The sequence below is a fragment of the Aeromonas ichthyocola genome, assembly GCF_046087985.1.
GTDB lineage: Bacteria > Pseudomonadota > Gammaproteobacteria > Enterobacterales > Aeromonadaceae > Aeromonas > Aeromonas rivipollensis.
This window is the reverse complement of sequence record NZ_JBJSWH010000003.1, coordinates 397996-455666: the sequence shown is the minus strand read 5'-3', so window position 1 is coordinate 455666 and position 57671 is coordinate 397996. Positions and strand designations below refer to the sequence as shown.

At 62.2% G+C, this 57671-nt stretch carries 37 protein-coding genes, 8 tRNA genes and 14 pseudogenes (1 of these 59 running past the window's edge); 33 read left to right on the top strand and 26 right to left on the bottom strand.

Features of this window, described 5'->3' with window-relative positions:
• Positions 1–24: 24 nt before the first annotated feature.
• Positions 25–859 (bottom strand): annotated as a pseudogene (locus ACF2JD_RS10970) (DEAD/DEAH box helicase).
• A 355-nt stretch (positions 860–1214) separates the two neighbouring features.
• On the opposite strand from ACF2JD_RS10970, the gene sstT reads away from it, so the two are divergent.
• Positions 1215–2465 carry a serine/threonine transporter SstT gene (sstT, locus tag ACF2JD_RS10965; protein WP_440987407.1) on the top strand — a complete coding sequence of 417 codons (1251 nt, stop codon included), beginning with the start codon at positions 1215–1217 and terminating at the stop codon, positions 2463–2465.
• A 1247-nt stretch (positions 2466–3712) separates the two neighbouring features.
• On the opposite strand, the pseudogene ACF2JD_RS10960 reads toward sstT, so the two are convergent.
• The 3 pseudogenes from ACF2JD_RS10960 to pabB form a co-directional block, all read right to left on the bottom strand.
• Positions 3713–5013 (bottom strand): annotated as a pseudogene (locus tag ACF2JD_RS10960) (serine/threonine transporter).
• Between the two features lie 180 nt (positions 5014–5193).
• Positions 5194–5794: pseudogene (locus ACF2JD_RS10955) on the bottom strand (CoA pyrophosphatase).
• A gap of 50 nt (positions 5795–5844) precedes the next feature.
• A pseudogene (gene pabB, locus ACF2JD_RS10950) lies at positions 5845–7110 on the bottom strand (aminodeoxychorismate synthase component I); the annotation flags it as partial.
• Between the two features lie 288 nt (positions 7111–7398).
• Between pabB and ACF2JD_RS10945 the strand changes: the two are divergent.
• Positions 7399–8919 (top strand): annotated as a pseudogene (locus tag ACF2JD_RS10945) (fumarate hydratase); the annotation flags it as partial.
• A gap of 40 nt (positions 8920–8959) precedes the next feature.
• Here ACF2JD_RS10945 and ACF2JD_RS10940 read toward each other — a convergent pair.
• A complete protein-coding gene (locus tag ACF2JD_RS10940; protein WP_440987406.1) occupies positions 8960–9250 on the bottom strand; it encodes a hypothetical protein in 291 nt (96 codons plus the stop codon).
• A 342-nt stretch (positions 9251–9592) separates the two neighbouring features.
• Here ACF2JD_RS10940 and ACF2JD_RS10935 point away from each other — a divergent pair, with 342 nt between their 5' ends.
• Both ACF2JD_RS10935 and ACF2JD_RS10930 read left to right on the top strand, forming a co-directional pair.
• Positions 9593–9790 carry a DUF4250 domain-containing protein gene (locus tag ACF2JD_RS10935; RefSeq protein ID WP_440987405.1) on the top strand — a complete coding sequence of 66 codons (198 nt, stop codon included), beginning with the start codon at positions 9593–9595 and terminating at the stop codon, positions 9788–9790.
• 375 nt (positions 9791–10165) lie between these two features.
• Positions 10166–12640 carry a glycogen/starch/alpha-glucan phosphorylase gene (locus tag ACF2JD_RS10930; protein ID WP_111911836.1) on the top strand — a complete coding sequence of 825 codons (2475 nt, stop codon included), beginning with the start codon at positions 10166–10168 and terminating at the stop codon, positions 12638–12640.
• A gap of 64 nt (positions 12641–12704) precedes the next feature.
• Here the strand turns inward: ACF2JD_RS10930 and ACF2JD_RS10925 are convergent, their stop codons facing one another.
• From ACF2JD_RS10925 to trxC, 3 genes are all read right to left on the bottom strand, one after another.
• Positions 12705–13271: a cytochrome b/b6 domain-containing protein gene (locus tag ACF2JD_RS10925; protein WP_440987404.1), complete on the bottom strand. Its 567-nt coding sequence runs from the start codon at positions 13269–13271 to the stop codon at positions 12705–12707.
• Positions 13272–13545: 274 nt separating this feature from the next.
• Positions 13546–14931 carry an SLC13 family permease gene (locus ACF2JD_RS10920; RefSeq protein ID WP_111911840.1) on the bottom strand — a complete coding sequence of 462 codons (1386 nt, stop codon included), beginning with the start codon at positions 14929–14931 and terminating at the stop codon, positions 13546–13548.
• A gap of 154 nt (positions 14932–15085) precedes the next feature.
• Entirely contained in the window at positions 15086–15526 is a 441-nt protein-coding gene (gene trxC, locus ACF2JD_RS10915; protein WP_440987403.1) for a thioredoxin TrxC, read from the bottom strand.
• A 154-nt stretch (positions 15527–15680) separates the two neighbouring features.
• On the opposite strand from trxC, the pseudogene ACF2JD_RS10910 reads away from it, so the two are divergent.
• From ACF2JD_RS10910 to ACF2JD_RS10900, 3 genes and pseudogenes are all read left to right on the top strand, one after another.
• Positions 15681–18478: pseudogene (locus ACF2JD_RS10910) on the top strand (response regulator).
• Between the two features lie 142 nt (positions 18479–18620).
• The gene (locus tag ACF2JD_RS10905; protein ID WP_289981584.1) at positions 18621–20357 is read left to right on the top strand and encodes an ABC transporter transmembrane domain-containing protein; all 1737 of its coding nucleotides are present in this window, start codon (positions 18621–18623) and stop codon (positions 20355–20357) included.
• A 109-nt stretch (positions 20358–20466) separates the two neighbouring features.
• Positions 20467–22218 (top strand): ABC transporter transmembrane domain-containing protein, encoded by a 1752-nt coding sequence (locus ACF2JD_RS10900; protein WP_440987402.1) that lies wholly within the window; start codon positions 20467–20469, stop codon positions 22216–22218.
• 55 nt (positions 22219–22273) lie between these two features.
• Here ACF2JD_RS10900 and ACF2JD_RS10895 read toward each other — a convergent pair whose 3' ends face one another.
• On the bottom strand, positions 22274–23455 hold the full coding sequence (locus ACF2JD_RS10895) for a hypothetical protein (RefSeq protein ID WP_440987401.1): 1182 nt from the start codon (positions 23453–23455) through the stop codon (positions 22274–22276).
• A gap of 429 nt (positions 23456–23884) precedes the next feature.
• On the opposite strand from ACF2JD_RS10895, the gene ACF2JD_RS10890 reads away from it, so the two are divergent.
• A complete protein-coding gene (locus tag ACF2JD_RS10890; RefSeq protein ID WP_025327111.1) occupies positions 23885–24358 on the top strand; it encodes a DUF4442 domain-containing protein in 474 nt (157 codons plus the stop codon).
• Positions 24359–24508: 150 nt separating this feature from the next.
• Here the strand turns inward: ACF2JD_RS10890 and ACF2JD_RS10885 are convergent.
• From ACF2JD_RS10885 to ACF2JD_RS10865, 5 genes and pseudogenes are all read right to left on the bottom strand, one after another.
• Positions 24509–24583, bottom strand: a pseudogene (locus tag ACF2JD_RS10885) (ribosome-associated protein); the annotation flags it as partial.
• Between the two features lie 258 nt (positions 24584–24841).
• On the bottom strand, positions 24842–25075 hold the full coding sequence (ybcJ, locus tag ACF2JD_RS10880; RefSeq protein ID WP_010674882.1) for a ribosome-associated protein YbcJ: 234 nt from the start codon (positions 25073–25075) through the stop codon (positions 24842–24844).
• Positions 25076–25249: 174 nt separating this feature from the next.
• Positions 25250–25654 carry a MaoC family dehydratase gene (locus ACF2JD_RS10875; protein WP_139745378.1) on the bottom strand — a complete coding sequence of 135 codons (405 nt, stop codon included), beginning with the start codon at positions 25652–25654 and terminating at the stop codon, positions 25250–25252.
• Positions 25651–27435 (bottom strand): class I poly(R)-hydroxyalkanoic acid synthase, encoded by a 1785-nt coding sequence (locus tag ACF2JD_RS10870; RefSeq protein ID WP_440987400.1) that lies wholly within the window; start codon positions 27433–27435, stop codon positions 25651–25653. Before ACF2JD_RS10870 ends, ACF2JD_RS10875 begins: the two co-directional genes overlap by 4 nt.
• Before the next feature lie 92 nt (positions 27436–27527).
• On the bottom strand, positions 27528–27878 hold the full coding sequence (locus ACF2JD_RS10865) for a phasin family protein (protein ID WP_440987520.1): 351 nt from the start codon (positions 27876–27878) through the stop codon (positions 27528–27530).
• Between the two features lie 303 nt (positions 27879–28181).
• On the opposite strand from ACF2JD_RS10865, the gene ACF2JD_RS10860 reads away from it, so the two are divergent.
• The 3 genes from ACF2JD_RS10860 to pdxY all read left to right on the top strand — a co-directional run bounded on the left by ACF2JD_RS10860 (position 28182) and on the right by pdxY (position 30790).
• Entirely contained in the window at positions 28182–28745 is a 564-nt protein-coding gene (locus tag ACF2JD_RS10860; protein ID WP_234690855.1) for a VC2662 family protein, read from the top strand.
• Between the two features lie 78 nt (positions 28746–28823).
• Positions 28824–29579 (top strand): DUF429 domain-containing protein, encoded by a 756-nt coding sequence (locus ACF2JD_RS10855; protein WP_440987399.1) that lies wholly within the window; start codon positions 28824–28826, stop codon positions 29577–29579.
• Positions 29580–29914: 335 nt separating this feature from the next.
• Positions 29915–30790, top strand: coding sequence for a pyridoxal kinase PdxY (pdxY, locus tag ACF2JD_RS10850; RefSeq protein ID WP_234690853.1), 876 nt, complete (start codon positions 29915–29917; stop codon positions 30788–30790).
• Positions 30791–30794: 4 nt separating this feature from the next.
• Here pdxY and ACF2JD_RS10845 read toward each other — a convergent pair.
• The 5 genes and pseudogenes from ACF2JD_RS10845 to ACF2JD_RS10825 all read right to left on the bottom strand — a co-directional run.
• Positions 30795–30981: pseudogene (locus ACF2JD_RS10845) on the bottom strand (hypothetical protein); the annotation flags it as partial.
• Positions 30982–31037: 56 nt separating this feature from the next.
• Positions 31038–31962, bottom strand: a pseudogene (locus ACF2JD_RS10840) (iron-containing alcohol dehydrogenase).
• Positions 31963–32103: 141 nt separating this feature from the next.
• Positions 32104–32646 (bottom strand): annotated as a pseudogene (locus tag ACF2JD_RS10835) (N-acetyltransferase family protein).
• 115 nt (positions 32647–32761) lie between these two features.
• Entirely contained in the window at positions 32762–33154 is a 393-nt protein-coding gene (locus ACF2JD_RS10830) for an NUDIX hydrolase (RefSeq protein ID WP_408863677.1), read from the bottom strand.
• Positions 33151–33723 (bottom strand): class IV adenylate cyclase, encoded by a 573-nt coding sequence (locus tag ACF2JD_RS10825; protein WP_408863676.1) that lies wholly within the window; start codon positions 33721–33723, stop codon positions 33151–33153. Before ACF2JD_RS10825 ends, ACF2JD_RS10830 begins: the two co-directional genes overlap by 4 nt.
• A 270-nt stretch (positions 33724–33993) precedes the next feature.
• Here ACF2JD_RS10825 and ACF2JD_RS10820 point away from each other — a divergent pair, with 270 nt between their 5' ends.
• The 4 genes from ACF2JD_RS10820 (at position 33994) to ACF2JD_RS10805 (ending at position 36302) form a co-directional block, all read left to right on the top strand.
• On the top strand, positions 33994–34839 hold the full coding sequence (locus ACF2JD_RS10820; RefSeq protein WP_440987398.1) for a DUF5718 family protein: 846 nt from the start codon (positions 33994–33996) through the stop codon (positions 34837–34839).
• Between the two features lie 134 nt (positions 34840–34973).
• Entirely contained in the window at positions 34974–35306 is a 333-nt protein-coding gene (locus ACF2JD_RS10815; protein ID WP_440987397.1) for a YnfA family protein, read from the top strand.
• A 35-nt stretch (positions 35307–35341) separates the two neighbouring features.
• Complete coding sequence (locus ACF2JD_RS10810; protein ID WP_440987396.1) at positions 35342–35803, top strand: GNAT family N-acetyltransferase; 462 nt, start codon at positions 35342–35344, stop codon at positions 35801–35803.
• A gap of 58 nt (positions 35804–35861) precedes the next feature.
• Positions 35862–36302 carry an acetyltransferase gene (locus ACF2JD_RS10805; RefSeq protein WP_440987395.1) on the top strand — a complete coding sequence of 147 codons (441 nt, stop codon included), beginning with the start codon at positions 35862–35864 and terminating at the stop codon, positions 36300–36302.
• 73 nt (positions 36303–36375) lie between these two features.
• Here the strand turns inward: ACF2JD_RS10805 and ACF2JD_RS10800 are convergent, their stop codons facing one another.
• Positions 36376–37770, bottom strand: a complete 1395-nt coding sequence (locus tag ACF2JD_RS10800) for a DEAD/DEAH box helicase (protein ID WP_440987394.1) — start codon at positions 37768–37770, stop codon at positions 36376–36378.
• A gap of 277 nt (positions 37771–38047) precedes the next feature.
• Positions 38048–38524, bottom strand: coding sequence for a glutathione peroxidase (locus ACF2JD_RS10795; protein WP_440987393.1), 477 nt, complete (start codon positions 38522–38524; stop codon positions 38048–38050).
• Between the two features lie 209 nt (positions 38525–38733).
• Here ACF2JD_RS10795 and ACF2JD_RS10790 point away from each other — a divergent pair, with 209 nt between their 5' ends.
• From ACF2JD_RS10790 to ACF2JD_RS10775, 4 genes and pseudogenes are all read left to right on the top strand, one after another.
• A complete protein-coding gene (locus ACF2JD_RS10790) occupies positions 38734–39342 on the top strand; it encodes a 2OG-Fe(II) oxygenase (protein ID WP_213345061.1) in 609 nt (202 codons plus the stop codon).
• 212 nt (positions 39343–39554) lie between these two features.
• Positions 39555–40601, top strand: a complete 1047-nt coding sequence (locus ACF2JD_RS10785) for a D-alanine--D-alanine ligase (protein WP_440987392.1) — start codon at positions 39555–39557, stop codon at positions 40599–40601.
• 142 nt (positions 40602–40743) lie between these two features.
• Entirely contained in the window at positions 40744–41523 is a 780-nt protein-coding gene (locus tag ACF2JD_RS10780) for a tRNA-uridine aminocarboxypropyltransferase (RefSeq protein ID WP_394293646.1), read from the top strand.
• Between the two features lie 154 nt (positions 41524–41677).
• Positions 41678–42456: pseudogene (locus ACF2JD_RS10775) on the top strand (TSUP family transporter).
• Positions 42457–42463: 7 nt separating this feature from the next.
• Here the strand turns inward: ACF2JD_RS10775 and ACF2JD_RS10770 are convergent.
• Both ACF2JD_RS10770 and ACF2JD_RS10765 read right to left on the bottom strand, forming a co-directional pair.
• Positions 42464–43399 (bottom strand): LysR substrate-binding domain-containing protein, encoded by a 936-nt coding sequence (locus tag ACF2JD_RS10770; RefSeq protein ID WP_440987391.1) that lies wholly within the window; start codon positions 43397–43399, stop codon positions 42464–42466.
• 52 nt (positions 43400–43451) lie between these two features.
• Positions 43452–44369 (bottom strand): EamA family transporter, encoded by a 918-nt coding sequence (locus tag ACF2JD_RS10765; protein WP_440987390.1) that lies wholly within the window; start codon positions 44367–44369, stop codon positions 43452–43454.
• A 157-nt stretch (positions 44370–44526) separates the two neighbouring features.
• Here ACF2JD_RS10765 and ACF2JD_RS10760 point away from each other — a divergent pair, with 157 nt between their 5' ends.
• From ACF2JD_RS10760 to ACF2JD_RS10745, 4 genes and pseudogenes are all read left to right on the top strand, one after another.
• The gene (locus ACF2JD_RS10760; protein ID WP_139434330.1) at positions 44527–45414 is read left to right on the top strand and encodes a helix-turn-helix domain-containing protein; all 888 of its coding nucleotides are present in this window, start codon (positions 44527–44529) and stop codon (positions 45412–45414) included.
• Between the two features lie 62 nt (positions 45415–45476).
• Positions 45477–45599, top strand: a complete 123-nt coding sequence (locus ACF2JD_RS10755; RefSeq protein WP_262110571.1) for a hypothetical protein — start codon at positions 45477–45479, stop codon at positions 45597–45599.
• A 76-nt stretch (positions 45600–45675) separates the two neighbouring features.
• Positions 45676–47310, top strand: a complete 1635-nt coding sequence (locus ACF2JD_RS10750; RefSeq protein ID WP_440987389.1) for an ATP-dependent endonuclease — start codon at positions 45676–45678, stop codon at positions 47308–47310.
• A 209-nt stretch (positions 47311–47519) separates the two neighbouring features.
• Positions 47520–48236: pseudogene (locus tag ACF2JD_RS10745) on the top strand (hypothetical protein).
• 69 nt (positions 48237–48305) lie between these two features.
• Here the strand turns inward: ACF2JD_RS10745 and glgX are convergent.
• A pseudogene (gene glgX / locus ACF2JD_RS10740) lies at positions 48306–50357 on the bottom strand (glycogen debranching protein GlgX).
• Between the two features lie 196 nt (positions 50358–50553).
• On the opposite strand from glgX, the gene ACF2JD_RS10735 reads away from it, so the two are divergent.
• From ACF2JD_RS10735 to yjjG, 10 genes and pseudogenes are all read left to right on the top strand, one after another.
• Positions 50554–50630 (top strand) — tRNA-Met (locus ACF2JD_RS10735).
• Between the two features lie 94 nt (positions 50631–50724).
• Positions 50725–50801: transfer RNA gene (locus ACF2JD_RS10730), tRNA-Met, on the top strand.
• 92 nt (positions 50802–50893) lie between these two features.
• Positions 50894–50965: transfer RNA gene (locus ACF2JD_RS10725), tRNA-Met, on the top strand.
• A 96-nt stretch (positions 50966–51061) separates the two neighbouring features.
• Positions 51062–51137: transfer RNA gene (locus ACF2JD_RS10720), tRNA-Met, on the top strand.
• A gap of 93 nt (positions 51138–51230) precedes the next feature.
• Positions 51231–51307: transfer RNA gene (locus ACF2JD_RS10715), tRNA-Met, on the top strand.
• A 98-nt stretch (positions 51308–51405) separates the two neighbouring features.
• Positions 51406–51482: transfer RNA gene (locus ACF2JD_RS10710), tRNA-Met, on the top strand.
• 94 nt (positions 51483–51576) lie between these two features.
• Positions 51577–51653, top strand: a tRNA-Met gene (locus ACF2JD_RS10705).
• 105 nt (positions 51654–51758) lie between these two features.
• A tRNA-Met gene (locus ACF2JD_RS10700) sits at positions 51759–51835 on the top strand.
• A gap of 152 nt (positions 51836–51987) precedes the next feature.
• Positions 51988–53492, top strand: a pseudogene (locus ACF2JD_RS10695) (M17 family metallopeptidase).
• A 29-nt stretch (positions 53493–53521) separates the two neighbouring features.
• Positions 53522–54202 (top strand): pyrimidine 5'-nucleotidase, encoded by a 681-nt coding sequence (gene yjjG, locus ACF2JD_RS10690; protein WP_440987388.1) that lies wholly within the window; start codon positions 53522–53524, stop codon positions 54200–54202.
• A gap of 72 nt (positions 54203–54274) precedes the next feature.
• Here yjjG and ACF2JD_RS10685 read toward each other — a convergent pair whose 3' ends face one another.
• Together ACF2JD_RS10685 and pfkA are read right to left on the bottom strand one after the other, a co-directional pair.
• Positions 54275–55531, bottom strand: a complete 1257-nt coding sequence (locus ACF2JD_RS10685; protein WP_171276218.1) for an amidohydrolase — start codon at positions 55529–55531, stop codon at positions 54275–54277.
• Between the two features lie 1352 nt (positions 55532–56883).
• Positions 56884–57671 carry the 3' portion of a 6-phosphofructokinase gene (gene pfkA / locus ACF2JD_RS10680; protein ID WP_005326082.1) on the bottom strand. 184 nt of this gene lie beyond the right edge of the window, so the window shows 788 of its 972 coding nt (coding positions 185–972); its start codon lies off the right edge, out of view — the gene reads right to left on this strand; it ends in the stop codon at positions 56884–56886.

Here is a 57671-nt window from a genome sequence, read left to right as displayed (position 1 = left end):
AAGGCGATGGTGGCGACGATGCAGTCACCTTGCCTGCCATAAAGTCGTGCTGGATCTGGCTGCGCAGCGCCGAGTCGAGCCCGGCATGGTAGGCGCGGGCGTTGATCCCTTGCCCAATGAGTTGCTCGGCGCACGCTTCGGCGGTGTGTTGCAAGGTGACATAGACGATGGTGGGGGCTGTCGGCTCTTGGGCAAGCGCTTGCGCAGCCAGCCATCCCGCGCATCGGGCGCCAGCGGCATGACCGCCAGATCCAGGTTGGGGCGGTAGAAACCGGTGACTACCGACCCCCTCGGCTCGATGCCGAATTTGGTCTGCATATCCTGAATAACCGCCGGGGTGGCGGTGGCGGTTAGCAGCAACACCTGCGGGATCTTCAACTCATGGCGATAGCTTGGCAGCTTGAGGTAGTCGGGCCGAAAATTGTGGCCCCACTCCGAGATGCAGTGAGCTTCGTCAACCACCAGCAGTGACAGCGGCACCTGCTCGATAAAGCGGCGAAAGCGCTCGTTCTTGAGGCGCTCCACCGAGATCATCAGGATCTTGAGCTGACCATCCAGCGCCTGCTGCATCACTCTGCGGCTCTCCTCCGGGCTCTGGCTTGAGTCGAGGGTCGCGGCGGCTGATCCCCTTGCCTTTCAGGAAGGCGAGCTGATCGTGCATCAGCGCCATCAGTGGCGAGATAACCAGGGTCAGATGGGGCAGGGCAAGAGCAGGCAGCTGGTAACAGAGGGACTTGCCGGAGCCGGTGGGAAAGATGGCGGCGGCACTCTGGCCAGCCAGCACCCGGCTGATGACCTGTTCCTGACCTGGTCTGAGTTCGGAGAAGCCGAAGTGACGGTTGAGCAGGGATGGGATCATGGCAAGGCTCCATGGCAAATGGGGATGATAGCACAGCGACGCAGGTCACGGATGGCACAGGGATGGTCGCGAAGGCGAAGGTAGATCCATGTTGATAAAACGTACAAAAATGGGTGGTTGCGCTGTAGTTAAGGTTTTGTTGCGGTTTTCTGTGATGGAAACGGGATATTTTTTGGTGAGTCTCTGGAAAAAAGAGATGGCGAATGGGATATTCCGTCATGCAATCCGGTGACTGGCGGATCGGCCCGACAGAAGGCTGGCCACAGACACCACACTCGGGCGACAGGGGTTTCTCGGGTGCAAGTTGCTGACAGGACTCATGATTCATGCACTACGGTGCTTAGGGACTTTTTTGATGACACAACAACACCCCCTCCTTCGGCTGGTCAATAGCACCAGTCTGGTCAGCCAGATCCTGGTTGGTCTGGTATTTGGTATCTTGCTGGCACTGTTTGCACCCGAGTGGGCGAAAACGGCAGGTCTGCTCGGCAGCCTGTTCGTTGGCGCACTGAAAGCGGTGGCGCCGCTGCTGGTATTCGTACTGGTGATGTCGGCGATCATCGGTCACAAGCAGGGTCAGAAGACCAACATGAAGCCGATCTTGCTGCTCTATGTGCTGGGGACCTTCCTGGCCGCCGTGGTGGCCGTGATGGCGAGCTTCCTGTTCCCCTCCAACCTGCATCTGGTGGCCAGCAGCGCCGAGATCACCCCGCCGGGCGGCATCACCGAGGTACTGCAGACCCTGCTGTTCAACGTGGTGACCAACCCGGTGAAGGCGCTGCTGGATGCCAACTACATAGGTATCCTGGCCTGGGCCATCGGCCTTGGCATCGCCATGCGTCACGCGGGTGACAGCACCAAGGCGCTGATCACCGACCTGTCCCACGGGGTTTCCAGCATCGTCAGAGCGGTGATCCGCTGTGCGCCGCTCGGCATCCTGGGTCTGGTGGCATCCACTCTGGCCGAGACAGGTTTCGATGCCCTGTTTGGTTATGCCCAGCTGCTGGTGGTGCTGATCGGCTGCATGCTGTTTATCGCCTTCGTGGTCAACCCGCTCATCGTGTTCTGGAAGATCAAGCGCAACCCCTATCCGCTGGTGCTGACCTGCCTGAAAGAGAGTGGCGTGACCGCCTTCTTCACCCGCAGCTCCGCCGCCAACATTCCGGTCAACATGGCGCTGGCTGAGAAGCTGCGTCTGCCGGAAGACACCTACGCTGTCTCCATTCCGCTGGGTGCCACCATCAACATGGCCGGTGCCGCCATCACCATCACTGTGCTCTCCATGGCAGCGGTGCATACCCTGGGGATGGAAGTGGATCTGGCTACCGCCATTCTGCTCTCCGTGGTCGCCACCATCAGTGCCTGTGGCGCCTCCGGCGTGGCCGGCGGTTCCCTGCTGCTGATCCCGCTGGCGTGCAGCCTGTTTGGCATCAGCAACGACATCGCCATGCAGGTCGTCGCCGTGGGCTTCATCATAGGGGTGCTGCAGGATTCCGCCGAGACGGCCCTCAACAGCTCCACCGACGTGCTGTTTACCGCAGCCGCTTGCATGGCCGAGGATGAGAGCCTGCTGGATGCCGCCCCGGTCCCCAGCCGCGAAGCCTGATCCCCTTAGCTTTTCATTCAGCCCCTCTCTGTGAGGGGCTTTTTATATCTGCTGGCCCTTTGTTGAGGGGAGGTGTGCGCAAGAGAACATCTATTTTGACGAAATGTTTGGTTACAAATGGCAGGCAGACGGGGGTGCTCTCCCCCGCCAAAATAGCAGCGGAATAATAAGGTTCAGGCTAAAAAGAGATTCAATCATGAAAAAAACAACACTTTGGTTGGCAATGGTAGGGGCATTGGGGTTGGCCGGTTGTGGCGGCGGTGGGGATAGTGGCGGTGGTGGTACTACTCCGCCAGAGCCGCAACCGAGGGCGCTGCCGGATGCTGGCGTCTATCTTCCCATCCTGATGGACGCTCAGGGGCAGTTAATTAATCGACTATCATGCTGTAGGTTTTGTATACCCAACGACAAGCGAGGGTACGCAATGGGTGAACCGAATTGATGAAAATAACAGTTCTGTAAATACATACGCCTTTCTGTACGGATCTTCATCTTCTGATAAAGCAAAAGGATACCCCGTAGAACTGGAAGGTTACGTCATTAAGAATGGGGCCGGGCGGCGCAAATTCAAGTGAGCCAGATAGCAATGTAAAGTTGAGTAAGCGTAACTTTTCAAATCAATCATTGTGGGTACTGGATTATCACAAGGCTCCAATCGTTACATCAAGCAGCCTTCCAGAACTGGGGAGGCCAAATTGCATTACAACCTATGGCGACAGTTTGGTATTATCGTGGCGTCTCAAATCCTCAGGACTTGTTCACTACTTGACCACACAAAGGGCTAATGGGGGAAGGTCAGAAGTTGGATATCCACTGGGCGCGGATACGGGTCACTGGTGAACGGCAACAGCAAAGGGATGGCTGCCAGGCTGCCATCCGTGTGATTTCGCCAACTAAACCTGGGATGGCAAGGTGTATGACGACAAAGGGGTAAATATGGCCAAATTTGCGGCAACGCAGCGGGAGAAACGACTGGGGGCAGTGGCTTGATACGGAAGATGGCCTTGATCCTGGCCCTTGAACGGGCCCAGGGCAGAGATAGTGCGTGCTTTGCAAAACAGCGTTCACGGCATTTTTGTTGGTGCTGAGCAGCTTGCCGGGCTGTGGGCTGTGTCCCAAGTTGCTGCGTGAGTTTGGATTACGACACGCAATAACCGCATGATGAGGTGTAGAACATATTCAGGAGGGACAAACACAATAAAAAGCCAGCCGGTTAACCGGCTGGCTTTTTGCTATCAGGGCGGGAATTAACCGACCAGCTGATACAGGATGGCGGAGATGGCGATCATCCCCATCACAGCGACAAATACGTTGCTGATATGGCCCTGATACTTCGCCATGGCCGGTACGCGCTTGATGGCGTACATCGGCATGATGAACAGGATGGTGGCGATGATCGGGCCGCCCAGGATTCAATCATGCCCAGGATGGAGGGGTTGGCAATGGCAGTGCCCCACAGGGTCAGGATGAAGAAGGCGATGATGAACAGCTCAATCTTCTTGTGGTTCGGCTCTTTGCCGGAGGAGCGCATCTGCTGCATCACCATGCCCTTCAGACCTTCACGGGCACCCAGGTAGTGACCGAAGAAGGAGGAGACGATGGCGACGAAGGCAACCAGCGGGCCGAAGTAGGAGATGAAGGGGCTCGCATGCTGGTTGGCCAGGTAGGAGAGCACGGCAATGTTCTGGGACTTGGCTTCTGCCAGCTGGGCCGGAGTCAGGCTCATCACGCAGGAGAAGACGAAGAACATCACGAAGCCCAGCAGTACGATGGCGGTGCGCTTCAAGATGGCGTCGGACTTGGCGACGGCGTTGTCACCGTGGTCACGGCGCTGGGCCAGGGCGAAGCTGGAGATGGCCGGGCTGTGGTTGAAGGAGAACACCAGCACAGGGATGGTCAGCCACAGGGTGGTGGCGAAATCCTTGGCGGAAGGCACCTGGGCCAGGGCGGCACCTGTCCAGTCCGGGATCAGGTAGAGGGAGATGCCCGCCAGGATGGCGATGAGCGGGTACACCAGGAACTCGGTGACCTTCAGCATCAGCTTCTCACCGGCCAGCATGACCGACATCATGGCCATGATCAGCACTATGGAGAGGATCCAGCGCGGTGGCGCCGTCATCTGCAGCTGGTTGACCAGGAAGCTCTCGACGGTATTGGTGATGCCCACGCCGTAGATCAGCACTATGGGGTAGATGGCGAAGAAGTAGAGCAGGGTGATTAATTTGCCGGCGCCCACGCCGAAATGCTCTTCCACCACTTCGGTGATATCTGCATTTGGCTTCTTGGAAGAGAGCACGAAGCGCGCCAGGCCACGGTGGGCCAGGTAAGTCATGGGGCCGACCAGCAGCGCCATGACCACCAGTGGCCAGAAGCCCCCCATGCCGGCGTTGATGGGCAGGAACAGGATGCCGGCGCCGACGGCGGTGCCGAACAGGCTGATAACCCAGGTGGTGTCTTGTTTGCTCCAACCAGTGGATTGAGTGAAGCCGGTTCCCTTGCTCCTCGTTGCAGTCGCAACATCCTGTGCGCCAGTGACAGTATTAGACATCTATCTCACCCCGAATGTGTGGTTCTTATTAAGTCGGCGCAAGGATACGGTTTTTTTAATCAAAAATGTTGATCAAATTCATCTTTACGGCTAAAAACCGCACTTTTTATGGAAATGTGATCGAAAACAGAAAAAATCAATTTTTGTTTATCATCTGGCACGTTAGTTTAATGTTAATGATTAAATGCTCACTCTGCCAAAAGTAGGTGAAATTGTTATCTTTCGAAGGTGCTGGGCCAGTTGGCAGATCATGCTGGCGGTAGCCCCCCAGATGTAGTGCTGTTGCCAGGGGATCCAGTAGATGGTGTGCTGTTTCCCCCCTCTGGCAATGGTCAGGGGGATGTGGTTGCGCCGATCCAGCAGATGGGTCAGCGGCACTTCAAAGGCCTGATCCACCTCATCCGGGCTCAGGATGAGGGATAGTCGGCATCGAGCAGCCCCAGCACCGGCAGCACCTCGAATCGTGACACCGTATTGAGCGGGTTGAGGGTGCCGATCACCTCATCAGCTGCGCCGGAATGCCGAGCTCCTCTTCGGTTTCCCGCAGCGCCGTGGCAATCAGGTTCTCATCGCCGGGATCCTGCCGCCCGCCGGGGAAGCTTATCTGCCCCCCATGATGCCGCAGTTGGGGCTGCGCCGGGTCAGCAGCAGGCTGAGCCCGTCGTCGCGCATCACCACCGGCACCAGCACCGCCGCCGGACTGAGCCCGCCAATGGCGAGGCGATGGGCCGGGGCGGGTTGCTGCAACTGGAAAGCGGGTCAGCAGTTCGTGGCGATCCATGGCGGGGGCTCTCCTGGCAGGTGGCCATTGGGGAGGGTTACAGCGCCGAGCAGGGGCGGCAGGATGCGGGCGACCTTGTCATAGGTCTCCTGATATTCGCTGTCGGCGTCGGAGTCGGCGATGATGCCGCCACCGGCCCAGCAGTGCAGGCGACCCGCTTCGGCGATCAGGGTGCGAATGCAGATGCTGGTATCCATCCGGCCATGCTGGCTGAGATAGCCGATGCTGCCGCAATAGGCATTGCGCCGCTGGGGCTCCAGCTCCTCGATGATCTCCATGGCGCGGATCTTGGGGGCACCAGTGATGGAGCCACCCGGGAAACAGGCGCGCAGCAGATCGACCCCTTGCCAGCGTGCATCCAGCTCACCGTGGATGGTGGAGACCAGATGATGTACCGCCGGAAACGACTCCACCGCAAAGAGATGGGGTACGCTGACCGAGCCCGGGCGGCTGACCCGCCCGATGTCGTTGCGCAGCAGATCAACGATCATCAGATTCTCTGATCTGTCCTTGTCGGCCCAGACAGCTCCAGGGCGCTATGCCGATCGGTGGCCGGATCCGGGTGGCGAGGGCGAGTGCCCTTGATGGGCTTGGTTTCAATATGGCGGCCATCGAGCAGCAGGAAACGCTCGGGGGAGAGGCTCAGCAGCGCGCTGTCCGGCAAGCGCATAAAGGCCAGAAAGGGGCCTTGTTGGCCGCCGCCAGCGGCAATAGGCCTGCCACTCATCCCCCTGATAGGGGGCGCTGAAGCGCTGGGTCAGGTTGATCTGGTAGCAATCCCCAGCGGCGAGGTAGGCCTGAATGCGGGCAAACTTCTCGCCGTATTCCCGGCTCATGTTGCTCTGCCAGCTGCCTGCAAGGCAAAGGGGGCCGGTTGCGGCAACTTGCGCCGCCAGCCACTGCAGGCGTCTAGCAAGACCCGCTTCATCTCCCCAGTGCACCAGCTGCCAGTGGCCGGTTGCCACGCTCCGCAGCAGCGCCCAGTCGTAGATCCCCACCGCCATGTCGGGTACCTGGATGTCCGCACTGGCCTGAGTGGGCAGACGCTCGAATCGCCGTCCCAGATCGTAGCCAAACAGCCCGAGGGCGCCGCCGATAAAGGGCAGGTCATGTGTCATCCTGCACCGGTTGGCCCAGCAGGGCCTGCTGGGTGCGGCCAGCAGGGTGAGGGGATCGTCATGGTGCTCTTTTGCTACATTGCCTGCTGGCACGCAGGCTGGTGACTGGTCCTCGGGTTCGAGGGTGGCCAGCGGATCGGCGGTGATGATGTCAAAGCCGTTGTCGGCACCCGTTGGCCCCGCCGACTCCAGCAACATGGCCCACGGCTGATGTTGCAGGCGTGCAAAAAGCTGATGGAGTTCAGCACTATGGTCTAGATGATGGATATGAAGTGTTGGCGTCATTTTATGTTACACAGGCAACAGTTTGATTCCCGAACCCTAGTCGGTGCTGGTGGGCAAGCGTATCATAGGTGTCGGTGACTTAAGAAAAAACTGCCGTGTCGTTCGTTTTTTGCTGGTTGATAGTTTTTAGCCAGCCTCTACACAGCCATCATATGGAAGCCCTTGCTCGCGCAAGCGACGACAAGGACCAGTGAGGATGATATGAGCATCATTAGAAAACAGGACTTTATCGATTCCATTGCTGACGCCCTGCAGTACATCTCTTTCTACCACCCCCTCGATTTTGTCCATGCCGCCAAGGCTGCCTATGACCGCGAGATCAACCCGGCCGCCAAGGATGCCCTGGCCCAGATCCTGATCAACTCCCGCATGTCTGCCGAAGGGCATCGTCCCCTGTGCCAGGACACCGGCATAGTCACCTGCTTCGTCAAGATCGGCATGCAGGTGCAGTGGGACAGCGACATGACGGTCCAGGAGATGGTGGATGAGGGCACCCGCCGTGCCTACACCAACCCGGACAACCCGCTGCGTGCCAGCGTGCTGGCGGATCCGGCCGGCAGTCGCAAGAACACCAAGGACAATGCCCCTGCCGTGGTGCACATCGACATGATCCCGGGGGACAAGGTGGAAGTGAGCATTGCGGCCAAAGGCGGCGGCTCCGAGAACAAGTCCAAGATGGTGATGCTCAACCCCTCCGACGACGTGGTCGAATGGGTGCTCAAAACCGTGCCGACCATGGGGGCCGGCTGGTGCCCGCCTGGCATGCTGGGGATCGGCATCGGCGGCACCGCCGAGAAGGCGGCCGTGCTCGCCAAGGAAGCCCTGATGGAGCACATCGACATTCAGGAGCTGATCGCCCGGGGTCCAGAGACCACAGAAGAGAAGCTGCGGGTCGAGCTCTATGACAAGGTCAACCGGCTGGGGATTGGTGCCCAGGGTCTGGGCGGCCTCACCACAGTGCTGGATGTGAAGGTCAAGTCCGCCCCGACCCATGCCGCCTCCAAGCCGGTGGTGATGATCCCCAACTGCGCCGCCACTCGCCACGTTCACTTCGAGCTCGATGGCTCTGGCCCCGCCGAATTGACCCCGCCGAAGCTGGAAGACTGGCCACAGATCACCCGTGAAGCGGGCGGCAACGTGCGCCGGGTCAACGTCGATGGCATCACCAAGGCCGAACTCGCCAGCTGGAAGAGCGGTGACACAGTGCTGCTCTCCGGCAAGATCCTCACCGGCCGTGACGCGGCCCACAAGCGCATTGCCGACATGCTGAAAAATGGCGAAGGCATGCCGGAAGGGGTCGACTTCACCAACCGCTTCATCTATTACGTCGGCCCGGTCGATGCGGTGCGTGACGAAGTGGTCGGCCCGGCCGGCCCCACCACCTCCACCCGGATGGACAAGTTCACCGACATGATGCTGGGTGAAACCGGCCTCATCGGCATGATAGGCAAGTCCGAGCGGGGTCCGAAAACCGTCGAGAGCATCAAGCAGCACCAGGCCGTCTATCTGATGGCCGTGGGGGGCGCCGCCTACCTGGTGGCCAAGGCCATCAAGAAGGCCCGTGTGGTGGCCTTCGCCGATCTGGGGATGGAAGCCATCTATGAGTTCGAGGTGGAAGACATGCCGGTGACAGTGGCGGTCGACTCTCAGGGCAACAACATCCATGAAACCGGCCCGGCCTACTGGTCTGCCAAAATCGCCGAGCTGGATACCAAGCTCTCACTTCTGATTGGTCGTTTTTCCTGCAGGCTGGAAAAAGCGGTCAGCACCCCGAAACGTTGCCCAGTTTGCTCAGCTTGACGCGATCCAGCGCGAAACCTGTGCAGGCAGCCAGGTCAAGACGGCTGCGCAGTGACCATTCCAGACTTGCTGGCGTTAGTTGCCAGTTCTTGATCTGGGGCTGTGGACCACCAGTACCGACGGGGTTGATCCCCTGAGCCTGCAGCTGTTTGGCCACTGGCAGGCCTGGCGGGGCTATGAGCAAAATCCAGCCGCTGTCGCTCTGGCTCAATCTTCCCAGCGCATCCAGCAGCGGGGCTTCATGGAGATCCATGGCCAGGTGCGGTGCGGCACGCTTCTTCGCCTTGCTTTGATGGCGGGTTGGAGGTGATTGCTCATGCTGACAGACGCGGCGAAAGGGCAGTGAGTGTAGGGGCTGGTTGGTATATATGTGGTTCCTGTATGAATATCCAAGCTGTATGCGCATACAGTAGTTCTATCCTGTGACAGTGACAAGGTGTTTTTGCTGAAAAATGTGATGGTGTTGGCATGCGCCATTAGTAACGTTATGTTTTTAAACGATATTTAATATAAAACTGGTGGGTGGTTTTTCATACTGTGGACAAACCTTGCGTAACCGCCCATGGTTATACAGGTCATTTAAGGAGGTGCCGCCATGGATATCAGTACCTTGCAACGTCTGGATGCCAACATCTTGCTGGGCATCATCAATGAGAAGCTAAGGCTTGAGTGTGACGGGTTGGAGGAGTTGCTGGCCTATTACGATATGAGTGAAGATCAGTTGGCAGGGCGTCTGGATCAGATTGGGTACCATTACGATCCATTTAGCAATCAGTTCAAGGCACATCGTTGAGGGTGCAATGATTGCTTCATATTTATACGGTAATTTTTCAGCGCACATTGAAATCGGTTTCAATGTGCCACCTTGTTGCCTATTTTCAGGTATTTTCAAGGCTTGGCAATCTCTGAAAACCTATTCATGCCATAATATTTTCATTGTCTTGTTAAGTCTATGATAATAAATGAAAATGTTTGTTTTGATTTCAAGTTAAAGGAAAGGGTTTTCAAGCTTTTTAGGCTGTTTTTATAGGTTAAAGTGTGACTCACGTTAACTTTTAAACCCCCGGCTTTAGCTAGTATGCCCACGCCGGAACATATTCTGAGATAACAACAGCGCCGGTCCCTCAAGGGGATAACATTTTTTATTTGTAACGAAGGAAAATGGTTTATGGCTACCAAGAAGAAGACAGACCAGGATCTCCAACTGGATAAAGATCAGCTCAAGGCGAGTATCGTGCGTCACCTGCGTTCTACCTTGGGTACAAGCGAACAGAAAGCCTCTCCCGAAGCATGGTGGAAAGCGACCGCTGCCGCCGTCAACGAACAGGTGTACGAGCGCCTGACCCGTACTCAGCAGACTCACTTCAAGAAAGATACTCGTGCGATTCACTATCTCTCTGCTGAATTCCTGATGGGGCGTTTGACCTCCAACAACCTGCACAACCTCTCCCTGTACAAGATTTGCGAAGAGGCCCTGGGTGAACTCGGTCTGGAACTGACCGATCTGTGCGAACAAGAGCCGGACATGGCCCTTGGCAACGGCGGCCTGGGTCGTCTGGCCGCCTGCTTCATCGACTCCCTGGCCACCCTGAACTACCCGGCGGTGGGCTACGGCATCCATTACGAGCACGGTCTGTTCCGTCAGGAGATCCAGGATGGCCGCCAGATCGAGCGCCCGGACTCCTGGCGTGAATATGGCAACCCCTGGGAGATCTGCCGCCCCGAGTCCGTGCAGGAGATCCCGCTCTACGGCTACGTGGAGACAGTGTTCGGTGACAAGGGCGGCCTGAAGAAGGTGTGGCACGCCGGTCGCAAGATCAAAGGGGTGCCTTGGGACATCCCTGTGGTGGGCTTTGGCGGTCACACCGTCAACATACTGCGGCTGTGGGAATCCCGCGCCTCCGAGTTCTTTGACTGGGACGTGTTCAACGCCGGTGGTTACATCGACTCCCAGGCCGAGAAGGCCCAGGCCGAGACCATCTCCAAGGTGCTCTACCCGAACGACGAGACAGATGCAGGCAAAGAGCTGCGCCTGATCCAGCAGTACTTCTTCTGTGCCTGCTCCATCAAGGACATCATGCGCCGCTACAAGCGGGTCCATGGTGCGGACTTCCGCAACTTTGCCGCGCAAATTGCCATTCAGCTCAACGATACCCACCCGACAGTGGCCATCCCCGAGCTGATGCGAGTGCTGGTGGACGAGGAAGACCTGCACTGGGATGCGGCCTGGGCCATCTGCTACCAGGTCTTCTCCTACACCAACCACACCCTGCTGCCGGAAGCGCTGGAGAAGTGGTCCGTCAGCCTGTTCGAGAAGGTGCTGCCCCGTCATCTCGAGATCATCTACGAGATCAACGCCCGCTTCCTGAACGAGCTGGTGGAGCCCAAGTGGCCGGGCAACGATGCCATCAAGGCCAAGCTCTCCATCATCGAAGAAGGGGACGTGCGCAAGGTGCGCATGGGCAACCTGTGCGTCATCGGCTCCTCCAAGGTGAACGGCGTGGCCGAGATCCACTCCAAGCTGGTGAAAGAGGATCTCTTCCCCGAGTATGCCGAGCTGTGGCCAGAGAAGATGTGCAACGTCACCAACGGCGTGACTCCCCGTCGCTGGCTGCTGGCCTGCAACCCCGAGCTTGCCGCCCTCTACAACGAGGTGGTGGGCAAGGAGTGGCCGCTGCAGCTGGACAAGCTGCGCAGCGTGACCAAGTTTGCCGACGACAAGGCGTTCCAGCAGCAGTTCATGACCATCAAGCGTCATAACAAGGAGAAGCTGGTCAAGGTCATCAAGGCGGAAACCGGTATCGATGTCTCGGCCGAGGCGATCTTCGACGTCCAGATCAAGCGTCTGCACGAGTACAAGCGTCAGCAGCTGAACCTCATCCACATCATGGCGCTGTATCGTCGTCTGCTGGCGAACCCGGACTATGACATGCATCCGCGCGTGTTCATCTTCGGCTCCAAGGCGGCGCCTGGCTACAAGCTGGCCAAGGACATCATCTACGCCATCAACAAGCTGGCGGAGCGGGTCAACAACGACGCCCGCATCCAGGGCAAGCTGAAAGTGGTGTTCATGCCGAACTACCGCGTGAGCCTGGCCGAGAAGCTGATCCCGGCGGCGGATGTCTCCGAGCAGATCTCCACCGCAGGCTACGAGGCCTCAGGGACAGGCAACATGAAGATGGCGCTCAATGGTGCGATCACTATCGGGACGCTGGATGGTGCCAACATCGAGATCGCGGAAGAGGCAGGAGCCGAGAACTGCGCCATCTTCGGTCTGAACGTGGATGAGGTGAAGTCCCTGAAGGCGCGCGGTTACAACCCGTACGACTTCTACTATGCCAACTCCGAGCTCAAGGCGGTGCTGGACTGGTTCGACACCGACTACTTCACGCCGGGTCGCCCGGGGGAACTCGCCTCCATCAAGCGCTCCTTGCTGGAAGGGGGAGACCCTTACCTGACCCTGGCCGATTTTGCCTCCTACTCGGAAGCACACAAGCTGATCGATACCTGGTATCGGGATCCGGCGCTGTGGGCGAAGAAGGCCATCATCAACTCGGCCACCATGGGCAAGTTCAACTCCGACCGCTCCATCCAGGATTACGTGGATCGGATCTGGAAATTGAAGAGCTGCAACGTCGGCTGACCACACCCAATATGAAAAAACCCCGCATCGCGGGGTTTTTTTATCTCCTCTGGTCGAGGAGGCTTCAGCGCTTGTCGACGATCTCGGTGCCGGCCGGCACGCGCTTCCTGCCGGTGATCATGGCCCTGATGAGATCGCCCCGGGTCAGGCGATCGAGGACGATGACCGCCAGCACATGGATGAAGATGGCGATCTGCAGCGCCTTGGCAAAGAACTCGTGCAGCTCCTCCATGAGATCCTCATTAAACAGCTGCTCGTACCCCGTCATGATCCCGGTTACGGCTGTCCCCACCAGACAGGTCAACAGCAGCAGTATCATCAAGGCACCCAGCGGATTGTGGCCGGCATGATAGGGGTGCTTGCCCTGCCAGCTGGCCTGCAGGTAGCGGCCCAGACGGGCCGGGGTCGGAAACCACTGGGCAAACCTGGCGTAGTCTGAGCCGACAAATCCCCACAGGATGCGCAGCACCAGCAACCCGGCCAGGGCGTATCCGACATAGCGGTGATTGCGTCTGCCCTCATCCAGGATGAACAGGTTGAGCACGCACAGCAGGACGGTTGCCCAGTGAAACACCCTGATCAGGGGATCCCACACCCTGATGGCCTTGCCGCTTTCCGTCGCTTTCTCCATGATTTTTTTTCCTCTCGTTGTGATGCATACCGACTGCCATGCGCCTGTTGCTGGCGCGCCGTTGTCCGCATCATGGAGGCACTTTCTTAAGGCCGTGTTAATGGCCCGGGGCGCGTCACAGGGCAGGGCCAGTGGCAAGGAGAGGGGGAGAGGCAGGAGGGAAGATCGAGAGGGGCAGAATAAACAGAGCCCCGAGGGTGCGGGGCTCTGGTGTGTCAACGGATTTTGGGTGTACGGCGGCGCAGGGGCGGGGCCCATCAGCCTGGCACTGGGATCAGTGCAGTATATCGCCGAAGAAATAGGCCAGCAGGGTCAGGATGACGGTGAACACCAGGTTCAGCACCAGACCGGCTCGCATCATCTCCCGCTGCTGGATGTGACCGCTGGCGAAGACGATGGCGTTCGGCGGGGTGGCCACCGGCAGCATGAAGGCGCAGGAGGCGCCGACGGCGATAAGCACAGACACCACTATGGGGGAGACCCCCAGCGCCTCGGCCACACCGGCGAACAGCGGCACCAGCAGGGCGGCGGTGGCGGTGTTGGAGACCAGCTCGGTCAGGAACACCACGAAGGCGGCAAGGCAGAGCAGTATGATGAAGATGGGCATGGTGGAGAGTGCACTGGAGAGGTGCTCCGCCAGGAAGGCGTTGGCACCGGTTTGCTTGAGGATGGCGCTCAAGGTCAGGCCACCCCCGAACAGCAGCAGCACGCCCCAGTCGGTGTTCTGGTTGATGTCATCCCAGCTGGCGACCCGGCTGACGGCGATGGCCAGAATGGCGCCCATGGCGATCAGGGTATCGAACTGGGGAATGCCGCCGAGCGCCGCGGCCAGGGGCTGGGAGCCAATCCACAGCAGCACTGTGGTCAGGAAGATGAGCAAGGTGGTCTTGCGCTGGCCGGTCCACTCTATGGTGACCTGCTCTGTGCTGACCTGGTGCGACAGGTTGGGGCGCGTCACCCAGTAGAGCAGGCCTATGCCCACCGGCATGAAGATGAGCACCACCGGGATGCCGAACTTCAGCCAGTCGGTGAAGCCGAGGCCCATCTGGGCGGCGGCGATGGCATTGGGGGGGCTGCCCACCAGGGTGCCGATCCCGCCGATGCTGGCGCTGTAGGCGACGCCAAGCAGGACGAAGACCAGGGTGCGGCGCTCCTTGTGAATATCGAGCCCCTTGAGCATGCCGAGGGCGAGCGGCATCATCATGGCGGCGGTGGCTGTGTTGCTGATCCACATGGAGAGCGCGGCCGTGATGGTGAACAGCACTATGGCTGCCCAGCCGAGGTGACCCTTGGCCAGCTGCATCACCTTGGCGGCGATCTGGGTATCCAGCCCCTGCTTGGAGAGGGCCGCCGCCAGGGCAAAGCCGCCGAAGAAGAGGAAGAGGACAGGGTTGGCGAAGTCGGTCAACGACTTGCTCATGTCAAACACCCCGAGCAGGGTGGCGAGCACCGGGATGGACAAGGCCGTGATGGTGATGTTCACCGCCTCGGTCAGCCAGAGGATGGCGATGAAGATCAGGATGCCGAGGCCTTTGTTGATCATGGGATCAAACGGAAGCCAGGCGAGCATGGCGCAGAGCAGCAGAACGTCCAGGATGACGATCCCGGCCTTGATGTCCAGCCAGCGTGTAGGGGCGGAAGGGACTGCAGAGGTATGCATGTTGTTCTCTCGGTTAATTTATGGTTGTTGTTGTGTTGCCGAGGTTACATTTATCCCCCTGTTTGAAACAGGGGGATGTGGTCAAATCATGTGGCGACTCACAGAGTCAAGTGAAAATGGATCTTCTATTAAACAGAAATTAAACATTCTGTTTTCATTTGGGCGCTGCCGTGACGGAAAGCAGCCACTCCTTGAACAGGCTCTTTGGCAGGGAGCCGCTGCGCTGAGCCAGGATCTGCCCCCCTTTGAAGATCATCAGGGTCGGGATGCTGCGAATGGCGTAGCGGCTGGCGATGGCGGCCTCCTGTTCGGTGTCTAGCTTCACGAAGCGGATGCGGGGTTCGAGCTCCTGGGCTATCTCTTGAAAGACGGGGGCGAACTGCAGGCAGGGGCCGCACCAGCTGGCCCAGAAGTCGACCACCACCGGTATGTCGGACTCAATCAGGGTATCGAACTGCTGCTCCAGGCCGTTGACCGGGGTGGTGGCGAACAGCCCGCTCTTGCAGCGGCCGCATTTCGCGTTTGAATCCACTTTTTCTTCAGGCAGGCGGTTCCTGGTGAAGCAATGGCTACAATAGGTAGTGATAAATGACATAATTGGCTCCTTTATGCATAAGCCCTGCAACATCTTATTGCACTGACAGGGCAGAGTAACGGTAACATAGCGCTCAGTTGTTTTTCACAGCCAGTGATCCTGTGTCGACATGGTGTCGGTGGATGCGTGGCCATGACATGAGAATCGAGACGGGATGAATAATGTGACACGGGACCATCGTGTTGTCTTTGCCTGATCATCGTATCGCTGCTGGCGATTTTCCGGCTATTGCTGGCAGTTGCTCAGCCAGCAGCAGAAGGCCTCCGAGCTCAGCGTTGCCGCAGAGTTGATCCTCAACCGGGTCAATACCGACACCGTCTATCTGCTTGGCCGCGAGAAGGCCAACGACGGCAACGTACAACAACGTCTCAACCAGTTGTCGAGCAACCTCGACAGCTTCGTGCGCCAGGTGCGCAACAATCCCGACTCTGCCGACAATCCCCACTCCCAATCCCTGTTGCACGACATCGACAGCTATTTGCTCGACTTGGCCAAGCTTTATTCCATGGAGATGGCGATCGAGTACATAGAGCAGCCTTTTCAAAAGCAGCTCAACGGCTTGCTGTCCACCTTGCCGGCAGACTCCCGCTTGCCATCGACCTGACCGAGCTGGCCCAGCTCAGTCACTACCTCAAACGCAGCTGGGACAAGGGCGAGCAGCTGCGGCTGCAGGCCCTGCAGCGCCGCCTCAAGACGGCCTATCCCGCCCATCCCGAAGTGGCGGGGCTGGCCCAGCTCAGCCAGGATGTCAGCCATCAGGTGGTGGAGTACCACGTGCTGCGCAACCAGGTCATTGACATGCACGAACTGGAGGGGCTGTCACTCTGGAAGCAGAGCAAGCTGGATCTGGCCTCCTCCCTCAAGAGCCGCTTCTACCTGATGGTGCTGGGGGGCGCGCTGCTCTGCTTCTCGCTGGTGGCCGCGACCCTGTGGCGCCGCAACCAGAAGCTGAGCGAGCTGTCCCGCCACGCCGCCTTGCTGGCCCAGGCCAAGAGCGACTTCCTGGCCAACATGAGCCACGAGATCCGCACCCCCATGAATGCCATCATCGGCTTCAGCGCCCTGGCGCTGCAGACCAACCTCGATCAGCAGCAGCGGGACTATCTCAACAAGATAAAGTCCTCGTCTGATACTTTGCTGCTGCTCATCAACGACATCCTGGATCTCACCAAGGTGGAGTCCGGCAAGCTGACCCTGGAGGAGATCGACTTCGATCTCAGCGAACAGCTCGACTCCCTGGCCGCCATGTTTGCGGATCTGGCGGAGCGCAAGCAGATCGAGGTCATCATCAACAAGTCGCCTGCGGTGCCCGACTTTCTGCGCGGCGATCCGCTGCGCCTCGGCCAGGTGCTGGTCAACCTGGTCAACAACGCCATCAAGTTCACCGAGCGGGGGGAGGTGGAGGTGGCCATCACTCTAGTCAATCAATACCCGATGCGGGTCTGCTTCAGCGTGCGGGACACCGGCATCGGCATAGCGCCGGAGAAGCAGGCACAGCTGTTCCAGCCCTTTACCCAGCTGGAGGCGGGCAACACCCGCAAATATGGCGGCTCGGGGCTCGGGCTCAACATCTCCCAGCGGCTGGTGGGGCTGATGGGGGGGGAGATCAGGGTGCAGAGCAAGCCCGGGGTGGGCTCCACCTTCCTGTTCGAGATCCCCCTGTCCCAGGCCGTCTATGGGGTCTCCGGGCGGCGGGTCTTCTTCGATCACCAGCCCCTCATCCTGATGATGGATGACAACGAACTGGTGCTGGAGCTCGCCAAGGACATACTGGGCCGGGCCGGTGCCTCCGTGATCGCGGTCAACAGCCTCTCCCGTGCCCGCCAGGTATTGCGCGAGGAGGGCCACCACATCCGGCTCGCCATCCTCGACTGGCGCATGGGGCAGGAGGACGGCCTGGATCTCGCCCTCGAAATGTATCAGCACAGCCAGTGGCGGCGCCTGCCCATACTGATGACCAGCGCCTGGTCCAGGGAGGGGCTGCACGGGCGCATGGAGAGCATGGGGCTGACCCACTTCCTGGCCAAGCCCATGACAGAGAACGCCCTGCTGGCCAAGGTCGATGAGCTGCTCAACGGCAGTTCCCACGACAGCAAGGTCCGTCAGGCCGAGGCCCAGGGGGATCAGCAGCACTTCAGGGAGCTGCTGCACGGGACCCGGGTGCTGCTGGCCGAAGACAACCGCGTCAACCAGCAGCTCATCATGGAGTACCTGCGCCGGGTCGAGGCCGTGGTCACTGTGGTGGACAACGGCCGCGAGGCGGTGGAGCAGGTGGCGGAGCAGCCCTTTGACGTGATCCTGATGGACTTGCAGATGCCGGTGCTCGATGGACTGGATGCGACCCGCCAGATCCGCAAGATGGTGGACAAGCACGACGTCCCCATCATAGCGCTCACCGCCAGCGCCATGCCGGGGGACAGGGAGCGCTGTCTCGGGGTCGGCATGAACGGTTATGTCACCAAGCCGGTCAGCAAGCTGGATCTCTACAACAACCTGCTGCAGTGGGTGAAGAACGCCAGTGGCGAGCGGCGGGCGCCGCTCGAGGTCAAGCCGCCGGATCTGATGGGGGTGCTGGATCTGGAGGATGCGCTGCGCCGGCTGGAGCAGGACAGGGAGGCGCTGCAGATCCTGTTCAAGCTGTTCCTCTCCGAGCACAAGGACGATCTGTGGGACATTCGCTCCGCCCTGCGCCGCCAGCAACCCGAGGTGGCCTGCCGCCTGCTGCACACCCTGAAGGGGGTGTCGGCCAACATCTCCGCCTCCCGCCTGCAACTGCTGGCCGGCGAGCTGGAGTGGCGGCTGCGGTTGCAAGAGGAGCTGAGCGAGGGGGAGCTGACCCAGTTGCAGCAAGTCTTCACCCAGACCCGGGAAGAGGTCTCCCATTTCCTGCTGACCGGCGAGCAGCAGGAGTCGGTCGCCTTCCCGTTTTCCTCCCCCGACAAGCGGCTGTGAACCGGTGAGATAGCAATCGTTCTCAAGTCGTCCGCTTCAGGCTATGATGACCCACTCCCATCGCCCCCACCTCGGGGGCGATTGTATTGAGCTTCTCTTATGACCACGCGGCCCCCGCTGTGCCGCGAGCAAGGACTTTACTGTGAGCGTATTTTTGCGGCTTGGCTGGTTTTTCAAGGATCAGTGGCGGCGTTATCTGATGGCCATCTCTCTGTTGATGATGGTGGCCCTGTTGACCGTGATCCCCCCCAAGGTGGTGGGTTGGGTGGTGGATGGCATCGCCAGGGGGGAGCTCGATGAGGGCACCCTGATGGGCTATCTGGCGGGGCTGCTGGGCCTTGGCCTGCTCATCTACCTGCTGCGCTACGTGTGGCGGGTCATGCTGTTTGGCGCCTCCTACCGGCTCGCCTATGTGCTGCGCAACCGCCTGTTCAGCCACTTCACCCGCATGAGCCCGGACTTTTACCAGCGCCACCGTACCGGCGATCTGATGGCCCACGCCACCAACGACATCCAGGCGGTGGAGATGACCGCAGGCGAAGGAGTGCTGACCCTGGTGGACTCCTTCATCGTCGGTATCCTGGTGCTCTCCATCATGTGCAGCCAGTACTCCTGGCAGCTGACCCTGCTCTCCCTGCTGCCGCTGCCGGTGATGGCCTTCTTCATGAACCGCTTCGGCACCCAGATCTACAAGGAGTTCAAGGCGGCGCAGGGGGCCTTCTCCCGACTCAACAACAAGACCCAGGAGGCCCTCTCCGGGGTGCGGGTGCTCAAGTCCTATGCGGTGGAATCCCTGGAAGACAAGGGCTTCGCCGAGCTGACCCGTCAGGCGGGGGAGTGCAACATGGCGGTGGCCCGCATCGATGCCAAGTTCGATCCCGTGATTTACCTCTGTATCGGCTGCTCCTACTTCCTGGCGGTGGCCGGCGGCAGCGCCCTGGTGCTGCAAGACAAGCTGACCCTGGGGGAGCTCACCAGCTTCACCATGTACCTGGGGCAGCTTATCTGGCCCATGTTCGCCATCGCCTGGCTGTTCAACATCATAGAGCGGGGCAGCGCCGCCTATTCCCGCATCGAGAGCATGCTGGGGGAGCGCAGCGACATCGAAGAGCCGGCCCGGCCCGCGGCCTTTGTCTCGGCCCTGCCGCTTGAGGCCAGGGGCCTGGGCTATCGGCTGGAGCAGCGCAGCCTGCTGCATGGCATCGACTTTGCCCTGCAGCAAGGAGGGATGCTGGGAGTGGTGGGGCGCACCGGGGCGGGCAAGAGCTCGCTGCTCAAGCTCTTGATGCGGCTGGCCAATCCCACGGCCGGTGCCATTGCCATGGGGGGAGTGCCCATCGACCAGCTGCCCCTGGGCACCCTGCGCAGCCAGTTTGCCTACGTGCCCCAGGAGCCGTTTCTCTTCTCCACCACCATCGCCGCCAACATCGCCCTCGGCAAGCCGGAGGCGAGCCGGGAGGAGATAGAGCGGGTGGCCCGCATCGCCTGCGTCCACGACGACATAGTGCGTTTCCCCAAAGGGTATGAGACCGAGGTGGGGGAGAAGGGGGTGACCCTCTCCGGCGGACAGAAGCAGCGGCTCGCCATCGCCCGCGCCCTGCTGCTGGCTGCCCCCATCCTGGTGCTGGACGACGCCCTGTCGGCGGTGGATGCCCACACAGAGCAGCAGATACTGCTGGCGCTCAAGGCCCACAGACGGACCCTCATTCTGGTCAGCCACCGCATGACGGCGGTGGAGCAGGCCGACGAGATCCTGGTGCTGGATCAGGGAGCCATCAGCGAGCGCGGTGCTCACGGCGCCCTGATGGCCCACAACGGCTGGTATGCGGACATGGTTCGCTATCAGCGTCTCGAACAAGACGTGGAGGAGAGCCTGTGAGTTTGATGATGAGACGCGTGGTTCCCCTCATCCCCAACCCTTCTCCCATGAGGGGAGAAGGGAGCAAAGAGAGTCAATTCCTTGGGAACGCGGTGCTGGAGGCAAGTCTGTGAATCCAACCATCAAACGCCTGCTCGCCTACTGCGCCCGCTATCCTCGCTGGCTGGTGCAGGCGGGCATCTGCCTGCTGCTGGCCACCGGCGCCGAAGTGGCCGGGCCCCTGCTTATCAAGCTGTTCATCGATGACTACCTGGCGCCGCGCCAGCTGGTGTGGCCCCACATCGCCGCCCTTGCCGCCGGTTATCTGGGGTTGCAGGTGCTCTCGGCCGCGGGTTTCTACCTGCAATCCCTGCGCTTCAACCGCATCGCCCAGGCTGTGGTGCAGACTTTGCGCGAGCAGGTGTTTGCCACCGCCATCCGGCTGCCTGCCCGCTATTTCGACAAGCACCGCTCGGGTTCCCTCATCTCCCGTATCACCAACGACACAGAGGCGATCATGAACCTCTACGTCCAGGTGATAGGGCTGCTGGTGCAAAAAGTGGTGCTGCTGTGCGGCATCCTCATCTCCATGGCGCTGCTGGATCTGCACCTGATGCTGGTGTGCGCCACCCTGCTGCCGGCGGTGGGGGCCGTGATGTGGCTCTACCAGCGCCTGAGCGTGCCCGTGGTGCGGGCGACCCGCAGCCTGCTCTCCGACATCAACAGCCGGCTCAACGAGTCCCTGCAGGGGATGCCGGTGATCCAGGCCATGGTGCAGGAGCGCCACTTCGCCAATGCCTTTGCCGAGGTGAACCAGCAGCACTGGCAGGCCAGGATCAAGAGCCTCAAGATCAACGGCATACTGCTGCGCCCCCTCATCGATCTCTTCTACATGATGGTGCTCATCGGCCTGCTGGCCCTGTTTGCCAAGGAGGGGTTGAGCGCGGGTGGCGCCATCCAGGTGGGGGTGCTCTACGCCTTCATCAGCTATCTGGGGCGCATGATCGAGCCCCTCATCGAGATGACCAACCAGCTCAACCAGCTGCAGCAGGCCATGGTGGCGGGGGAGCGGGTGTTCGCCCTGCTGGACGAATCCCGGGAGAGCACGCAAGGCGAGACGCTGCCCCTGGCGGGACGGGTGCGTTTTGAGCGGGTGAGCTTCTCCTACGATGGCCAGCAGCCGGTGCTGCAGGAGGTGAGCTTCGCCACCCGTCCCGGCCAGATGCTGGCGCTGGTGGGTCACACCGGCAGCGGCAAGTCCACCATCATCAGCCTGCTGATGGGCTTCTATCCGCTGGATCAGGGCTGCATCCGTTTCGATGATCACCCCATGAGCGCGCTGTCGCTCTCGGCGGTGCGCCGCAGCATAGGCCTGGTGCAGCAGGATCCCTTCATCTTCGTCGGGACCTTGGCAGAAAACCTGCGTCTTGGCCGTGACGGCATCGATGAGGCGCGGCTCTGGCAGGCCCTGGAGGAGGTGCAGCTGGCCGCGTTCGTGCGCCATCTGCCACAGGGCCTGGAGACCCTGATGGAGGAGGGGGGCAAGAACCTCTCTGCCGGCCAGCGCCAGCTGCTTTCGTTTGCCCGCGCCCTGGTGGGGGATCCGCGCATCCTCATCCTGGACGAGGCGACCGCCAGCGTGGACTCCCAGACCGAGCTGGCGCTCTCCCAGGCGCTCTCGGCGGCGCGCCGTGGCCGCACCACCATCGCCATCGCCCACCGGCTCTCCACCATAGTGGATGCGGACGAGATACTGCTGCTCTCCCGCGGTCAGGTGAGCGAGCGCGGCACCCATGGGGAGCTGATGGCGCTGGGGGGCCACTACGCCCAGCTGTTCGAGATGCAGAGCCAGGGCGCCTGGCTCGAAGAGAAACGGGCCTGAAGCCCTTCATAAAAAACAGCCGGCAGATGCCGGCTGTTTTGTTATTGGGGGAGGATCAGACCGTGGCTTTGCTCCGTGCGATCTGCTTGGGTTGCAGAGGCGGGAAGTCGTCGTTGAAGAAGGTATCGGCTTCCTCGATCTGGGCCTTGCGCTGCTTCTGGATGAAGCTGTCGAAGTCGCGCTTGATCTCCAGATCCTTGAGCGCCTCGTAGTCGAACACGTTGGCGGCATAGAGGTAGTTGAAGTGGATGTCGACGAATTCGGCGCTGGCACAGGCGGAGGTGAACTTGCTGTTCTGGCGGTCGAAGTTGACGCGGTACTGCTTGATCTTGGGCACATAGACCAGCTCGCTGCCCACCTTGAACACCTCGACCGTGATGCCGACCGTGATGGTCTTGTAGAAGTCCTTGTTGTTCTCCACCCCGAAGCGGATGGCATCCCCCTGCTTTTGCAGGAACTTGTTGAAGCTCGCCAGCGCCGTGGTGCCCTGGCTTACCACCACGTCCATGATGAAGTTGATGAAGTCGGTGGCGATGCTGAGCCCCTTGATGTGGCGGCTGTAGCTCTGCTGATCGATCTTGCTCGGCCCCATCAGGGGGATCTTGGAGAGGGCCCGGGCCCAGAGATCCGCGTCCGTCTTGTACTGCTCGCCATAGGCCTCGGCGTAGCGGTTGATGTAGGCGGTGACCACTGAGGTGATGGCGATGAGGTAGGCCTTCTGCTCCGCCAGCTTGGCCATGACGGCGGGATCGTCCAGCAGCTCGTTGGCCACGATGAACTCCACCAGGCCATCCTTGTCGGCATAGGGGTCGCTGCCCAGGTTCCTGGCGGTGGTGGGCAGGTTGACGTCGTTGAAGAAGGCCTCGGCCTCGGCGAACTGATCCCGGTTGTTCAGGCGGCTGGCGGGTGCCTCACGCACCAGCTGGCAGAGCACTATCTCGGCCTCGTAGTCCGACTCGCGCCACAGGGGCGCCTGGGTCTGGTTGCCAAAGGTCTTCTTGTAGGCGTGGTTGAAGTCGAACAGCACAGAGCTGCAGCCGCAATCCATGGCGAAGTCGACGGCGTAGCTGAGCGGCCCTGTGGGCAGGGGCTTGCTCATCTTGCCCTTGACCGCCAGGTTGGCGTAGCACTTGAGGTACTCCCGGCCAAACAGCTCAAAGGCACGGTTGTTGTTGAAGTTGAGCAGGAAGGTACCGGCGCTCTCGCCCCCGTTGAACAGCTGTTGAACGTTACTCATCTCTCTATCCTTATGCTGAGATTGGTGTCACAGGATGACTCGGTGCCAGCTGGCCATTCACGAGCCAGCAGAGCCTAGCGAGGGGGGAGGCATTTCGTTACTGTGACTAATCCCAGTGGCGCTGGCGGATGAGTGGGCTAGCGCCGGGGCAATCCCGTTTATCGTTAGCTTTCAGCCGGCTAGGGTCGTCATGAAAGTTCCATATGAGTTCTTTCTTGAAAAAAACTCCGCCATCAGGAGGAAATGGCCTCGCTGTGGCGGCGAATGCCCGGGGTTATCATTTATCTATCGAATGCAGCGGCGCCCATCATTTGATTTTCAAATGCACTCGGGAGTCGATCGTCCTCACAACGACGGCAATGGAGGCTTGTCTATTGGGGTGGGGGCTGGCAACATTTCGGTCACAATCACTCATCGGATCAGTTTGCAATGGACCTGCAACGCTTCAAAGCCAATCTGGCACTGCGCCTGTTCGCCTGGCGCTATATTCCCGTTATCGGATTCTGCGCCCCCGTCATCGAAGAGATGAATGCCAAGGCGCTGCGCATCCGCATTCCCCTCGGCTGGCGTACCCGCAACCACCTGGGCAGCATGTACTTCGGGGCGCTGGCCACCGGCGCCGATCTGGTGGGGGGCTTGCTGGTGATGGAGAAGGGGCGGGCGCGGCGCAAGAAGGTGCACTTTGCCTTCAAGGATGTGCAGGGGGAGTTTCTGAAGCGCCCCGAGGGGGACGTGCAGTTTGATTGCGCGGCCGGGGAGGCCATAGACGCCATGATAGACGAGTCCTTGGCGACCGGGCAGCGCATCAACCGCCCCATCCAGGTGGTGGCCACCTGCCCGTCGCTCAACGGGGATGAGGCCATGGCGCGCTTCGTGCTGACCCTGTCGATTAAGGCCAGCTGAATGCTGACGGGCGCGTTGGCGCCCTTATTCAAGCAGGGATCAGAGGATCTCGGGGCTGACGCCTTCCTTCACCACCACCTTCATGCCGTTGAAGTTGACCACTTGCTCGGCGACTGTGTTGGGTAGCGCTTGCGGGGGCAGACCTCGGGCTTAGAGGATCTCGGGGCTGACCCCTTCCTTCACCACTACCTTCATGCCGTTGAAGTTGACCACTTGCTCGGCGACTGTGCTGGGTAGCGCTTGCGGGGGCAGACCTCGGGCTTAGAGGATCTCGGGGCTGACGCCTTCCTTCACCACCACCTTCATGCCGTTGAAGTTGACCACCTGCTCGGCGACTGCACTGGGTAGCGCTTGCGGGGGCAGACCACGGGCTTAGAGGATCTCGGGGCTGACGCCTTCCTTCACCACCACCTTCATGCCGTTGAAGTTGACCACCTGCTCGGCGACTGTGCTGGGTAGCGCTTGCGGGGGCAGACCTCGGGCTTAGAGGATCTCGGGGCTGACGCCTTCCTTCACCACCACCTTCATGCCGTTGAAGTTGACCACTTGCTCGGCGACTATCTTGCAGCGTTTGCGGGTCTCGACCTGACCGTCCACTTCCACCAGGCCCTCGGCGACCAGCGCCTTGGCGGCACCGCCACAATCGGCCCAACCCTGATGCTTGATCAGGTCACACAAGGCAACGAAGGGGTGACCTTCGAGCAGAAACGTCTCCATGGGAAATCCTCTAGCTGGATGAATGCCTACACGGCAGGGCGGCCATTTTAGGCAGTTAGGCGGGGCAGGGAAAGGGCCTGGGCCGAATTGCCCCGAAAAAGGGGGCAAGGGGAGCGGGAGAGAACAATCAGCCCGGCAGGGGCCGGGCTGATTGTGTCTACATGCGGCCGGTGCTCAAGGCAGCTTGACCACGGCTTCTCCCGTCACGGCGAGGGCGCCGCCTTGGGTGAAGATGCGGGTGGTCAGGGTGGCGATGGGTTTGTCCTCGCGAAGGGCGGTTACCTCCACCTCGGCCGTCACCTCGTCCCCGACAAAGACCGGCAGCTTGAAGCTGAGGCTTTGACCCAGATAGATGCTCCCCTTGCCCGGCAACTGCTGGCCCAGCAGCCCGGAGAAGAGGCTGGCGAGCAGCATGCCGTGGACTATGGGCCGCTCGAACGCCGTGGTGGCGGCGAAGGCCGGGTCCAGGTGCAGGGGGTTGAAGTCCTCCGAGAGCGCGGCGAAGGCGGCCACCTCCGCCGCCCCGAACCGCTTGCTGAGACGGGCCTTCTGGCCCACTTCAAGAGGCAGTGCACTCATGCGGCGTCCTCCTCTGTGGCGCTGGCAAACACGGGGTTGAGCCGCACCTTGACATAGTGGCCGGGGGCGGGGGCCAGCCCCTCCTCGGGCACCCGCGCGGGGACGGGATCCGACCCTTCGTCACGGCTCTGGATAAAGCCCATCATCTCGGGCCACCAGGAGCCGCCCTGGTGCGTCGCCCCTGCCAGCCAGCTCTCCTGGCTCTCGGCCTCGGCCCCGTTGTGCCAGAAGCCGTACTTGTTGGCGGCCGGTGGGTTGATGATGCCGGCGATGTGGCCGGACTCTGCCAGGAGGAAGCGCTGCTCCCCGCCAAACAGCTTCATGCCCTGCCAGGTGCCCTGCCAGAGGGCGATGTGATCGTCCACCGCCGACACCAGCAGCACAGGGGTCTTCACCTTGCCAAGATCGATGCGGGTGTTGCGGATCTTGAGCTCCCCCTTCACCAGCTGGTTCTCCAGGTAGAGACGGCGCAGCAGGCTGTTGTGGGTCTTGCCCGCCACATTGGTGCTGTCGCTGTTCCAGTGCAGCAAATCGAAGGCCACCGGGCTCTGGCCCTTGAGGTAGCTGTCGATGTAGTAGTTCCAGTAGAGGCTGTTCTCTCGCAGCAGGCTGAAGGAGACAGCCAGCTGGCGCCCGTCCATGATGCCCTTGGCCTCATTTTGCGCCTCGAGCGCCGCTATGATGGGCTCGTGGATGAAGATGCCAAGCTCCCCTGGCTGGGAGAAGTCCAGCAATGTGGTGAACAGGGTGGCGGTGCGCACCCGCTGCTTCTGGCGCCGCGCCGCCAGCCAGCCCATGGCGAGCGACAGTGTGGTGCCACCGATGCAGTAGCCGATGCCGTGCACCTCCCGCTCGCCGGTGGCCGCCTCCACGCCGTCCAGGGCGGCGATGACCCCGTCCACCACGTAGTCGTCGAGATCGATTTGGGCCTGGGCCACGCCCGGGTTGCGCCAGGAGATCATGAACACCGTCTGGCCCTGGGCGACCAGCCAGGCGACCAGGGAGTTCTGGGGCCGCATGTCCATGATGTAGTACTTGTTGATGAAGGGGGGCACGATCAGCACAGGTGTCTTGCCCACCGTCTCGGTAGTCGGGCTGTACTGGATCAGCTCATAGAGCTCGGTGCGCTGCACCACCCGGCCCGGGGTCAGGGCCAGATCCCGGCCGAGCTCGAAGGCGGACTCGTCGGTCAGGCGGATGTTGAGCTGATCGGCGCTGCGCTCCAGATCCTCGGCCAAGAGGGCCAGTCCGCGCACCAGGTTCTGGCCGTCGGACTCCAGGGTCAGCTTGAGCAGCTCCGGGTTGGTGGCCAGGAAGTTGCTGGGGGCCATGGCGTTGACGTACTGGCGGGTGAAGAAACGCAGCCGCTCCCGGCTCTTCTGGGGGACGCCCTCCAGGGCATCCACCGAGGCCAGCAGGTGCCTGGCGGTGAGCAGGTAGGACTGCTTGAGGTAGTCATAGATGGGTTGTTCGCTCCAGGCCTCGGCCTTGAAGCGGCGATCGCCGCGCTCCGGGGTGATCACCGGCTCGCTCGGCTGGCCTGCGCTTTTGAGCAGGGTGTGCTGCATCAGCTTGAGCTGATCCTGCCACCAGTTCATCTGGGCCTGGATCAGTTGCCAGGGTTGCTGGCTGCCCTGCTCCAGCACCTGGCCCAGATCGTCCAGATTGGTCTGCAGCAGCGCCTGGGCGGTGCGCTCTGTCTGGGCCTTGGCCATGGCCAGCAGCTTGTCATTGTAGTGGGCCAGGGCCTCGAACAGCGGGCCATAAGATGGTTGGCTCATGTGCTCTCCTTCACCCACACCCGAGGCGGGAACTAGCCCGTACCGTCGCGTCGTGGGGAGATGTGGCTGCCCGAACGGGCAGCCAGGGGTTATCAGGCCTTGCCCGTGCTCTTCTTGATGCCGTCCGCGGTCAGGACATCCAGCTCTTCCTTGAACTGCTGGCCGAGGGCGCTCAGCTTCTGGATGTCCTCCAGCATCTGGCGGGAGAGCTGGCTGGCGGTTTCCAGTTGCACCGTGCCCAGGGCCGCCAGGCTCTGGGTGTCCTGCACCTTGCTCACGGCCTGCAACTGGTTGAGGCCCAGTTCGGCGTAGGCGTTGGCGGAGGCCAGCTGCAACCGGGTCAGCTGTTCGATGTTGCTGGCCAGCAGCTGGTTGTAGCGGGTGAGGGGGGCGGCGAAGCCTTGCATCTGCTCGGTAAAGCTCTTGATCACGTCCATATTCATCATCGGTCTCCAGTTCGGCAGAACAGTGTTGTTGTGGGCCAATCGGCCCTTCTTACGGGTACTGCATGTCATCCCTGTTTACGTGTTGCTTGCTCTGTTCAAACACACGTTTGAGCATTCTGCAACCAAATGCGGTTTGGTGTAAATGACATAAATGTTAATTTCTGTTTGAATTTTTTTGTCAGCGACCCCCGTCGGGGGAGAGGGTCAGACGAGAGGTGACGCACTGGGTCCGGCGCGCCCTCGCCGCACCGGCGCCGCGCTGATAGGCTGGCACGTCATTCAGACTGCCAAGGAATCCCGATGAAACCTCTCGCCCTGCTGCTCGGTTGCTCCGCGCTGGCCCTCGCCGGCGTGGCCCAGGCCAGCACCCCGGTCCAGATCTCCCTGCCCGGCATCAACCTGCCTTCCTCCCATCAGGTGGAAGGGGCGCGCGCCTCCTTCCTGTATGGCCGCACCGGTCAGGTGAAGGGCATAGATCTGCCGGTGTTCGCCCTCTCCGATGTGGATCAGTTCACCGGTCTGCAGCTGGGCATCTTCTTCGGCGCCGCCCGGGTGCGCCATCAGTTCGGCGGGGTCGCCATCAACGCCGTCAACTGGCACGAGGGGCAGGACACCGGGGTCAACCTGGGTTTCGTCAACCTGACCAACAACGTGCAGGGGCTTAACTGGGGGGCGGTCAACATCGCCAAGGGCAACGCCCTGGCCAACCTCGGCTTCGTCAACTATGCCGAGCGCACCACCTTCCAGCTTGGCTTCATCAATGCCACCAAGCACCTCGATGGCCTGCAGATAGGGCTCGCCAACTACGCCGAGAACGGCATCTTCCCCATACTGCCGCTGATCAACTTCAAGAAATCCTTCTAGGAAGGGCGCCCGGCCTTGCTTTAGGGGGCGCAGCCATTACCCTGTGCTCCATCAATAGTGCGCAGAGGTGACAGGGGCATGACAACGGAACATTTGGATGCCATCGGCATCGGTTGGGATGTGAGGGGCTGGCAGGGCAATGCCCAGGCGGTGGCCGTGGTGGGCTGGCAGGCCCGCACGCAGCAGTTGCACTGGCTCGGGGTCTCCCCCCTGTTCAGGTTGAGCTCCCGGGTGGCGCCGGATCTGGACGCCTTGCTGCGCCCGGCGCTGCAAGACGAGATGGCGCTGATGCAGGTGCTGGCCTGCCCGCGACTGGCGCTCGGCATCGATGCCCCGCTGGCCTTTCCCCGTGCCCTCGGCGATCTGCTGGCGGGGAGGGGAGTCGAGTGCGCCGTGCCCCAGCGGGAGATAGATAACCCCTATGCCTATCGGGACTGCGAGCGCTGGCTGCATCAGCAATACGGCAAGAAGCCGTTGTCGGCCACCTTCGACAGGCTAGGCAACAACGCCACCCTGGCGCTCTCCATCTTGCCGCGTCTCGGGGATCTGCAGCTTGTGCCCAGGCTGGAGCCCCACGCCGATCGCGCCGTGCTGGAGGTCTATCCGGCTCTTGCCAAGGTAGCAGGCAAGGCCTCACCGGCCAGGGCGGAGATAGTAGCCTTCTTGCCAGCTGATGTGGTGGCCGGGACGGATCGTTACGACGCCGCCCTCTGCGCCCTGATGGCGCTGCAATACGCAGCCGGAGGGGCCGTCGCCTCCCTGCCGGCACTTGTCTCTGCGCCCTCCGATTTCCCCCTGGACGAAGGCTGGGTCTATCACTTCGTCAGGCCTTAAGCCTTAAGTACAAAGCCCGGGGCGTCGGCCCCGGCTTGCCTGCCGTCGCGCCTCGCAGTTCTTCCTCGACGCTTCCTCCTGCCATCCGCCACCTTGTATTAAAAATGCTCTCATATGCCATCAAACAGGAGTGTGGAGAGCCCATATCACACCGACGAAACAGAGGTGGTCTTGGCTTGCCTGGTTGAGCAGACGTGGGGGGAAGTTGGTGTAACACTCCATTGAATGGGCTTTTTGCCGCATAAATGGCGAGGGTTGCCGGGAATCGCTGGCAGAGCCCGCTCTGCATCCGATATATTGCCCGCTTTCCTCATGCTTCTTCAGTGGTGGTGTCGATGAAACGCATTCTCTCTATCCAGTCCCACGTGGTATTTGGCTGTGCCGGCAACAGCGCCGCCGTCTTCCCCATGCGCCGTCTCGGCATGGAGGTGTGGCCCGTCAATACGGTGCAGTTTTCCAATCACACCCAGTACGCGGCGGGATGGCAGGGAATGGCGATGCCTGCCGGTCATATCAGTGCTCTCTGTCAGGGGCTGATGGATATCGAGGTGCTGGGGCGCTGCGATGCGGTGCTGAGCGGCTACCTGGGATCGGCGGAGCAGGGGAACGAGATCCTGGCGGTGGTCGCGGCCGTCAAGGCGGCCAATCCGGCGGCCATCTATTTTTGCGATCCCGTCATGGGCCACCCGGAGAAGGGGTGCATAGTCGCCCCCGGCGTGACCCGCTTCCTCACCGAGCAGGCGCTGCCGGTGGCGGACATCATGGCCCCCAACCTGCTGGAGCTGGAGACCCTGTGCGGCGTCCATCTGACGACCCTGGCCCAGACTCGCGCAGCCGCTCACCAGCTGCTGGAAAGCGGCGTCAAGATGGTGCTGGTCAAGCACCTGGGGCGCGCCGCCAGTGATCCAGGCCGTTTCGAGATGCTGCTGGCCACCCCGCAGGGGGATTATCTCATCGCGCGGCCGCTCTACCCGTTTGCCCGCCAGCCGGTGGGGGTGGGGGATCTCATCAGCGCCCTGATGCTGGCCAACCTGCAGGCCGGATTTGATGCGGTGGCCGCCTTCGAGCGCACCAACGCCGCTGTCGATGAAGTGCTGCGCCAGACCTGGCAGGCGGATGCCTACGAGTTGCAGCTGATCGCGGCCCAGGCCGACTTCGCCGAGCCGCGGATCGCACACAGGGCCGAGCGCCTGGCAGGCGAGGTGGCGTGATGCCTCAACCCTGATCGGCCAAGTTCATCCTGGGCTGATCAAGGATGTACGGCCTGAAAATGCTCCACTGCTGGTACTGTACGGCCTGAAAATGCTCCACAGTGGGCGAAGGGGTCGTAGAAGTGATGGAGCAGCGCCTTCCACTCCTGGTACCGGGGGGAGCCGCTCCTTGTCCCAAAGCCCTGGTCGTGACAAGGCCAGCCGCTGGGGCCGGCCTTGTCGCTGTGATCCTTTGCCTGAGTGCCGATCAGGCGCGTGGGTGGCGGGCCCGGTAGCGCTCGGCCATGGCATTGGCCGCGATCATGGCGTGGTAGACATCCTGCTCGCTGACGCTCATCGGCATGTTGCCCATGGTATCGAGGGGATCGCAGGCAAGTTTGGCCACCTGGCGCCACTCGCTCTCCACGAAACGGCTCAGCCCCATCTCCTGCAGGGTCATGGCCGGCGTGGATGATGCGCATCACTTCGTCCAGCTCGGCCTGGGGCGCGCGCTCGAGTACCAGCTGGGTGAGCAGGCCGAACACCACCTTCTCGCCGTGCTGGGCCCGGTGCAGATCCGCCACCACCGACATGCCGTTGTTGACCGCATGGGCTGCCGCAGGGCCGCCCCGCTGCGCCCACGCCGCTCGAATGCCTGCTGCTCCAGCGCCGGGGTGGTGAAGGTGGCGGCAGCCTGATGTTCTCCCCCAGCAGCTCGATGCGGGAGGGGCGCTTGCCCACCAGGATGCCGTCCGCCCGGTAACAGGCGCGGGCGACTTCCATGATGGCGGTGTCGGCGATCATCCGGGTTCTGGGGCATGGCTCCTTTGTAGATCCGTCTCTGGAGGCGATGGTGGGAAGGGGGCGGCGCAGGTAAAAGGCCACCGCCTTGGCGACATCCAGGGTCTTGCCGCCGCCGATGCCGACGATGACGTCGCCTGTTGTTCGCCAGATCGCACGGCGGCGGATCTCGATGTCGGTGCATTCGTAGTTGAACTTCTCGACCGCCCCCTTCAGACCTGCCTGCAGCAGGCCGGCCAGCGCCTCCTCCGCACTCGCTCCAGAATGAACTCGTCGCTGACGAGCAGGGCGTTGTCGCCGAAATCTTTTACGTGATCATGGAGTTGGGGCAGCAGATCGTGGCCGATGATGAACTTCTTGGGGGAGGTGACGGTACGAGGCAGGATAGGCATGCAGTATTCCTCAAGGTAGTGAGCAGTATCCGTTTGGTATGCAAACGGGTCTTTCCGCCGCGCGTACGCCTCGTCTAGGGTGAGGTGAAGGAACAATCATATGCAAATGGGGCTATAGCAGACTCAAAATTAATCTTGATGCTACTTTGATTGTTTCCCTGAACGCTTGAGGGGTAAGGGAACGCGCCCTCCATGGGGAGGGCGCACTGTTGCAAGGGTGCCATCGGCGTTGCGTGCAAAGCTCGGGATCTGGCCCGCCTCCTGATAGCCGAGCTGGCGATAAAGGTGGGAGGCCACATCGCCGGCGCGAGTATCGAGCACCAGCAGGCTGCGGCCGCGGCATGGGCGCCTTGTTCCATTGCCTGCATCAGCGCACGACCGACACCTTTGCCTCTCGCCGTTTGCAGTACCATCAATTTTTCCACTTCGGCCCGGTGACGACCATTGGCCTTGCCACAGAGCGCGAGCTGAATTGCACCGACTATCTGTTGCTGCTCAAGGGCCACCCACAGCCGGCGACTGCCCGCGGCCAGCTCCGCTCTCTATGCCCTGCCAGTAGCGAGCCCCTGCTCTTCGGTCAGCGGTGGTAAAGCCCACCGACGCGCCGCTGGCGACGCTGTCTTGCAGCAGGGTGATCAACGCAGGCTTGATGCCTCTGCTGCTATCGACCTCAAGGATCTCCATTGAAACTCCTCTTCTTGTATCCAATTGCCAATCCATTCGGGATTAACGGTTCAATCTTGCTCTGTCAGCCAGTCTCACTGCGGCGGGGCTGGAAGCCTGCCCACGAGCCAGTTTTCTAGCGGATCAGCCCCTGCTCAGCCAGCCACTGGAACAGCAGGCGGGAGACAGGGGAGACCTCGTTCAGATGGCGGCTGTCCAGCCAGCGCAGCTCGGCGATCTCCGCCGAGGCGGTGGGGCTGCCGTCAGCCTCCCCTGTGTAGCAGCGCAGCCTGACTTCTACCCCTTGCGGCTTGCCGTCGGCCTGGGCGCTGAACTCGCAGGCGAGGCGCAGGGTCTCGGGCTTGAGACTGACCGCCAGCTCTTCCGCTATCTCCCGCACCAGGGCTGCCTCGTCGCTCTCCCCCGGCTCACGCTTGCCGCCGGGGATGTAGTAGAGGTCCTTGCCGTGGGAGCGGGCACAGAGCAGTTGCCCCTCCTTGAAGGTGAGCCAGGCGAGTTTGTCGATCATGGGGCTGATTCCTCTTGTCGAAGGTGGGCTGACTGCTCGCACAGGGTGCGATAGGAGCGGGCTTCCCGCATCTCGGGGCAGAGCCCCAGCCGGGCGGCCAGCGCCAGCAACTGCTCCCGGTAAACGGGCAGCGCGGCCTCCTCGTCGGTCATGATGGCGAGCTCGGCAAAATCCCCTATCCCGGCCAGGCTGTCCAGGGTCAGGTGGAAGGGGCCAAGAAAGTAGATGCTGCGGCGTTTGTCGATGGTCAGCACCTGCTGGTAGCCCAGGGTGCGCACCATGCTGATGGCCTTGTCCGCATCCGTGATGTTGACCGCCTCGCAGCGATCGGGCCCGGGACCCTTGACTATCCAGAGCCGGATGCCGGAGGGCGCCATGGTGCGGATCACCAGGCTCTTCTGCTCCCTCGCCAGGGCGCGGTCCGCCGTGTCGAAGTAGCAGTCCTGCTCATGATTGTCCGCCACCATCAGCTCGGGGCCGAGGGCCTCGAGGGCACGCAGGAAGGCCGCGCTATCCGTCAGGCGGTATTTGAACTCCACCTCGAAGCGACCCTGAAAATGTGTGGTCATGGCTCGGCACCGGCACCCAAACGGAAAATGAATGGGGCAGACTAGCAAAAGCGCGGGGCTCGCCCAAGCACCGGGATCACAGCTTGGCGCTGACTGCTCTCTTTATGACCATATGGTGAGGGAAAATCCGCCCTGGTGCACAGCTTGTGGCGGGGCGACTGGGCGCCGTCAGGGGGCTGTGCTCTAATAAGCTCCCTCTTTGGCGGTAGCCCTGCCGCCTTGAACATAGACAACGAGGCGGCGGCCCGGGCCGCGCCAATGGAGCCACAGATGCAGATCACTGAATTGAACCGCTTTATCGGATTGGGGGTGGCGGGCAACTTCGCCGGCCATCTGGAGCAGGCCGGCGAGGCGGCGGACTTCGTCGCCGTCAAGGTCGCGGACAAGGTTGCCCCCAAGGCGCTGTTCCCCTTCTATGTGCCAGGCCATCCGGGCCAGCTCGGCGTCTTCCCATTGAGCGGCGAGGCCATCTTCCTGCCCGAGGCGGCGGTGAGCGGCGACGAGAAGGTGCAAATCGAACCCGAAGTGGCGCTCTGGTGCGAGCTGGCGTACGACGGGGAGCAGGTGGTGGCCATACATCCCAAGGCGTTTGGCGCCTACAACGACTGCTCCATCCGCCGTCCCAACGCCAGAAAGATCAGCGAGAAGAAGAACTGGGGGGAGGAGAGCAAGGGGCTGGCGGCCACTCTGCTGCCCCTCGGCCATTTTGCCCCGGGTTGCGAGCTCGACGACTATCGCATCGCCTGCTATCTGGAGCGCGATGGCGAGCTGCACCCCTATGGGGTTGACAGCGCGGCGGTGGATTACAGCTACTTCCATCAGCAGCTGCTCGACTGGGCCATCGACAAGTTCAACCATCAGCAGGATGAAGGCCCGGCCGAGCATATCCAGGGGCTGCTGGCCCAGGCGGGGCGTCCGGCCCACGCCCTCATCAGCATAGGCGCCACCCGCTACACCCCCTTCGGCGAGACTCATTTCCTCGCGCCCGGCGACACCGCCTGCGTGGTGGTCTACCCGGCCAGCCGCTACGGCGAAGCGGATATTCGCGAGGCCATCCGCAGCCGAACCTTTGGCCCGGATGTCTCTGCCCTGCTCCAGGCAGTCAGGGTCCGTTGACCCCTTCCTTCCCCCACGCCCGTGGGGGAAGGTTTGCCCTCCCTTCCTCCTGGCCTGCGCCGCCGCCGTGCTTACATAACCCAATGCGTTGTTTTAACATTCAGCTCTTGTTACACCCTTGCTAGAGACCCATGATGCTGGAGTTCAAAACGATCGGGCTGTTTCTGATCACCGCGCTGGCCGAGATCGTCGGCTGCTATCTGCCCTACCTGTGGCTGACCCAGGGGCGGAGCGCCTGGTTGCTGCTGCCGGCGGGCCTGAGTCTCGCCCTCTTTGCCTGGCTGCTCTCCCTGCATCCGACCGCCGCCGGCCGTGTCTATGCCGCCTATGGGGGCGTCTATATCTTCGTGGCCATCCTCTGGCTCTGGGCGGTGGATGGCATCAGACCCACTGTGTGGGACTGGGTCGGTTCAGGGGTCGCCCTGACGGGCATGACCATCATCATGTTTGCCCCCAGATCCGCATAGGGCGCCGGGGAGCACAGAAGATCAGGAGGGTTGCCATGGTGGTGATCAGAGAGTGCAGGGAGCAGGATCTGGCGGGCCTGCTCAGTCTTTACGCCGAGCTCAGGCCCAATGATCCCGTGCTGGCGCCGTCGGTGGCGAGGGAGGCGCTGAGGCGACTGCTGGCCGAGCCCGAAGTACGACTCCTGGTGGCCGAGGTGGAGGGCCAGCTGGCCGCCACCTGCCAGCTCGGGGTGATCCCGACCCTGACCAACGGCGGCAGGCCGTTCGGCATCATAGAACACGTGGTGACGGCCTCTGCGTTTCGGCGACAGGGCCTGAGCCAGCAGCTATTGGCACAGGCCCTGACCCTGGCCTGGGAGCTGGATTGCTACAAGGTGATGCTGCTGTCGGGGGAGGGGCGCGAAGGGGCCCATCGCCTGTACGAAAAGCTGGGCTTCAAGGCCGGCATAGAGAAGGGCTTTGTCATCAAGCAGGCCGAGGCCAGGGCAACTCCCTGACGGCGCCCGGCCCCTGGGCCCGGCATTGGTCCTTTCACCACAGATTGAGTCATGAATCATGAAGATTGAACAAGCGGACGCCGGGGATTACCGGACACTGATCACCCTCTGGGAAGCCTCGGTGCGCGCCACCCATCACTTCCTGCAAGAGGCGGACATCACCGCCCTCAAGCCCCTGATCCTGGAGCACTATTTTGCGGCCGTGGATCTGGTCTGCGCCAGGGGAGAAGAGGGGGAGATAGCCGGTTTCTGCGGTGTACACGATGGCAACATCGAGATGCTCTTCATCGCCCCCGAGGCGAGAGGACGCGGGGTCGGCCGCCTGCTGGTGGCCCACGCCATCCAGCGGCAAGGGGCGAGAAGGGTGGACGTAAACGAGCAGAATGCCCAGGCCCTCGGCTTCTATCAGCACCTGGGTTTCGGGGTGACGGGGCGCTCTCCCCTGGATGGCCAGGGCAAGCCCTATCCCCTGCTGCACATGGCCCTGGCCGCCGAGTAGGGGCGACAGAGCATAAAAAAAACCGCCCTCGTGAAGTGGGCGGTTTTTTGTGTCAGGTCGGCAACAGCTTGCCTTACTCCTCGCTGGAGTTGTCCTGATAGTCATCGCGCTGGGCCTTGGGCAGGCGGCGCATGGGGGTGAAGCCGATGTCTTCCCCCACGACCTCACGCTTGCGGGCCGGAGCCGGCTTCTTGGGGCCGTCCCCTTTGGCCTTGCCTTTGGCCCCGTCAGGCTTGCCTTTGGCATTGTTGCTCTTGGCGTTGGCATGGCCGCGGTCACGGGGTGGGTTTTGCACCGGCTTGCTGCCTGGCAGGGTCTGGCGGCTCGGCTTGCCGCTCGGCTCGTACCCTTCCAGGATCTCCACTGTCAGGGATTGGCCGATCAGGGCCTCGATATCCTTGAGCTGGCCCAGCTCGTCCTGGCTCACCAGGGAGATGGCCTCGCCGCCACGGCCGGCGCGACCGGTGCGGCCGATGCGGTGGATGTAATCCTCCGCCATCTGGGGCAGCTCGAAGTTGATCACGTGGGGCAGCTGATCGATGTCCAGGCCGCGAGCGGCGATATCGGTGGCGACCAGCACCCGCACCTTGCCCTCGCGGAAATCGGCCAGCGCCCGGTTGCGGGCACCCTGGCTCTTGTCGCCGTGAATGGCGACGGTATTGAGGCCATCTTTTTGCATCTGCTGGGCGAGGCGGTCGGCGATCTGCTTGGTACGCACGAACACCAGCACCCGCTGCCAGTTGCCACGGCCGATCATGTGGGAGAGCATCTCGCGGCGGCGTTCCCGGTCGACCTGGATGACGCGCTGGGTCACCTGATCGGCGGCAGTGTTGCTGGGATCCACCTCGATCAGGGTGGGGTCGTTGAGCAGATCATCTGCCAACGCCTTGATGTCATTCGAGAAGGTGGCGGAGAAGAGCAGGGTCTGCCGCTCGTCCGGCAGCGCCTTCATGATGCGGCGAATGTCGGTGATGAAGCCCATGTCGAGCATTCTGTCCGCTTCATCCAGCACCAGCACTTCCAGGGAGCTCAGGGTGAGCGCCCCCTGGGTCAGCAGATCCAGCAGGCGGCCCGGGGTGGCGACCAGGATGTCGACCCCGAGCTTGATGGCGTCCAGGTTCGGCTTGATGCTGACGCCGCCATAGGCGATCAGGGTGCGGAACGGCAGATGATGGGCGTACTTGATGATGCTCTCGCCCACCTGGGCGGCGAGCTCCCGGGTCGGGGTCAGCACCAGGGCGCGGACCTGACGGCGACCGCCACGGCCGTGGTTGGCCAGCAGACGGTGCAACATGGGCAGGGTGAAACCGGCGGTCTTGCCTGTGCCTGTCTGGGCGCCGCCCAGCACGTCCTGACCGGCCAGAATGGCCGGGATGGCTTGCTGCTGTATGGGGGTGGGTTGTTCGTAACCCAGCTCCTTGACGGCCCGCAAGATGTGCGGTGACAGACCCAGTTCATTGAATGACATGTTCGAGAGAAACTCCGAGCCTTGGGCTCAACGGGTGACGACAGCCTGGGCCCGTCACGACATGGAAGAAGGTGGGTAGCGGGTCAGGGCATGGCCTGATCCCTTCAGGCCCGTCCCGCGGGCGCTACGACACGAAAAAGATAATGGGCGCGTAATATAGCAGAAGTGACGCAGGCACGCAGTAACGGCGTCACGAATGAGGACCCGGAGCACAAAGGGGGCGCGCCGAGTCCGATGGAAGAGGGGCCATGGCCGTTCTTCGCCCGGGGTGCCCGGCTCACAGCAGCCCCTGGATGGCCTCCGCCAGATCCTCGGGTTTGGTCTGGGGGGCGAAGCGGTCCACCACCCGGCCATCCCGGTCGAGCAGGAACTTGGTGAAGTTCCACTTAATGGCCTCGCTCCCGAGCAGCCCGGGCTTTTGCTGCTTGAGCCAGCGATAGAAGGGGTGGGCCTGCTCGCCGTTGACCTCGCACTTGGCCATCAGGGGGAAGCTCACCGGGTAATCCAGCGAGCAGAAGCGGGCTATCTCCTCGGCATCCCCGGGCTCCTGGTGGCCGAACTGATCGCAGGGGAAGCCCAGGATCACCAGGCCCTGCTCACCAAATTGGCGATGAAGCGCCTCCAGCCCTGTGTATTGGGGGGTGAAGCCGCAGCGGCTGGCCACGTTGACTACCAGCAGGACCTTCCCTTGCAGGGCGTCACCAGGAAACTCGCTGCCATCGAGTCGTTGCAGGGGGATAGTGGGCAAGGGCATGGCGCTCTCCTGGGTCATGGATGCAGAGGGAGACCCGATTCGGGCCTTGTTTTCACGTTAGCGGGCCAGGGGCTGCGGGGCAAGGGGAAATCGGCGCCTGGGGCCGGGCCCTTATTGATGGCGGGACTTCTCAAGAGAAGCAATCCGGTTTGTGCCCAGGGGGGGAAGTCGCTACAAAGCGCACTCTCTCCACTCGCTGCGAGTCAATCTTGGACTATCAAGCCGTCATGGATGCCATTTACACCCGGGGATGGGTGATTGTGGATGATTTCTTAACCGCCTCCGAGGTGGATGCCTTGCGGGCCTGCCTGCCGGGGGAGTGGCAACCTGCGGGGATAGGGCGGGAGGGGCTGCATCAGGGCAATCCGGCGATCCGCCGTGATCAGATCCACTGGCTGGATCCCTCCCTGGGCGCCCCCGTGGCCGACTATCTGGCCCGCATGGAGTCCCTTCGTCTGGCGGCCAATCGCAACCTGATGCTGGGGCTGTTTGACTACGAGGCCCACTTCGCCCGCTACCGCAGCGGCGACTTCTATGCGACTCACCGCGACGCCTTTGCCGGGCGCTCCAACCGCCGTCTCACCTCGGTGTTCTACTTGAACAACGGCTGGCAGCCCCAGGCGGGCGGCGTGTTGCGGGTCTATGACAACGACGAACAGTTTCTGATGGATGTCTCCCCCAAGGGAGGGCGGCTGGTGCTCTTCCTGTCGGAGGAGTTTCCCCACGAGGTGCTGCCCGCGAGCGAGGAGCGCTACAGCATCGCCGGCTGGTTTCGGGTCAATGGCAATGGTGCCGGGCGGGTAGACCCCCCTCGCTGAGTCCGTTTCGTCCCGTTTTTGACACAGGCGCCTCTTTTTACGGGCCAGGATGGGGGGATGGCGGCCCCATCGGCTGACAAGGCTTCCTCTCCCTTGCTACACTGGCCGCACTTATGTTCGTATCTGGCTTCGCCCGTTGTTTGGTGCGCAGGTCGCGCAGCCGGATTTTCCCCGGCCATGACGAAGCCGCTTCTCCCAAGGGATCACATCTAATGAAGAACATGCATGTCTTGCTGCTGTGCGGCGGCGGTGGCGCCGAGCACGAAGTCTCTCTGCGCAGTGCCAATTTCCTCGAACAACAGCTCGGTCTCCTGCCTGGGGTCGAAGTGACCCGGGTCGAGATGTTCGCCGACCGCTGGCTCAGTGCCGACGGCCGCGAGTGCAAGCTGGGGCTGGACAAGCTGCTCTCCTTTGACAGCGTGGCCCGTCCGGTGGATTACGTGGTGCCCTGCATCCACGGCTATCCGGGTGAGACCGGCGATCTGCAATCCTTCCTCGAGCTGGCGGGCCTGCCCTATCTGGGGTGCGATGCCGAGGCGAGCAAGATCTGCTTCAACAAGATCAGCACCAAGCTGTGGCTCTCCGCCATCGGCATTCCCAACACCCCCTATCTGTTTTTGACCGAGCAGGGCGACGAGGCACTCGCCGAGGCGAAAGCCGCGCTGGCCAAGTGGGGCAAGGTATTTATCAAGGCCGCCTCGCAAGGGTCATCCGTGGGCTGCTACTCCGCCAGCAACGAAGCGGAGCTGCTGCAGGGGATCAAGGACGCCTTCGGTTACTCCGAGCAGGTGCTGATCGAAAAAGCGGTCAAGCCCCGCGAGCTGGAAGTGGCTGTCTACCAGTACGGTGACGAGCTGGTGGCCACCTATCCCGGGGAGATCTGCGTGCCGCAGGACAAGTTCTACACCTATGAAGAGAAGTACAGCAGCGCCAGCCACACCGAGACGGCGCTCAAGGCAGAAGGCTTGACCCAGGCTCAGTCTGACGCCATCCATGCCTACTCCCTCAAGGCCTTCCGTCAGCTGAAGTTGACCCATCTGTCGCGTATCGACTTCTTCCTGACCGAGGATGGCGAGATACTGCTGAACGAGATCAACACCTTCCCGGGCATGACCTCCATCTCCATGTTCCCGAAACTGCTGGAGCATCACGGTCACAGCTTCGCTGCCTTCCTCGAGCAGATCCTGCGCAAAGAGGCCCTGAGTCGCGGCCCCATGCAGAAGATGATAAAGAGGGGCCTGCAGGCCCCTCTGTCATAGGGGCCGCCGCGCTTATCCGGCGAGTTGCCCCGGGTGTACCCTGGTCTCACAGTGCTCCCCCTCGGGAGCCTTGCAGCCCCATGGCGCGCTCGCTACAATCTGCCCCCTTTTTCCCGCAGACCCTGTCGCCGAGCCGCGCCCCATGAAGCCCATCCCTGATCATGCCGTCAACCGCCTGCGCATCTGGCGCAAGAGCATCTCTACCCGTCCCTTTCTCGCCCGTGGCGGCAGCGTGCCCCGCTGCGAGGCCTGCCAGCTGCGTCATGCCTGGTGTGCCTGCGAGTGGCGCCCCGAGCTCAAGGCCGAGGCGGGCTTTTGCCTGTTGATGTATGACAGCGAACCCATGAAGCCCTCCAACACCGGCCGTCTCATCGCCGATGTCTTGCCCCAGACCACCTGGGCCTTTCTCTGGAAACGCACCCAGCCCCATCCCGAGCTGCTGGCCTTGCTGGCGGATCCCGCCTGGCAGCCCTATGTGGTGTTCCCCGCCTGCGAGAAGAACCCGGCCCGGGTGACCGAGCGGGTGGCCCTGGCCCCTGGCAAGAAGCCGCTCTTCATCCTGCTGGACGGCACCTGGCCCGAAGCGCGCAAGATGTTCAACATGAGCCCCTATCTGGATGGCTTCCCCGTGCTGTCGGTGCGGCCGGACGCGCTCTCCACCTATGGCATGCGGGTCGCCCACTGCGATGAGCACCTGTGCACCGCCGAGGTGGCGGCCTGCGTGCTGGAAGTAGCCGGTGAGCTGCAGGCAGGCCAGGCGTTGCAACATTGGTTCAATCTGTTCAGCAGCCGCTATATGGCGGGCAGAGTGAGTCGGGCGCCCGGCGAGGACGAGACCTCGCTGTTGCAGGCCCTGGAGGCGATCAAGGGGGAGGGCGCTGGACTGGCTGACCCTCTCCTACAGGGATCGGACGCCGCCTGAGCCACTGGGGTAGACTGATGAAAATCAGGAATCAGTTGGCTGCCATTGTTTCGTTAGCCTCATGAGCCCGCCCCCGTTAGGATAGCGACCTGCATTGTGCTCAAACAGGACACCCGGGATTGCCGCGGGTGGCCGCACCACACGAGGTTTATGGATGGAACTGGAACTGCTCACCCTGGTTGCCCTGTTCGGGGTCGCCCTTATCGCCGGCTTTATCGACGCCATCGCCGGGGGCGGCGGCCTGCTGACGGTGCCGGCCCTGCTTGCCACCGGCATGCCGCCCGCCCTGGTGCTCGGCACCAACAAGCTGCAGAGCAGTTTCGGCTCCTTCTCCGCCACCTGGTTCTATGCCCGCAAGGGGCTGCTGGAGTGGGCCATCATCTGGCCGGCGGTCATCTGCACCTTCATCGGTGCGGCCATCGGCACCCTGGCGGTGCAGACCATAGACGCCGCCATCCTGGAGCGCCTCCTGCCCTTCCTGCTGATGGCGTTCGCCTGCTACTTCTATTTCTCCCCCGGGTGAGCGATGCGGAGAGCCAACGCCGTCTCACCCCCATGCTGTTCGCTTTGCTGGTGGGGGGCGGGGTCGGTTTCTATGACGGCTTCTTCGGCCCCGGCACCGGCTCCTTCTTCGCCATCGGTTTCGTGGCCCTGGCAGGCTTTGGCATGGCCAGAGCCACTGCCCACACCAAGCTGCTCAACTTCACCTCCAACATCGCCTCCCTGCTGTTCTTTGCCCTCGGCGGCAAGGTGGTGTGGAGCGTGGGCTTCTGCATGGCACTGGGCCAGTTCATCGGGGCCCGTTTCGGTTCCAAACTGGTGTTGAAGAAGGGGGTGAAGCTCATCAAGCCGCTGCTGGTGACCGTCTCCCTGGTGATGTCCGCCAAGCTGGTGTGGAGTCAGTACCCCGAGCTGTTCAGCTGGCTCGTCTGAGTCATTTCTAGCCTTGGCTCACCCGGGCGAAGTGGGCCCGGATCCCCTCGACCAGGCGCTGGATCCGCGCCCGCTTGAGGCTGCTCGGGCGATAGACCAGGTGCAGCGGGCGCGCCAGCCCAGGCAGGGCGCGCGCCCGTTTCCCCTGATCCCCCACCAGGGCCAGCAGACCGGCCGGCAGCAGCACCGGGCCTATGCCCGCCTTGGCCAGCTCGATCAGCGCCAGGTAGGAGTCGAGCTCCATGGCCGGCACCAGCCCGAGCGCGGCCAGGGGATCCCGCAGATAGCGGTTGGAGGGGTTCTCCAGATCCATGGTCAGGATCTTGCGCACCTTCTCCTGCACCAGGGTTTCCTCACCCAGATCTCTTTGTGTCAACGGCTTGCCATTCGCCCTGTCTGGCGAGGTACCCCTGTGATCCGGCTGCGCCGCCGTCTCCTGATCGTCCCCCACCAGATAGAAGGGCTCCTCCAGCAGCAGCTCGGCACAGAGGCCGTGGCCGGGGGGCAGCCGGCCGGCGCAGATGCCGAGCAGGGCATCGCCACCGCGCACCCGCGTCAGTATCACCGGGGTGTGGTGAGTGGAGAGGGCAAGGTGAGGATCTTGCTCAAGGTAGTCGTGCATGAAGCGTGCGAGGTAGCCCGCCAGCAGGGTCTCGGAACAGGCGACGGGCAGGGGGGTCTGGTCGGTTAGGGTCTGGCTGTCCGCCAGCACCCCCTTCATCTCCGCCAGGCTCGGGGCCACCCGGGCGAGCAGCTCCCGGGCCTGGGGGGTGAGGCGAGTCTGGCGGCCATCCGGCTCGATGAGCCGCTTGCCAAGGCGCTGCTCCAGCTGGGTGATGCGCTTGCTCACCGCCGACTGGCTGATATAGAGGCGGCTCGCGACCTTGGCCATGGTGCCCTCGCTCGCCAGCAGGCAGAGTGTCTCCAGCCCTTCCAGTAACATGCTTCCTCCGTTCAACCTCTGTTGGGAGGGGTTACCTTAGGGGCTGGTGGCATCAGGGGCAAGTCCCGTCTGTCACCCGTGACAGCGGCCAGCGCCACGTCTTGACGGGCGGGGCGAAGATCACCAGGTTGCCGATAAGGCTCACCACCACACCCAGGATGGAGACCGTCTGCCAGACGAAACCCTCATAGAGGGTGGAGAGGCTCAGCGCCACCAGGGGAAACAGCACAGTGGCATAGGCCGCCTTGCTGGCGCCGATGCGCCCCACCAGGGTGAGGTAGGCGGTGAAGGCGATGACGGAGCCGAAGATGGCCAGATAGACCATGGCCGCGAGGTAGCGGGGCTCGGTCGGCAGGGTCAGGGATTGACCCAGCACCATGACCCAGCCCAGCAGCAGCACTACCCCGTACACCATGCCCCAGGGCACCATCTGCAACACCTGATAGCCCTGGCGCTGGCCGCGAGCCGAGACAAGGTTCCCGAGGGAGAAGCAGAGGGTTCCCGCACAGGCAAACAGCAGCCCCTTCCAGCCGTTTGCACCCAGTTGCGCATCCGCCAGCACGGGCCAGAACAGCAGCAGTGTGCCCATGAGTCCCAGCAGCGACCCCTGCAACCAGCGCATGCCGGGGCGCTTGCCCTCGAACAGCCAGAGGTTGAGGCCGTTGAAGATGCTGGCGCTGGCGAAGATCACCGCCGACAGGCCGCTCGGGATGTAGAGGGTGGCGTGGTAGAAGCAGAGAAAGTTGGTGGAGAAGAGCAGGGCGCCGAGCAGGGCCGCATAACGCTGACCCGCCCAGGGCAGGCGCGGGAACTTGCCGCTTAACGTGAGCATGGCAAAGAGTGCCAGCGCCGCCAGGGCGAAGCGGTAGAGCACAGAGACCTCGATGGGAATGGGGCCGAGCTGCCAGGCGATGGCGATCCAGGTACTGCCCCAGATGAGGACGGTGGAAACATACAGCAGGAGGTTCATAAGCGGATCCGGGCAAAAGGGGAGTGACATGGGGATCAGCATGGGCCTGATGGCGTGAGCTGGCTTGCACCATCTTGCGGTTTTTTGTGGCCGCCTGCAGCGCTTGGCGAGCCGCCGCGATAAGATGTCGGCACGGGAACAAGGATGAGGCAGACAGGTGCAGCAGAGACGACAGGCGGGGGTGTTCGATGCCCTGGTCAGCACGGGGGCACGGCTGGAGGACTCCTGCTGGCTGGAGCCCGGGCTCGGGGTGGCCAGCTGGCGCAACCGCTACGATCAGACCCGCTACCACAAGCCGGGTCACCACACCATCAGCGTCTATCTGCAGGGGGGCGAGCAGACCGAGCGCCTCGACGGTCCCGGCGGCCACGGCGGCACCGGCAAGGTGTGCATCATGCCGGATCACCACAGATCCGAATGGCTGGTGCGCGAGGAGTTTCGCTTCTTCCACCTCTACTTCACCCCCGAGCACCTCTGCCGCATCGCCGAACAGGTGTGCGACAAGGAGGGGCGCCATCTGGTGTTGCAGGACAAGACCTTCATCGAGGATCCCCAGGCCGCAGCCCTGGTGCAGGCACAGCTGATGAAGCTGGACTGGCAGCACGGGGTCGATCGCATGGCGCTCTCCCACGGCGCCTGGATGCTGATGCTCCATGCCTATCGTCACCATACCCGGGAGGCGCCTGGGCTCCCCGAGGTGCGGGGCGGCCTGGCCCCGGCGGTGATCCGGCGGGTGCAGGAGTATCTGCTGGCCCACCTGGCCGAGCCCGTCACCCTGAGCGAACTCGCCCGGGAGGCGGGCCTGAGCGAATATCACTTCGCCCGCATGTTCGGCCAGAGCCTGGGTTGCCCGCCCCATCGCTACCTGCAGGGGCTCAGGCTCCAGCGGGCCAAACAGTTGCTGGCGGGAAGCGATCCCCTGGCCAGCATTGCCGCCCAGTGCGGCTTCTCCTCCCAGGCCCATTTTGGCAATCGTTTTCGGGAGGCCTTCGGCCTGAGCCCGGGGCAGTGGCGCGCCCAATTGTCATTCTCCTGTCACAGATAACGCTGAGACTCTGGGCGAAAGAGGTGTACCCTCTACCACTTACCCATAAAAAGGAATGCCCATTGAATCATCGCAAACGTCAGACCCGCACCCGCCACCTCTGGTTCAGCCACTGGAATGCCCCTCAGGATCGCGCCTGCCTGCCCACCCCTCCCGAACCCGTAGTGCCTCACAGTTCCCGCTGAAAACCCCAAGACCCGATAGGATTTTCCCGGCAACTTTGCCACTATTGCGCCATCAGGATGGACTGGATATGGCCGCATGTTTCTGGAACGCATTGAAGTCAAAGGTTTTCGCGGGATAAATCGGCTCTCGCTCGGGCTGGATCACACCACTGTTCTCATCGGTGAGAACGCCTGGGGCAAGTCCAGCCTGCTGCGTGCCCTCTGGTGCCTGCTGGGGGATGCCGAACCCTATCAATTCAGTCGCGATGATTTCCATCAGCCCGAAGACCCTGAGCTGAGCCCATCGCGCACCCTGCAACTGGTGCTCACCTTCAGCGAGTACCGCCCCCAGATGTGCCAGCACTCCCGCCGATTGGCGCGCCTTGGCGCGGCCTGGATCCCCCACAGGGACAAGTTCCACCGTATCCACTATCGCGCCAGCGCCGAGCTGCTGGACGATGGCAGCGTGCAGAGCACCCATGACTTTCTCGACGGCATCGGCAAGAGCCTGGCCATCGACAACAACGCGGAGCTGGTGCGCCTGCTCATCACCATGAACCCTGTGTTCCGGCTGCGGGATGCCCGTACCGCCCGCGACGGCATAGAGCAGCTGCCCTGGGACGATCTCTCCGAGCAGCGGCTCGGGGAGCTCGCCGGCAAGCTGACCGACGAGCCCCAGCGCATCGGTGAGCCCGAGCTCAAGGAGGCGCTGCAGGCGGTGCAGCAGTTGATGGAGCACTACTTCAGCGCCCTGGCCCCCATCAAGCACAAGCCCCGCAGCCAGCGGGAGATCGTCAATCGACCCATGACCCTGCGCAACCCCGGCAACTTGCAGGTGCTGCTGCGCAGTGCGGACAACCGGGCCCTGCAACTGGCCATGGCAGGCATGGCCGCCATGCTGCTCCATGCCCGCGGCAACCGGGAGTTGGAGGAGGGGGCCAGGCCCATACTGATGCTGGAAGATCCAGAGAGCCGCCTGCATCCCACCATGCTGGCGCTGGCCTGGGGCCTGCTCGAGCAGTTGCCCGGCCAGAAGTTGCTCACCACCAACTCGGGGGATCTGCTCTCTTCCCTGCCACTCAACCAGGTGCGCCGCCTGGTGCGCCGCCAGCATGACATCCTCTGCCATCAGCTGGGGGGGGAGCGCTACAGCAGCGACGACTTGCGCAAAATAGCCTTCCACGTGCGGATCAACAGACCCATGTCGATGTTTGCCCGCTGCTGGTTGTTGGTGGAGGGGGAGACAGAGATCTGGCTGCTCTCCGAGCTCGCCCAGATCTGCGGCTACAGCCTGAGGGCGGAAGGGGTGCGCATCATAGAGTTCGCCCAGTGTGGCCAGGCCCCCCTCATCAAGGTGGCCCGCGACTTTGGCATTGAGTGGCACCTGCTCACCGACGGCGACGAGGCGGGCGCCAAGTACGCAAGCTCCGCCCGCTCCCTGCTCAAGGGGGAGCGGGAGCGGGACAGGATCACCCAGTTGCCCTCGGCGGACATAGAGCACTACCTCTACCACAACGGATTCGAGGCGGTGTTTCGGCGCGAGGCCGGGGTCGGGGGGCGCTCCACCCTCAACGCCGGGCGCATCATCTCCAAGGCCATCCATCACCGCAGCAAGCCCGGCCTGGCCCTGGCCGTGGTGGAGGAGGCGGAGCGCCTGGGCAGCGAACACATTCCGCCGGTGCTGCGCCAGATGTTCGCCCGGGTGGTGGCGCTGGCCCGCGGCCAGGGCTGACCGCTGCCGGCCCGGGCCGCAGCGGATGACGAGGGCCTTGGCATCTTGGCAGGCAAGGCGGCCGGCGCCCGTTGCCGGCGTCTGATCGCTAGTGGTCAATGGCGGCCGCGCTCCCGGCAGGGATTGGGGATGGCGGCGGCTTTGGGTATACTCGGCCCCTTCATCCGGCGCCCATCGGCGCGTTCTGAATCCTTGCTGCTGGAGGCGTCATGTTCGTCCAACTCCCTTTTTGGCTCTTTCCCCTGACCGGCCTGATGGCGCTGGGGGCCCTCATCGCCCTGGCTCTGGTGCTCTGGCGCGGTGATCTCTGCCCGGGCCAGCGCTCGCGGATCACCACCCAGCTCTTCTCGGTCTGGGTGATCACCGGCCTCTCCCTGATGCTGGCGGTGGAGGCCAAGGCGGCCGACTGGCTGATCTGGAGTGGTGCTGCCGCCCTGATCTGGGGGTGGTGCTGTCGCTGGCCCAGTCCGGCTGGAGGGCAAGCGCGCCATTCCCGCCACGCTGTTCTGGCTGCCGGCCATGCCGCTGCTGGTCTATGGCATCGGCTTGCTGCAGATCCAGGGCTGGCTCGGCGGCCTGCTGCAGATGGTGCTGCTGGGGGCGGCCTTTGCCCATCTGATGCTGCTGCGGGCCCGTCACCGCCTGCAGGCGTTCAATACCCTGCTGCCGCTGGCCGGGCTGGTGGCCGCCATCCTGAGTCTGCTCTGGCTGGCGGTGCTGGTGGGCTGGCAAGGGAAGACGCCAGCCTCGATGCCCTGATCCCCGGCGTGCTGACCCAGGCTGCCCTGCTGATCGCGGCCTTGCTGCTCTGGTTCAGCCCGCTCTATCGCCAGCAGGAGACGGCCCCGGTGGTGGTCTCCACCGCCCTGTGCGGTCTCATCATCGCCCAGCTTGCGGCGACCAGCGTGCTGCACCAGCTGGCCTGACAGACTGGCGTCATGACAAAGCCCACCCCGGTTGCCGGGGTGGGCTTTTTGCTGGCCGCAAGCCGTCCCTTAGTAGAAGTCGTCGGCGCCGCAGATGAAGAGGCAACTGCTGCGCGGCTGGGCCAGGTACTCCCGGGTCAGCCCCTCCAGCGGCATGCCGAAGGTGCTGATGTCCTCGGGCGAGGGCAGGGCGGTATCGAGGATCCGGCGCCAGTAGCCGCCGACTCCCTTGGGGGGGCTTGGCAGGTTGAAGGTGAGGGGCTCCCAGTAGGCGTTGAACAGCACGTAGAGGGCCAGCCGGGTTTCGCTCGACAGGGCCGACATGGCGATGGCGTGGGAGTGGGGGCTGAAGTCCGGCTGGGCGGCGTTGACCCCGTGCCAGCAGATCTCGCTGTGGCGCAGGATCTCGGTCAGCGACAGCGGCATGCTCTCCTGCTCCGGGCGCTGGAACAGGTGCTTGCGATACTGGATCAGCTCCTTCATGAAGCGGAACATCTCCTGGCCCATGGCGTCGGGCTGCCACTGCATCCAGCAGGTGTCGTTGTCCTGGCAGTAGCCGTTGTTGTTGCCGTGCTGGGTGCGCAGCAGCTCGTCCCCCATCAGCAGCATGGGGGAGCCCACCGAGAGCAGGGTGGCCACCATCATGTTCTTGGCCTGCCGCAGGCGCAGGGCGTTGATCTGGGGATCCTCGCTCGGCCCCTCCTGGCCGTGGTTCCAGCTGAAGTTGTGATCGCAGCCATCCGGTTCTGCTCGCCGTTGGCGTCGTTGTGCTTGCCGTTGTAGCTGGCCCAGTCCCACAGGGTGAAGCCGTCGTGGCAGGTGACGAAGTTGATGCTCTTCTCCGGATCGGCGTGATGGTAGTGGTAGATGTCCGGGCTGCCGCACAGCCGCTCCACGAAGGGCATCACCGCATTGTCATCCCCGCGCAGAAAGCGGCGCACATCATCCCTGAACTGGCCGTTCCACTCACGCCAGCGGGCGCCGGCCAGGCCCCACCTGATAGAGCCCCCCTGCATCCCAGGCTTCGGCAATCAGCTTGATGTCGGCGATGCGGGATCGGTATCGATGGTGCGCAGGGTCGGCGCATTGGCCTGGGGCTGGCCCGATTCATCCCGTGACAGAATGGCCGCCAGATCGAAACGAAAGCCGTCCACGTGCATCTCCTGGCGCCAGAAGTGGAGGCTGTCCATGATCATGCGCAGCACCACCGGGTGGGCGCCGTTGAAGGTGTTGCCGCAGCCCGAATAGTTGGTGTCCTTCTGGTTGGCGTCGAGGATGTAGTAGGCCTCGTTGTCGATGCCGCGAAACGAGAAGGTGGGGCCATCATCCCCCTTCGGCGGTGTGGTTGTAGACCACGTCCAGGATCACCTCGATATTGGCCCGGTGCAGCGCCTTGACCATGTCGCGAAACTCGGTCAGGGGATCATCGCCGCAGGCGTACTGGGCGTGGGGGGCAAAAAACGACATGGGGCTGTAACCCCAGTAGTTGGAGAGTCCCCCTGGGGGAGTCCTGAGGATCGAACTGGAACACCGGCAGCAGCTCGACGGCGGTGACGCCGAGGGATTGCAGATAGGGGATCTTCTCGATGAGGCCGAGGTAGGTGCCGCGCAGCGCGGGGTCGACCCCTGAGCTCGGGTGACTTGGTAAAGCCCCCCAGATGCAGCTCGTAGATCACCGAGCGGGAGAGGGAGTGGGCGGGCAGCTTGTCCCTTCCCAGTCGTAGTGGCGGGTGTCGACCACCCGGTTCTTGGCACACTCCGCCAGGTTGCTGCCGGGGCGGGCCGCCGCCCAGCGATCGTAGTTGGCACCCAGCTCGATGCTGCGGCCATACGGGTCCAGCAGCACCTTGTCCGCATCGAAGCGGGTGCCGTAGTGGGCGCCAGGGGCCCTGGATGCGATAGGCATAACGTTGACCGAGCTCGATGCCCTCTATATGGATGTGCCAGTAGTAGGCGGTGCGGTTGAGGCGGGGGAGAGGGGATCACCTCCGGGTGGCGTCGTCGGCGCTGGCGAACAGCAGCAGTTCGACCCGGCTGGCGAGGCGAGCCCAGATGGCGAAGTTGACGCCGTGTGTCGGGTGTGGCCCCCAATTGACGGCAATGACCGGCGGAGATGCGCATGATAAACCTACCCAAAACGAGGAGTTACAAACCATCTGAGTGTAGTGCGCGGAGCTGGCCCCAAACCTGCTTGTCTGAAAAATCAGCGCTGATGTTGCAAATTCCTGCGATTTGTGCCGATTAATCTACGAATAAACTTTTTTTGAGATATTTACTTGCAATCTGAGCGCTGGCGCCTATTATTGGCGACCTCAGACGCGGGGTGGAGCAGCCCGGTAGCTCGTCGGGCTCATAACCCGAAGGTCGTCAGTTCAAATCTGGCCCCCGCAACCATCTGAGTTCTTGTATCAGGATTGCCTTGCAATGGTTTGATGGAACAAGAGAATTCGAACAGGCTACTGCTCGGCCACTTCGGAAAAAATACGGACGCGGGGTGGAGCAGCTCGGTAGCTCGTCGGGCTCATAACCCGAAGGTCGTCAGTTCAAATCTGGCCCCCGCAACCAACTATTTGTCCTCATGGCTAGGTCTTGCACCGCGGTGGAGACGAAGACGCAAGGGCATCTGCTCTGTCTCTTGTGGTGGCAAACAATTCGGACGCGGGGTGGAGCAGCTCGGTAGCTCGTCGGGCTCATAACCCGAAGGTCGTCAAATCCGGCCCCCGCAACCAACTATTTGTGTCCATGGCAAGCGCATTGCGCTGCGGTGGAGACGAAGACAGCAAGGGGCAACTGCTCTGTCTCTTGTGGTGGCAGTACAATTCGGACGCGGGGTGGAGCAGCTCGGTAGCTCGTCGGGCTCATAACCCGAAGGTCGTCGGTTCAAATCCGCCCCCGCAACCAACTTTTGTATCATGGCAAGCGTCTTGCGTGCGGTGGAGACGAAGACAGCAAGGGGCACTGCTCTGCTCTTGTGGTGGCAACGGACAATTCGGACGCGGGGTGGAGCAGCTCGGTAGCTCGTCGGGCTCATAACCCGAAGGTCGTCGGTTCAAATCCGGCCCCCGCAACCAACTATTTGTCAGCCATGGCAAGCGCAGCGCATGCATCGGTGGAGACGAAGACGCAAGGGGCAACTGCTCTGTCTCTTGTGGTGGCAGTACAATTCGGACGCGGGGTGGAGCAGCTCGGTAGCTCGTCGGGCTCATAACCCGAAGGTCGTCGGTTCAAATCCGGCCCCCGCAACCAACTATTTGTGTCCATGGCGAGCGCTAGTGCGCTGCGGTGGAGACGAAGACAGCAAGGGGCTACTGCTCGTAGCTTGCGGGTGGCACAATTCGGACGCGGGGTGGAGCAGCTCGGTAGCTCGTCGGGCTCATAACCCGAAGGTCGTCGGTTCAAATCCGGCCCCCGCAACCAACTATTTGTGTCCATGGCAAGCGATTGCGTAAACAATCGAAGCGGTGGAGACGAAGACAGCAAGGGACAACTGCTCTGTCTCTTGTGGTGGCAGTACAATTCGGACGCGGGGTGGAGCAGCTCGGTAGCTCGTCGGGCTCATAACCCGAAGGTCGTCGGTTCAAATCCGGCCCCCGCAACCAACTTCCTTTCTCTATTACCTCAACCCTCCATTTTTCATCCAGCCGCCTTCGCGGTCTTTCTGCTTTGGTGATCGCCTTCACGCTTGATATTGATTTTCAAGTGCAAATCTGGTCGTGACCCCGCTTTGTTGGGTATCATCAGGTATCTCTTCATGGATGAGGCCTTGCCCTGTGATGCACCTTTCACCTATCTTCCTCCGCATTGAAAGCCGGGATTCCACGCTGGCCGAGGCCCTTGCCAACGGCCTGGCCGTTGCAACCTGCTGATCTGCCGAAGAGCAGCGAAAGCCTGCTGGCGCCTGCCCGAGTTTGCCGCCGTCAGCGCCCAGATTGCGCTGGGGCAGAAAGCGCCCTTTACCCTGGTGCACGGCAATACCCTGCAACTGCTGATCTTCCTGCCGGCACACCCCGCGCGCGATCATGCCCTCTACAAGCAGGTCCGCGGCTGGATTGCGCCGCTGGCCGGGCTCAAGATCGAGCGGCTGGGGCTGCATCTGGAAGGTTTTGACGAGGCCGATACCACGCTGCTGGCCGAATTGGTGCTGGCCACCTTGCTGGCCGCCAACGTGCCGCTGCCCAGTCAGCAAGCATCGTAGCGAAGCAGCCCTGGCGCTACCAGCAGATTGAGGTGTCCCCCGCGTTTGCGTGCTGGATCTGGCGCGCCTCTACAGCCGAGGCGGAAGGCAACGGTCTGGCTCGCCATCTGGCGGTGTCGCCGGCCTCCGATCTGACCGCCCGCAGCTACCGGGAGTGGGTGCGTCAGCTGGCGCAGAGCGAGGGGTGGCAGTGGCATGAGTACGATCAGGCCCAGCTCGCCGAGCGGGGAGCCGGTGCCTTCATCGCGGTGGCGCGGGCTCGGAAGACAACCAGGCCGCCATGGTCAAGCTGAGCTACTGTCCGCCCAATGCGGTGCGGCGGCTGGCGCTGGTGGGCAAGGGGATCTGCCACGACTCCGGGGGCTATAACCTGAAAGTCGGTGGCAGCATGTATGGCATGCACCTGGACATGGGGGGCAGCGCTGTGGCGCTCGGGACCCTGCATGCCATCAGCCGGGCCAAGTTGCCCTATGAGGTACACTGCTGGCTCGCCATCGCCGAGAACCACATAGGTCCCCGTGCCTACCGACCGGGGGAGGTGGTGACCGCCCTCAATGGCACCACCATAGAGGTGGTGGACACGGACGCCGAGGGGCGCATGGTGCTGGCGGATGCCCTGTCGCTCGCGGCCAAAGGGGAGCCCGATCTGCTGATCGACTACGCGACCCTGACCGGCGCCTGCAAGCGGGCGCTCGGCAGCCGCTACAGCGGCGCCTTCACCAATCGCCCCGACTGGCTTCCCGAGCTGATACGCCTGGGGGCAGCAGAGCGGTGAACGCATCTGGCCCTTCCCGCTGGACGAGGATTTCGATGACAATCTCGATAGCGAGTGGGCCGATCTGTTACAGTGCGCGCCTGGTAGCTCGCCGGATCACATCGATGCCGCCCGCTTCCTCAGCCGCTTCGTGCCCGGGCAGACACCCTGGTTGCACCTCGACTTGAGCGGTTTTCGCAACAAGGGGGGCAACGGCGTGGTCGGCAGCGAAGTGACCGGGTTTGGCGTCAGGCTGTCGCTGACGCTGCTCGCCAGCCCGCTCGGGATGGCCGAGCCCGCCACATGAATCGCCAAGTACAACCAATGAGGACAAGCGTGAAACAAGCAAGCTATGACTGGGTGCTGTTCGATCTGGACGAGACCCTGCTCGATTTCCCGGTCGCGAAGGCACTGGAGCGCACCCTGCAGATCTATGGCGTGACGCCGACGCCCCCCAGGATGGCGGCCTATCACGAGCTGAACCACAGGCTGTGGCAGCAATACAACTCAGGCGAGATAGACGCCACCTGGCTGCAGCAGACCCGTTTTTCGATGTTTGCCGAGCAGGTGGATGTGGCACCCATGGCGATGAATGACACCTTCCTGCAGCAGATCATCGCCCTGAGCGTGCCGCTGGAGGGGGTGGAGGAGACCCTGCTGGCCCTGAAGAGCCGGGTCAGGATGGGGATCATCACCAATGGTTTCAGCCTGCCGCAGCGCGGGCGTCTCGACAAGCTGGGCTGGAATGAGTGGTTTGAGCCCCTCGTTATCTCCGACGAGGTGCAGGTGACCAAGCCGGCCGCCGCCATCTTCCAGCACGCCCTGGATCTGATGGGGCAACCGAGCCCGGCGCGAGTGCTGATGGTGGGGGACAACCCCAAGACCGACATCGCCGGTGCCGCCGCCCAGGGGCTGGCGACCTGCTGGTACAACCCCGCCCGCCAGCAGGTGCCCTGCGAGGCGACTCACGAGATCCATCACTTCGCCCACCTCTCTGACATAGTGCTGGGACGCTGAGCCAGGCGCTAAGCGGATCCGCAAAGACAAGAAAGGCAGCCCTCGGGCTGCCTTTTTTCATCGGAGGTGGTCTCAGGTGCCGAGGCGGCTTAGCAGCCAGGCTTCGAGCAGGGCGACGCCGGGGGCCAGCACGGCCTCGTCGAAGTCGAACTCCGGATGGTGATGAGGCGCCGCCAGATTGGCCCCCAAGATCAGGTAGGCGGCCTGGCCGCCATTTTGCTGCACCCGCTCGATGAGAAAACCGGCATCCTCGCTGGCACCGAAACGGCGGCTGTGGATGGTCTCGAGCTTGAGCGCTTCGGCCAGGGGCACTATCTCCTCGAGCAGGGCCGGGCTGTTCTCTATGCCGATGGCTTCCCCCTGCTTGCGAATGAGGTAGCTGGCCCCCTGCATCATGGCGGCCCCTTCCACTATCTGCTGCACCTGGCCGAACATGTAGTCGTTGAGGGCCGGGGTCGCGCCACGGGTCTCTCCCTGCAGGCGAGCGTGACCCGGGATCACGTTGCGACCGCTGCCCCCATTGAGCTGGCCTATGTTGATGCGGGTCATGCCGTCCCGGTGGCGGGCAATGCCGAGCATGGCGGTGGTGGCCATGCAGGCCGCCGCCAGGGCATTGCTGCCGGCGTTGGGCTCGAGCCCCGCATGGGCGGCGCGTCCCATGAATTCCACATCGAACTTGGTGGAGCAGAGAAACTCGGTCGGATTGACCACCAGTTCGCCGCTGTTGGCATGAATGCCGATGTGCAGCGCCAGCAGGGCATCCACGTCATCGAGCTGACCACCGGCCGCCAGCGCCTTGCCGCCGCGACACCCCTCTTCGGCAGGCTGGAAGAACAGCTTGATGCGGCCGTTGAGCCGCTCTGCCAGGGCGCTGATCCGCTCGGCCAGCACCAGCCCGATGGCGGTGTGGCCGTCGTGGGCGCAGGCGTGCATCCAGCCCGGGTTGGCGGAGTGCCACTCCTCCTGGCAGGGCTGGTGCGCCGGATCCCGGCTCTCCTCCACCTCTACCGCATCTATGTCGAAGCGAAACCCCAGGGTGGGGCCGGGGCGGCCGCTGTCCCAGACCCCCATCACACCGGTGATCTCGTCGATGCGGGCCAGCCAGTCGGGGTGTGCCCCCTGACGCAGGGCTCGCTCCTTCTGGGCCGCGACGTCGATCTCCCGTCCCATGATGAGGTTGCTGGCCAGCAGCTTGTCCCCCAGCATGACGGAAAAACCGAGTTCGGACAGGTGGTGGGCTATGAGGGCACTGGTGCGAAATTCACACCAGGCGGCCTCGGGGAGACGGTGAAGGTCACGGCGCCAGTGGCGCAGAGCATCCTGAGTCATGGTGATTCCTGCATGGCAAATCCAGCGGATATTGTGACGGGCAGGGGGGCAAGAGTAAATCCCGCACAGACAGATGCAGCAAGGGGAGCACTGAGGCTCCCCTTGCAAGAACGGCGATCATGACGCCCAGGTCGTTAAATGTTCACAGATAGCCAATAAGTACTGACTGACATCCTGTTCTTGCACAAGGCTTCAAAAAACCACCTTTGCGGGTGTTTTTACGGCCTGGTGACCCTATCAAGACCCAGGGCAAGCGGCTTCCTGACTGAATAACCGCCTTAGAGCTGTGCCAGCGAGGGCAGAGAGACGGCAACCAGAGTGAAAAACACGGTAAAAACGGCGGTAACAACGAACTCTTTCATTATTTTGTCTCCCTTGGCTGACTGATGATGAGACCAAGATACCACAATGACAGGGGATAACAATGAAAAATGTATTTATATGGCTAAATTCACTTGGTGGCGATGTAGTGCCATGTTTTTGTAATTTTGTGGCTGTTTTATCGTCTTGTCATGGGGTGGTCAATTTCATGCATGTCAGGCATGTCATTATTCCTTTTATATACAGATAGTTACTCTTTATCGTTTGTGTTTTTTGATGGGTTTTGTACGAAGCTCTTTTAATGATCTTCAACTTTTGTGACGGAAAATGGCAGGGCTATGCGCCTGAAAGTGTCGCCAATGATGGGTTGGCTGGCTGGTAGTGCCATTTCCCTTGTCCCATCACTTTTATCTGCCCGCCATGGGATAAGCCCAGTCTGGGCGGTGCTTTATCGTCATCACCTCCCGGCAGAACTTCAATTCACAGAGGAAAAAAGGCCAAACAGCAGACATTCGGCAGGAGAAAGACCCGCAGCACAGCCCGCCAAGCCGCTCTTTTTGGGCTGCGTCATGGTTGGGGGCATGAGCTTGCATCCACAGGTGCACAGAGACAGGTTCCAGGCATGGGGTTGCTTGTTGTCAGAGGACGCAAGGGGCAGGGCGAGAGCCGCCCTGAGAAGCACATCGGCCAGGGAGGTGCGGGGTCCAGGCCGAGCAAGCCCTATGGCCCAGGGGCAGGAAGAAGTGCAGGCAAGAGTGCGAGCAAGACGAGGGGAGTGAAGGGAGCAAGCGTCTGCTGAAGAGGGGTGAATGAGATAGGTGAGAAGAGAAAGGAGAGAATAGAGTGCGCGCCTATCTCGCCACCTTATCTGGCAGAAACGCAGCAGGGTGCGGATCGGCAGGCTGGCTCATGGACAGGGCAGGGAGGGCGGTGGCCTGCCAGCAGACTGCGTTGATGACAACCGGCAGGCATGAAAAAACCCTCCAACGGAGGGTTTTTGTCACAACAACCTGCATGAAGCGCCAGGGGGCTTAGAACAGGGTGGTGGAGAGATCGTACAGTTCCTGATCGAAGGGGCGCTTGAGGTTCTCGATGCAGTCGATGATGTCGTGGTGCACCATCTCGTTGCCCTGGATACCGACGCAGCGGCCACCCTGACCGGCCAGCAGCTGCTCGACGGCAAAGGCGCCCATGCGGCTGGACATGATGCGATCGCGGGCGGTCGGCGAGCCGCCGCGCTGGATGTGACCCAGAATGGTGGCGCGGGTTTCACGGCCTGTCATGGCTTCGATGTCCTTGGCCAGGGCGTTGACGTCGGTGACGTGCTCACAGATGGTGATGATGGCGTGCTTCTTGCCTTTGGCTTCGCCTTCCTTGATCTGTTGCAGCAGCTTCTCTTTGTCAAAAGCCACTTCCGGCACTATCACGTACTCGGCGCCACCGGCAACGGCGGCAGACATGGCCAGATCGCCACAGTGGCGGCCCATGATCTCGACCACAGAGATGCGGTGGTGGGAGCTGCAGGTGTCACGCAGACGGTCGATGGCGTCGACCACCACGTTCAAGGCGGTGTCAAAGCCGATGGTGAAGTCGGTACCGGCGATGTCGTTGTCTATGGTACCCGGCAGACCTATGCAGGGGAAACCCTCTTCGGTCAGCTTCTTGGCACCCATGTAGGAGCCGTCACCGCCGATCACCACCAGGGCGTCGATGCCGTGTTTTTTCAGGTTCTCGATCGCTTCGGCGCGCACTTTCGGGTCTTTGAAGGCGGGAAAACGGGCGGAACCCAGGAAGGTGCCGCCGCGGTTGACCACGTCGG

What these genes read in the sequence shown, in the direction of transcription:
- ACF2JD_RS10810 (WP_440987396.1), top strand. Translation starts at nt 35,342, where the DNA reads ATGGTGGTGATCAGAGAGTGCAGGGAGCAGGATCTGGCGGGCCTGCTC.
- ACF2JD_RS10870 (WP_440987400.1), bottom strand. Translation starts at nt 27,435, where the DNA reads ATGAGCCAACCATCTTATGGCCCGCTGTTCGAGGCCCTGGCCCACTAC.
- ACF2JD_RS10940 (WP_440987406.1), bottom strand. Translation starts at nt 9,250, where the DNA reads ATGGATCTCCATGAAGCCCCGCTGCTGGATGCGCTGGGAAGATTGAGC.
- ACF2JD_RS10920 (WP_111911840.1), bottom strand. Translation starts at nt 14,931, where the DNA reads ATGCATACCTCTGCAGTCCCTTCCGCCCCTACACGCTGGCTGGACATC.
- trxC (WP_440987403.1), bottom strand. Translation starts at nt 15,526, where the DNA reads ATGTCATTTATCACTACCTATTGTAGCCATTGCTTCACCAGGAACCGC.
- ACF2JD_RS10895 (WP_440987401.1), bottom strand. Translation starts at nt 23,455, where the DNA reads ATGAGTAACGTTCAACAGCTGTTCAACGGGGGCGAGAGCGCCGGTACC.
- ACF2JD_RS10830 (WP_408863677.1), bottom strand. Translation starts at nt 33,154, where the DNA reads ATGATCGACAAACTCGCCTGGCTCACCTTCAAGGAGGGGCAACTGCTC.
- ACF2JD_RS10860 (WP_234690855.1), top strand. Translation starts at nt 28,182, where the DNA reads ATGAAACCTCTCGCCCTGCTGCTCGGTTGCTCCGCGCTGGCCCTCGCC.
- ACF2JD_RS10800 (WP_440987394.1), bottom strand. Translation starts at nt 37,770, where the DNA reads ATGTCATTCAATGAACTGGGTCTGTCACCGCACATCTTGCGGGCCGTC.
- ACF2JD_RS10770 (WP_440987391.1), bottom strand. Translation starts at nt 43,399, where the DNA reads ATGTTACTGGAAGGGCTGGAGACACTCTGCCTGCTGGCGAGCGAGGGC.
- ACF2JD_RS10890 (WP_025327111.1), top strand. Translation starts at nt 23,885, where the DNA reads ATGGACCTGCAACGCTTCAAAGCCAATCTGGCACTGCGCCTGTTCGCC.
- ACF2JD_RS10865 (WP_440987520.1), bottom strand. Translation starts at nt 27,878, where the DNA reads ATGAATATGGACGTGATCAAGAGCTTTACCGAGCAGATGCAAGGCTTC.
- pdxY (WP_234690853.1), top strand. Translation starts at nt 29,915, where the DNA reads ATGAAACGCATTCTCTCTATCCAGTCCCACGTGGTATTTGGCTGTGCC.
- ACF2JD_RS10785 (WP_440987392.1), top strand. Translation starts at nt 39,555, where the DNA reads ATGAAGAACATGCATGTCTTGCTGCTGTGCGGCGGCGGTGGCGCCGAG.
- ACF2JD_RS10780 (WP_394293646.1), top strand. Translation starts at nt 40,744, where the DNA reads ATGAAGCCCATCCCTGATCATGCCGTCAACCGCCTGCGCATCTGGCGC.
- ACF2JD_RS10820 (WP_440987398.1), top strand. Translation starts at nt 33,994, where the DNA reads ATGCAGATCACTGAATTGAACCGCTTTATCGGATTGGGGGTGGCGGGC.
- sstT (WP_440987407.1), top strand. Translation starts at nt 1,215, where the DNA reads ATGACACAACAACACCCCCTCCTTCGGCTGGTCAATAGCACCAGTCTG.
- ACF2JD_RS10805 (WP_440987395.1), top strand. Translation starts at nt 35,862, where the DNA reads ATGAAGATTGAACAAGCGGACGCCGGGGATTACCGGACACTGATCACC.
- ybcJ (WP_010674882.1), bottom strand. Translation starts at nt 25,075, where the DNA reads ATGGAGACGTTTCTGCTCGAAGGTCACCCCTTCGTTGCCTTGTGTGAC.
- ACF2JD_RS10815 (WP_440987397.1), top strand. Translation starts at nt 34,974, where the DNA reads ATGCTGGAGTTCAAAACGATCGGGCTGTTTCTGATCACCGCGCTGGCC.
- ACF2JD_RS10875 (WP_139745378.1), bottom strand. Translation starts at nt 25,654, where the DNA reads ATGAGTGCACTGCCTCTTGAAGTGGGCCAGAAGGCCCGTCTCAGCAAG.
- ACF2JD_RS10930 (WP_111911836.1), top strand. Translation starts at nt 10,166, where the DNA reads ATGGCTACCAAGAAGAAGACAGACCAGGATCTCCAACTGGATAAAGAT.
- ACF2JD_RS10685 (WP_171276218.1), bottom strand. Translation starts at nt 55,531, where the DNA reads ATGACTCAGGATGCTCTGCGCCACTGGCGCCGTGACCTTCACCGTCTC.
- ACF2JD_RS10750 (WP_440987389.1), top strand. Translation starts at nt 45,676, where the DNA reads ATGTTTCTGGAACGCATTGAAGTCAAAGGTTTTCGCGGGATAAATCGG.
- ACF2JD_RS10935 (WP_440987405.1), top strand. Translation starts at nt 9,593, where the DNA reads ATGGATATCAGTACCTTGCAACGTCTGGATGCCAACATCTTGCTGGGC.
- ACF2JD_RS10925 (WP_440987404.1), bottom strand. Translation starts at nt 13,271, where the DNA reads ATGGAGAAAGCGACGGAAAGCGGCAAGGCCATCAGGGTGTGGGATCCC.
- ACF2JD_RS10795 (WP_440987393.1), bottom strand. Translation starts at nt 38,524, where the DNA reads ATGCCCTTGCCCACTATCCCCCTGCAACGACTCGATGGCAGCGAGTTT.
- ACF2JD_RS10765 (WP_440987390.1), bottom strand. Translation starts at nt 44,369, where the DNA reads ATGAACCTCCTGCTGTATGTTTCCACCGTCCTCATCTGGGGCAGTACC.
- ACF2JD_RS10855 (WP_440987399.1), top strand. Translation starts at nt 28,824, where the DNA reads ATGACAACGGAACATTTGGATGCCATCGGCATCGGTTGGGATGTGAGG.
- ACF2JD_RS10825 (WP_408863676.1), bottom strand. Translation starts at nt 33,723, where the DNA reads ATGACCACACATTTTCAGGGTCGCTTCGAGGTGGAGTTCAAATACCGC.